Genomic DNA, 57,671 nt, shown 5'->3' on the forward strand with positions numbered 1-57,671 from the left:
CGCCCACCCGTTCCCAGATAAAGGTCAACGGTCAGACCTATACGCTCGGACAGGTGCGTGAAATGGCATCGTGGCTCATTGATATTCACGGTCAGCATGACAACCAGCTTTTGTTAAATGAAAGTCATCACATTGACATTCTGGATGCCTATGCAAAGGAGAGTCTTGCAGAGGTCAAAGCGGCATTAAAAGAGGTTTATGCGGCGTATGTAAAGCAGAAACAGGAATTGCAGGCACTTGATACGGACGAGGAAAGCAGAAACCGCGAGATTTCATTTATTGAATTTGAAGTATCCGAGATTGAGTCGGCGCAGTTATCCGAAGGTGAAGATACACAGCTGGAAGCCGATTATCAGAAAATGCTGCACGCACAGAAGATTATGGAAGAAATGGCGGTTGTCGAGCAGAATCTCGTATCGGGACAGGACAATGTCAGTGATAAGCTGGGACAGGCAGTGCGGGCATTAAACAGCGCGGCGGTATATGATGACCGGCTTAGCGGACTGTGTGCGACACTGGCGGACGTGGAAAGTCTTTTATCCGATGCGGCACGCATGACGGCGGACTATGTGGAAGATGCGGCATTTGATGCGGAAACCTTTCAGCAGGTACAGCAAAGATTGGATTTTATCAATTCCTTGAAGATGAAGTACGGTCAGACCACCGCTGAGATTCTTGCCTATGCCGAAAGCAGAAAAGAACGGCTGGAGCAGCTGCAAAGCCATGATGAACTGATTGCAAAGTTAAAACGGGAACTGGCTGAAAAAGAAAAACGGCTTTCCGGTTTATCGGCACAGCTTTCGGATTTAAGAAAAGCGGCGGCGCAGAAGCTGTGCGCACAAATCCGTGCAGCATTACAGGACTTGAATTTTGCCGATGTGCGGTTTGAAGCGGTCTTTGAGCAGACGGGGCATTTTTCGGCAAACGGAACGGACAATATGTATTTTGTGATTGCAGCCAATCCGGGTGAAGCATTAAAGCCATTGTCAAAAGTGGCTTCCGGTGGTGAACTGTCCCGTATTATGCTGGCAATCCGTACCGTAACAGCCAATCAGGACGATATCGGCACGCTCATTTTTGATGAAATTGATGCCGGAATCAGTGGCAGAACGGCACAGCGGGTTGCAGAAAAGTTATGCACGCTGTCGCAGAAACGACAGGTAATCTGCATTACGCATCTGCCACAGATTGCTGCAATGGCAGATGTGCATTTTATGATTGAAAAAGCGGTGCAGGACAATAAAACAGTTACATCCATTTACCGGCTTTTGGATACGCAGTGCGTGGAAGAGCTGGCAAGGCTGCTTGGCGGCAGTACCATTACGGAAGCGGTACGTGCCAATGCACAGGAATTGTGCCATCAGGCGGCAGCTTATAAAAATAAATAACCATAAAAAACCTATATTAGATTTTCAAATACGGCAGATACTAAGATTAAACAGTTGAGGGCATTTGCTTCAACATCATTAATAATGCCTGTGGAATGGAGCTGCGTATGAAAAAGAAAATTGTATATAGGTTTTTTATATTTGTTCTGTTTTTTATTGTGTCGGCATCGGGAATGGGGATTTATGCCCATATGGTTGCAAAGCAGCTGCCCGGAGAAATATATTTACAGAATAACCGTATCACCACACTGCAGCTGGGGCTTCCGGTTACGGCGGAAAATGATACGCAGAAAGTGAATCTTAGCAGACCGGCGGCATTTGCAGCGGATCAGACCGGCAGTTATCCCATGCAGATTAAACTGTTCGGTGTCTTTGATATCCGGACAGTTGATGTCAATGTTGTTGAACCGGATTATGTATATCCGTGCGGTTTCCAGATAGGGTTATATTTAAAGACAGACGGTGTGCTTGCGGTGAATACGCAGAGTATTACCGATATTTACGGAAATGAAGTCAATCCATGTGAAAATATTATCCGTCAGGGGGATTACATTTTAGCGGTAAATGCAGAAAAGGTATCTTCAAAAGGCACACTGGCTGAAGCGGTCAAAAAATGCGGCGGTACAGAGGTTGTTTTTACGATACTGCGCAATGGACAGCAGTTTGACGTCAGCGTGACACCGGTCATGGACGAGAGTGGAAATTATAAAATCGGTCTTTGGGTAAAAGATGATGCACAGGGAATCGGAACGATGACATACATTGACAGCTCAGGTGGATTCGGTGCATTAGGACACGGTATCAGTGATGAAACGACAGCAGGACTTTTGACGATTCATGACGGAAGGCTTTATAAAACGAAAATCGTTTCAATTATAAAAGGAACAGAAGGTACGCCGGGCGAATTTATCGGAACGATAAATTATCAGGAAAAGAATTTTCTGGGCAGTATCAGAAAAAATACGGTCAGTGGCATTTTTGGCACGTTGGACAAAAATCTGGCAGAGGAGTATGAACTGGAATATATGCAGGTCGGTTACAGCCATGAGGTAGAGAAAGGAAAGGCGTATATCCGTATGTATACAGATAATTCCTATCAGGATTATCAAATTGAAATTGACCATATCAGTTATGGCGGTCAGAAAAATCTGACATTTACCGTCAAATCTCCGGAACTTCTGGCAATGACAAATGGGATTGTACAGGGGATGTCCGGTTCGCCAATCCTGCAAAACGGAAAATTTGTCGGCGCAGTGACCCATGTTTTTATCGACAATCCGACAAAAGGGTACGGAATTTTTGCTGAAACAATGCTAAAAGAGGGAAAATAAAAACTGTTTTGTCGAAAAATGTCGAAAAACGCGAAAATATAGGATTGCCAATTTTTGTCGCAGAAGATATAATCAGTTTTTGTAAGGGGAATGAGAAAAATCTTATGGAGGGGAAATGAATGGAAGCCTTAAAGGTAGCAATTGCAGATGATAATGAGAATATGTTAAAGGTACTTGGGCAGGTCATCGGACAGGAACAGGATTTGTCCGTAGTCGGTACGGCGACGAATGGAGAAGATACATTTCACATCATTAAGGAGAAAGAACCGGATGTTGTTCTGCTGGATATTATAATGCCACAGATTGACGGATTGACGGTGATGGAAAAAGTGCATAAGGATAAGGAGATACGAAAGACGCCGGCATTTATTATTATCAGTGCTATCGGACGGGACAGTGTGACAGAAGATGCATTTAATATGGGCGCTTCATATTATATCATGAAGCCGTTTGATAATGATATGCTGATTAACAGAATCCGGTATATCAGAAATGTCCATGCGGAAAATACGAAAGCAGGAGCAGCACCGGCGCTGGAACATACGGTGGTCAGTGACCGGAATCTGGAAAGTGATATTACAAACATCATACATGACATTGGTATTCCTGCGCATATTAAAGGGTATCAGTATCTAAGAGATTCTATTATGCTGTCAGTCAAGGATAATGATGTGATTAACAGCATTACCAAAATACTTTATCCAACCATTGCCAAAAGATACCAGACGACATCAAGCCGCGTGGAGCGTGCCATCCGTCATGCAATTGAAGTGGCATGGAACCGTGGAAATACGGAAACACTCAATGGTTTGTTTGGTTATACAATCAGCAATGGCAAAGGAAAACCCACAAATTCAGAATTTATCGCGTTGATAGCCGATAAAATCCGTTTACAGTACAATATTAAATAAAAAAGTTCTTAAAAATTTCACATATAGATTAGATTTATGTCTTGCGTAATAGTTTGTAATATATTATAATATTGAAAGCAAATTTTAAAAAATATGTAACAAATTTGTAATATATTATGAGGTTTAGAAACTTATGCGTAAAAGAATTGCAAAAACTTTTGTGGCAGCAGCTTTAATTACAAGCATTGCCGGCACGTCTGTATGGGCAGATGATGTAACAGATTTAACCAATAAAAAGAATGCGGCAGAGAGCCAGTTAAGCCAGACACAGTCAGAGCTTGCTTATCTGCTTGTGCAGATGGACGAACTTGAAGTCAAGATGCATGATAAGAATGAAGAGATTGATCAGGCAAATGCGGATTTAGCAGTTACAGAGCAGAATATGCAGAATCAGTATGATGATATGAAACTGCGTATTAAATATATGTACGAAGACCAGTCAACATCGATTGCAGAGGCATTTCTTACAGCTGAAAGCATGAGCGATGCACTGAATAAAGCGGAGTACGTACAGCAGGTTTATGATTATGACCGTGGAAAGTTAGATGAGATGGCAGCAACCGCTTCACAGATCCAGAAGTTAAAGAGTACGCTCGACGCGGATAAGAAGGAGCTGGAAGCACTTGGGCAGGAGATGACAGATAAGCAGGCTGTTTTATATGCGGCAATTGCAGATCAGGAAAATACAGTGGCTGATTTGACAACACAGCTTTCAGAAGCGCAGGCTGCCGCAGCAGAAGCACAAAGACAGCGTGAAGCGCAGGCCGCCGCTGCAGCAGCTAAGACAACGACAAAGACAAAGAGCAGTACGACAACAACCGTTGCAGCAGCCAATAATTCAGGCAGTGCTTCCGGTGTGGTCAGTGCAGCGTATAGCATGTTAGGTGTGCCTTATGTATGGGGCGGTACTTCACCGAGTGGATTTGACTGTTCCGGTCTGATGTATTATATTTTCAGACAGAATGGTATTTCCGTGCCGCATTCATCCAGTGCCATTGCAGGTGGTGGCTCATCAGTCGGAAGCCTTTCGCAGGCACAGCCGGGCGATATTATCTGCTATCCGGGCCATGTAGGTGTCTACATCGGTAACGGTCAGATTATTCATGCACCGACAAGCGGTGATGTTGTAAAGATTTCATCGGCAAACATTTTACCGATTACAGCAATCAGACGTTACTGGTAATTTAAAATGAAATATGGTATAATAAAGTGTAGCTGAGATTCTTAGCTGCACTTTTGTACTATGTGGATAAGAAAAAATATGAGGCTCTTTGCTTCCGGGCGAAAGCGGGAGATATCCTCTTAAAAATAACTCGCTCAGAAATGGAGATAGGTATGAAGAATGTTTTATTTATTGCATCAGAAGCGGTTCCATTTATAAAAACAGGGGGACTTGCAGATGTTGTGGGAGCTTTGCCAAAGTATTTTAACAAGGATGAATTTGATGTGCGGGTGATGATTCCCAAGTATACGTGTATTCCGTGGGAGTATCGGGAAAAGATGGTCTATAAGACACATTTTTATATCGACCTTGCATGGCGCACACAGTATGTCGGTGTTTTTGAAATGGAATATCAGGGTGTTACATTCTATTTCATTGATAACGAATTTTATTTTTCGGGACCGAAGCCGTACAGCTGGATTCATGAAGACATTGAAAAGTTTGCGTTCTTTAGTAAAGCGGCGCTATCGGCAATTCCGACACTGGGATTCCGGCCGGATATTATCCACTGCCATGACTGGCAGACAGGTCTGGTGCCGGTTTATTTAAAGGAGCGGTTTGCACAGGGCGAATTTTATCAGGGTGTAAAGTCTGTGATGACAATACATAATCTGAAATTCCAGGGAATCTGGGATTTGAAGAAAGTCAAAGATATTACAGGTCTTCCGGACAGCTATTTTACTTCGGATAAGCTGGAAGCGTATAAGGATGCCAACTATTTAAAGGGCGGTATCGTCTATGCGGATATGGTAACGACTGTCAGCTCAACCTATGCCGAGGAGATTAAGACACCGTTTTACGGGGAACATCTTGAAGGCTTGATGCAGGCGCGTTCAAACTGTCTGCGAGGTATTGTAAATGGCATTGATTACGAAATTTACAATCCGGAAACCGATGAGAATCTGGATGCAAAGTACAATCAGATTACCTTCCGGAAGGAAAAGTGGAAGAACAAAGTGGCATTACAGAAAGAACTCGGACTGGCACAGGATAAGGGGAAATTCATGATTGGCATTGTGTCCCGTCTGACAGACCAGAAGGGATTTGATCTTGTGGCTTATGTGATGGAACAGCTCTGTACCGAAGATGTGCAGCTGGTTGTGCTGGGTACGGGTGATGAAAAATATGAAAATATGTTCCGACACTATGACTGGAAGTATCATGACAGGGTATCAGCCAATATTTACTATTCAGAACCAATGGCACATAAGATTTATGCGGCATGTGATGCGTTTTTAATGCCGTCCCTGTTTGAGCCATGCGGACTCAGCCAGTTAATCAGCCTGCGTTACGGAACGGTTCCGATTGTAAGAGAAACAGGCGGATTAAAGGATACGGTTGAACCGTACAACGAATATGAAAATCTTGGAACAGGATTTTCATTTGCAAATTACAATGCCCACGAAATGCTTAGTATTGTCAATTATGCAAAGAGTGTTTATTACAACCATAAGCGTGAGTGGAACAAGATTGTTGACCGTGGCATGGCGGCAGATTTTTCATGGGATAATTCTGCAAGAAAGTACGAACAATTGTATAAAGATTTATAAAAAGATAAAAAGAGCCTGTATACAGTTATGAATTCTGTATGCAGGCTTTTTTGGCGGAGGTCTGCGGCACGCGCCGTGGATATCCGAAAGTCTGGCCGGACAATAAAAAAACTTCCCTGATCACTTACTGTCAGGGAAGCTGTATGCCGATGATGGGACTCGAACCCATACGATGTTGCCACCGGCAGATTTTGAGTCTGCTGCGTCTGCCAATTCCGCCACATCGGCTGAAATGCGTTTTTAATAACGCGACTATAGAATCATAACACATTCATTTTTTAAAATCAACACCTTTTTGAAAAAATATGGCAATGCAGGTGGAAAAAAAGAACGGATTGTGGTACTCTAATAGAGTTACGGATAAAAGATGAGAAAGAGCATGGATACCGCCGGTGCGGCAGAATGGAGTATAGACATGGCAGATTGTAAAAAAGTCCAGAAAATGATTGGAAAATTTGACCATGGTCAGCTGGATATAAAACAGGAGGAATTTTTTATACAGCATGTAGAATCATGTAAGGACTGTAGGGAAGAATTTGAAATTTATTACATTGTTGCCTATGGATTAAGTGAAGATGAAAATACGGCTGCCGTGGCTAAATGTTATCAGAAGTTGGTGGAACAGTATGATTTTAAAGGACTGGTTGAATTAAAGCTGAAAAACAGCCGTGCAAAACTGGAAAAATTGAAATCGTGGAATCGTTTTGTGCGGTTATGCTGGTATGCGGCAAACCTGTGCATGCTGCTTACGCTGATTTTATGGATAATTATCCGGTATTACTAAGAATGTAACAACAGCAGGAGGCTATTTTGCGTAAAAAATTAATTTTAATAGATGGACACAGCATTTTAAACAGGGCATTTTACGGAGTGCCGGATTTAACCAATGCAGAGGGAATCCATACCAATGCGCTGTATGGATTTTTAAATATCATGTTCCGGTTTATTGATGAGGAAAAACCGGATTATATCACGGTTGCGTTTGATCTGAGTGCGCCGACTTTCCGGCATAAGGAATATGCGGCATACAAGGGAACGAGAAAACCGATGGCACCGGAGTTAAAACAGCAGGTTCCGCTGATTAAGGAACTGCTGCGCGCCATGCAGATTACCATTGTAGAAAAAGAGGGCTACGAAGCAGACGATTTACTGGGAACGATTGCCAAGAAAACCGCGGCAAAAGGGCTGGACGTTTCCGTTATCAGCGGGGACAGGGATTTATTGCAGCTTGCGGAAGAACACATTAAAATCCGTATTCCAAAGACAAAGAAAGGTGTCACGGAAGTAGAGGATTATCTTCCGGCGGACGTGGAGACACTCTACGGTGTGACACCGCTTGAATTTATTGATATGAAAGCGCTGATGGGTGATACTTCGGATAATATTCCGGGTGCGCCGGGGGTCGGTCCAAAGACGGCTTCGGCGTTGATTACACAGTACCACAATATCGAAACAATTTTTGAACACCTTGACGAATTAAAGCCGCCGAAGGCAAAAAAATCCATCAGTGAAAATGTAGAACAGGTGAAATTAAGCAAATTTCTCGCAACGATTGATATTGACGTACCGGTCGATTATGATCTTGAAAATGCGGCAGTCGGCGGATATTACACGCCGGAAGCATATGAACTGTTTAAGCGGTTTAATTTTAAATCCTTTTTAAAGCGTTTTAATCAGGAAGATACCGGAATTACATTGGAAGCAGACAGGTATTTTACATGTGTGACGGAATTTTCGGAAGTGGAAGAACTTTTTGCACAGGCACAGAACAAGGTACGTACAGATAAAAATGCGGTTATCGGTTTTGCGGCGGCAGTTGAAAAGGGCGTTTTATACGGCATTTCCCTTGCGGTCAGTCCCGAAAAAACCGCTTACATTCCGGTTTCGGGTTTTGTGACACAGGAATACCTAACAGACAAGCTTTCAGAATTGGTACAGCAGTGTCCGTCCCGTCAGATTGCGGTAATGGCATTAAAAGAAAAGCTGGATTTGTTTAGAAATTGTCCGGGGGACAGCAAGGATACCCGGTTAAAGGTATCGCAGGATCAATTTATTGATACCGCGATTGCAGCATATTTATTAAATCCGACAAACCAAGAATATACTTATGATACAATTGCAAAAGATTTCTGCGGGCTGACACTTAATTCAAGGGCAGAACTGCTCGGAAAAACAACCTTAGCCGAGGCGGCGGACACACAGCAGGAAACGCTCTGCAGACTGCTCTGCATGGAAAGCTATATTGCAATGACGGCGTGGAAACCGCTTTATAAGGCCTTAGAAGAAGAAAATATGCGGTCGCTGTTTTTTGATATTGAAATGCCGCTCGTATTTGTGCTTTATGAAATGCAGGCAGAGGGAATCCGCGTGGACAGTGCTGCATTAAAAGAATACGGCACAATGCTCGGTGAAAAAATTGCGGTACTGGAGCAGGAGATTTATGCCGATGCCGGAGAAACGTTTAATATCAATTCGCCAAAACAGCTTGGTGTGATTCTTTTTGAAAAAATGGGCATGCCAAACGGAAAGAAAACCAAAAGCGGCTATTCCACGGCGGCAGATATTCTGGAAAAGCTGGCACCGGAGTATCCGGTGGTTCAGAAAATACTGGATTACCGTCAGATGACAAAGTTGAAATCCACCTATGCAGACGGGCTGGCTGGCTACATTCAGGAGGATGGCAGAATCCACGGCACGTTTAACCAGACGATTACAGCAACCGGCAGAATCAGCAGTACCGAGCCGAATCTCCAGAATATTCCAATCCGCATGGAGCTTGGCAAAAAGATTCGTCAGGTCTTTATTCCGAGGGACGGCTATGTCTTTTTAGATGCCGATTATTCACAGATTGAACTGCGGATTCTTGCACACATGTCCGGTGATGAGAAACTCATAGAAGCGTATAATTCTGCACAGGATATTCACAGAACAACTGCTTCGCAGGTCTTTCATGTGCCGTTTGACGAGGTAACGCCGGAACAGAGAAGAAACGCAAAGGCGGTCAATTTCGGCATTGTTTATGGTATCAGCTCTTTCGGACTGAGCCAGGATTTAAGCATTTCAAAAAAGCAGGCGGCAGAGTATATTGAAAAATATTTTGAAGCCTATCCGGGGATTAAGGTTTATATTGATGAGCTGGTGGCTTTTGCAAAGGAACACGGTTATTCGCTGACGATGTTTAACAGAAGACGTCCGATTCCTGAAATTAAGTCCAGCAATTTCATGCAGCGTTCATTTGGTGAGCGTGTTGCCATGAATGCACCGATTCAGGGAACGGCGGCGGATATTATCAAGCTCGCGATGATAGAAGTCTATAACCGGTTAAAGGAACGCGGCTTAAAATCCCGCCTGATTTTGCAGGTGCATGATGAACTGCTCGTAGAGGCGCATCAGGATGAGGTGGAAGAAGTCAAGCAGCTCATGACGGATGCCATGAAAAATGCGGTAAAGCTTGCAGTGGTACTGGAAGTGGATTTGAAAGAAGGAAAGAACTGGCTGGAGGCCCACTAGTGTGAAAAATAACGCTGATGCGCTTATTTTTCACACGTCAAGTGTAACTTGACGTTGGCTATCTTGTGCCGCAGGCGTCACAAAATAGTTTTTATCGCAGAGCTAAATCTGACATTTAGCTCGCGATTCCTCCGGCATTAAAATGCCTGCGGAATGGGGAGTAGTATGAAAAAGATAATTGGAATTACGGGTGGAATCGGTTCGGGCAAAAGCGCGGTACTGGATTTGCTGGAGAAAAATTTTTCGGCATATATTATAAAGGCGGATGATGTGGCAAAGCAGTTGATGGAACCGGGCGGGAAGGCTTTTATAGAAGTTGTGGACTTCTTCGGAGAGGAAATACTGCTGCCTGACGGCACGATTGACAGAAAAAAGCTTGCAGCCGTGGTGTTTACCAATCCGAACAAGCGGATTGTGTTAAACAGCATTACCCATCCGCTGGTAAAAAAGAAAATTATGGAGCAGATTGCATGTCTAAAGGCAGAAGATACGTATGAATACTGCTTTGTTGAAGCGGCACTTTTGATTGAGGACCATTATCAGACGGTCTGTGACGAGTTTTGGTATATTTATGTACCGGAAACCCTGCGCAGGGAGCGTTTGAAGGCAAGCCGCGGATATACGGATGAGAAAATAGATTCCATTTTAAAGAGCCAGCTGACCGAAGAAGAATTTGCAAAAGCATGTGCGCATACGGTTGACAACAGCAAAGATTTGGATTTTACGCTGTCACAGCTTGAGAAATTGCTTCAAATGTGATATTCTTGTAGCAGTTTGACAAAATTAGTCGAAATGATAAGTGGAGGTACCTATGCAAAATACAGCAGCTATTCAGGAAGATTTGGTATTTGGACTGGATATTGGTACAAGAAGCATCGTTGGCGTTGTGGGCTTTCAGGACAGAAAGGGCTTTCATGTTGTGGCAATGGCACAACAGGAGCATGAAACGCGGGCAATGCTTGATGGACAGATACATGATATATATAAAGTCGGAGATACAATCCGTAAAGTGAAAAATGATTTGGAAAGACAGTTGGACAGACAGCTTTCAGACGTCTGTATTGCAGCTGCCGGACGTGTACTGCGTACGGTCAACGCAACGGCAGAATATGTGTTCGAGGAAGAGACGAGAGTAACACAGGAACACATTTATTCTTTAAATCTGCTGGCAGTTGAAAAGGCACATATGCAGATTAACCGGGAATCGGACAAAATCCGCTTCTATTGTGTCGGCAACACGCCGGTCAATTACCGGTTGAACGGATTTGATATTACAAATCTTGAAGGACACAAGGCAGATAAAATCAGCGTGGAACTGATTGCAACATTTCTGCCGGAAGAAGTTGTAGACGGTTTGTATGAGGCAGTAGGGTATGCCGGATTAAAAGTGGCAAGCCTGACACTCGAACCAATTGCCGCCATGAATATTGCAATTCCGGAACAGTACCGGCTTTTAAATATTGGTCTGATTGATGTCGGTGCGGGAACGTCCGATATCTGCCTTACAAAAGATGGAAGTATCATTGCGTACGGCATGATTCCGTTTGCAGGGGATGAAATTACAGAAATTATTGCAAAAACTTATCTTGTTGATTTTAACACAGCAGATAAAATTAAAAAACTGGCAAGCGATAATGCAGAGGGTACAGTGACATTTGCAGATATTATGGGACTGGAACAGACCATTCCGTCGGCAGATATTATAAAGACAGCCAATCAGGTCGTTGATACCATGGCAAAAGACACAGCGGATAAGATTATTGAATTAAATGGAGGAAAGCCGGTCAGTGCAGTGTTTGTTGTGGGCGGCGGTGGAAAGATTGCCGGATATACACAAAAGGTTGCCGAGTATCTCGGAATACAGAAGGAACGTGTGGCAGTCCGTGGACCGGAAGTGCTGACAACCGTGGAATTTATGGTGGATAATTTTAAAAAGGATTCGCTGTATGTAACACCGGTCGGTATCTGTACGAATTATTATACACAGAAGAACAACTTTATTTTTGTCAATGTCAATAATGAACGTGTGAAGTTATACGATAATGACAAGCTGACAATTGTAGATGCGGTTATGCAGGTTGGTTTTCCGAATGAAAAGCTGTTTCCACGCAGAGGAAAAGAGCTGAATTTTACCGTAAACGGAAAGATGAGGCTGGTACGCGGACAGGCGGGAGAAGGCGCTGTTGTACAGTTAAACGGCAGACAGACCAATCTGAATGCGCGGATTGAACAGAATGATATTATTACGGTGCAGGAATCCGGCGTGGGTGAACCGGCGCATATGACGATTGAACAGCTGGAGGAATTTCAGGCAACGATAGAATTTATTGTAAACGGTAAGCGTGTGCCGTGTCCGAAATTTGCATACGTCAACGGCGAATTGAAATCGGGTTTTTACGATATTCAGGACGGCGATCAGATTCAGATGGAGAATTTCTATACCGTGGCACAGCTGTTTGAATTTATGGATTACGATATTACCGGATATGATGTGTATGTCAACAATGAACTGGCAGACAAAGATACAAAGGTTTATGAGAATTTTAGTGTCAAGACCTCTGCCATTACAGAACATGCGGGTTACGAAGAAACATCCGAAGAAAATGACGGATATGATACAGAGGAACAGACAGAAGATATAGCTGATACCGCAGGGAATTCACGGGCAGATGATGATACATCACTTTCGGGCGAAAATGCCGGAACGCAGACTGGTTCAACGGATACCGCCGCGCAGGAAGTGCAGGGTATGTCATCACAGGCAGTTCGGAATATTACAATTCTGATTAACGGACAGCCGGTACGGCTGACAGGCAAAAAGGATTATATTCTGGTAGATTTGTTCCAGTATTATGAATTTGATTTATCCAAGCCAAAGGGAAATATCGTCTTAAAGTTAAACGGACAGGAAGGCATTTATACGGCACCTTTGCATGACGGTGATGTCGTCGATTTATACTGGGAACAGTAAAGGATAAGTGTGAAGAATCCTTAAATTTAAGATTTTTCACACAGCGCTTTGTGTCGCAGGCGCCACAAAGCCGCTTTTTATCGCAGAACTGAACAATTCAGTTCGCGATTCCTACGGCATTAAAATGCCTGCGGAAAGGAGAAGTGTGAAGAATCACGCGGAATGGAGAATACTATGAGAATGATGTCCATAGCCAGTGGGAGCAGCGGAAACTGCATTTATATTGGCTCAGACAATACGCATATCTTAATAGATGCAGGCGTAAGCCGTAAAAAGATACTGGAAGGACTGGCAGCGGCGGATTTAAGTGTCAATGACATTTCGGCCGTATTTGTAACCCACGAACACAGCGACCATATTAAAGGGCTGGGGGTGCTGACAAGAAAAGACAAGGTACCGGTCTATTCCACGAGAGGAACACGCGACGGCATTTTTGAGGCAGGGACGCTTGGTGAACTGCCGGGAGAACTGTTTCGGGTGATTGAGCCGGACAGTGATATCTGCATTGATGATTTACAGATTCATGCGTTCCGGGTATCCCACGATGCCAAAGAACCGGTTGCTTATACGGTGACGTGCGGTGAAAAAAAGGCGGGCGTGATAACGGATCTCGGATATTATGATGATTATATTGTAAATAATCTTACCGGTTCGCAGGCAATGTTAGTTGAAGCGAACCACGATGTGAACCTGCTGCAGGTCGGAAGTTATCCGTACTATTTAAAGCAGCGCATACTTGGAAATAAGGGACATTTGTCCAACGAAGTGTCGGGAAAGCTCATTAACGATTTGTTAAACGATAATGTAAATACCGTGCTGCTTGGACATTTAAGCAAAGAAAACAATTACGACAAGCTGGCATTTGAAACAGTGCGGCTTGAGATTGATATGAGTGAAAACGGCTATAAAGCAAAAGATTTTGATATAGAGGTCGCAAAACGCAGCGAACCTTCCAGAATCATCACACTTTAAAAAATACATTTTTTTTATGCCGGAAGGCGGAATGGAGGAATTATGAGAAAGTGCGTTATTACAGTAGTAGGAAAAGATACCGTAGGAATTATTGCAAAGGTTTGTACATATCTTGCAGAAACAAAGATTAATATTCTTGATATTTCACAGACAATCGTATCAGGTTATTTTAACATGATGATGATTGTTGATACCGGCGCTTCTGCAAAGACCTATGATGAAGTGATTACAGATTTAGACAAGCTGGGAGAAGAAATCGGTGTTGCAATTAAGTGTCAGCGGGAAGAAATTTTTGATATGATGCACAGAATCTAGTGTGAAAAAATCACACTGATGTGCTGATTTTTCATCGCATCTTCGCAGCAGGCTGCTCAGAAATGAGGATTAGTAACAATATTTTATGGGAAAGGCAAATACGCGCATGATTAATATTTTTGAAGTCAACGAAACAAATAAAATGGTAGAACAGGAAAATCTTGATGTCAGAACGATTACAATGGGTATCAATCTGTTAGATTGTGCCAGTGAGAATCTCGATGAAGTCAATGAGAAAATCTATCGTAAGATTACAACACTGGCAAAGGATTTAGTATCGACAGGTGAAGAAATCGCAAGAGAATTCGGTGTGCCGATTGTCAATAAGAGAATTTCAATTACACCGATTTCACTGGTCGGTGCAGCTGCCTGTAAGACACCGGAGGATTATGTAACGATTGCAAAGACACTTGACCGCGCCGCTCACACGGTTGGCGTTAATTTTATCGGTGGTTATTCTGCAATCGTGTCAAAGGGCATGACAAAGAGTGATGAACTGTTAATCCGTTCTATTCCGGAAGCACTTGCAAGTACAGAATTAATCTGCAGCTCTGTTAATGTCGGTTCAACAAAGACCGGCATCAATATGGATGCAGTCCGTCTTATGGGTGAAATCATTAAAGAAACCGCAGAAAAGACAAAAGATGCAGACTCTTTAGGCTGTGCAAAGCTGGTAGTACTCTGCAACGCACCGGACGACAATCCGTTCATGGCAGGTGCATTCCACGGGGTATCTGAAGATGATGCGATTATCAATGTGGGTGTCAGCGGTCCGGGCGTTGTAAAGTATGCACTTGAAAAGGTCCGCGGCGAAAGCTTTGAAGTGCTTTGCGAAACGATTAAAAAGACAGCATTTAAGATTACGCGTGTCGGTCAGCTGGTTGCACAGGAAGCTTCTAAGCGTCTTGGTGTACCGTTTGGTATTATCGACCTGTCGCTTGCACCGACACCGGCAATCGGTGACAGTGTTGCCGACATTTTAGAGGAAATCGGTTTACAGAGAGCCGGTGCGCCGGGTACAACTGCGGCACTTGCCCTGTTAAATGACCAGGTAAAGAAGGGTGGCGTTATGGCATCTTCTTATGTCGGCGGATTAAGTGGTGCATTTATTCCGGTCAGCGAAGATCAGGGGATGATTGATGCAGTGCTTGACGGTTCTTTATGCATTGAAAAGCTGGAGGCAATGACCTGCGTATGTTCTGTAGGACTGGATATGATTGCAATTCCGGGAGATACAAAGGCAACAACGATTTCAGGTATTATTGCAGATGAAGCGGCAATTGGTATGGTAAACCAGAAGACGACTGCGGTCCGTGTGATTCCGGTTGTTGGAAAAGGTGTCGGAGAAACCGTTGAATTCGGCGGTTTATTAGGTTATGCGCCAATTATGCCGGTTAATCAGTTTGACTGTTCCGCATTTGTGAACAGACAGGGTAGAATCCCGGCTCCAATTCACAGCTTTAAAAACTAAATGATTTAACAGATGACAGGCTGCAGGAAAAAACAGTTGGGGATGCGTTCTGACCATAGTTTTTTCGGCAGCCTTTCTGTAAAAATGCAAAGACCGCAAAGAAATGCCGATTATGGCATGGATGAAAAGACAGTGGGCAGGAAAATGCCGGCATTTATATACAGATAAGGTGGAACAGGTTATGAAATTGACAGAAATTTATCAAAATAAAAAGACGGTACTTTCATTTGAAATATTTCCGCCGAAAAAGGAAGAAGAATTAAAAAATATAGACCGCACATTGGAAGCACTGTGCGAGGTACAGCCGGATTTTATCAGCGTGACCTTTGGTGCGGGCGGAAGTGCCAATAAAAATAAAACAATAGAACTGGCAAAGAAAATCAAAGAGGATTATCATATTGAGCCGGTCGTTCATCTGACCTGCCTTTGCTATGACAGACAGGAAATTGACGAATTTGCAAGACAGTTACAGGCAGAGGGCATTGAAAATATTCTTGCACTGCGTGGTGACAGAAATCCTGATATTCCCGAAAAGGAAGATTTTAAACATGCGTCAGATTTGATTACATATATGAAGGAAAAGGGCGATTTCTGCGTTGCAGGAGCGTGTTATCCGGAAGACCATCCGGAGTCGGAAAGTCATATGCAGGAATTAAAAGCTTTAAAAACAAAGGTCGATGCAGGGGCAGAACTATTGCTTTCCCAGCTCTTTTTTGACAACCACCTGTTTTATGATTTTGCTTCCGATTGTAAAAATAACGGGATTACCGTGCCGGTGACACCGGGCATTATGCCGGTTACCAGTGCCGCACAGATTCAGCGCATGGTGAAAATGTGCGGGGCGACTCTGCCGGATTCCCTGCAAAAAATCGTGGAACGCTATGCCGATAATAAACCGGCAATGATGGAAGCGGGTATTTATTATGCGGTGAACCAGATTTTGGATTTGCTGGCAAATGATATGCATGGAATCCATTTGTATACAATGAACAATCCTGAAGTGGCGAAGAAAATCTGTGCAGGAATCCAGCATTTGATTTAGGAAAGGCATAGAAGTATGCAGGAATTTAAAAATATTACACATACATTTGAACCGGTTTTCGATGAGAATTCAAAAATTTTGATTTTGGGAACATTTCCTTCTGTAAAATCCAGAGAAAATCATTTTTATTACGGACATCCGCAGAACCGCTTCTGGAAAGTGATGGCGGCAGTCATGGATTCGACCCAGCCGCAAACGATTGAAGAAAAAAAGAATTTTCTTTTGGAAAATCATATTGCGGTCTGGGATGTGATTCACAGCTGCAGCATTGAAGGTTCGTCAGACAGCAGTATCACAGATGTTGTGCCGAATGATTTTGCGGAGCTTTTTGCACGTACACACCTTCTGGCGGTAGCTGCAAACGGTACAAAGGCATATGAACTGTATCAGAAATACGTATATCCGGTTACAAAGCGGGGAATTATAAAAATGCCGTCAACCAGCCCGGCAAATGCGGCTTGGAATCTTGCCCGGCTGACGGCGGCTTACCGGGAATTATTTGAAAAAATCTGTGATGGCAGATGAGAAACCGCCTTCGAGAATTTCTCATCGACCCTTTGAAACAGACTGCTTAGAAACGGGGATTAATATAAATTTTTTGATGAAATTCATCGGGAATTATTGTGCCGAATTTCCGGCAAACAGCCAGATTATAAATATTGGTACTAAAAATATCATCACCAAGCAGCGCTTTTGAAGCGGCGGTTTTGGTAATCAGCGGGACAGGGCAGCTTTTCTTGATACAAGAAAGGTAATCCTGTCCTTTTTTATCAAATCCCAGAATGCGCACATAAGGCAGTGTGCGGTATCTTTCCGGCATACCGGCATCAATATTTAATACAATGTGCATCAGACAGCGGCAGACACGGGAATACGTATACTGACGGCTCTTTACCTTCAAAACCAGTTGTGAAAAAGTGTCAGAAGGTGCATGCAAACTGATAATGCGGCTTGCAAGCTCCGGCGTGATGTCGGCATAACCGCACAGCGCCCGGATGCAGTCGTCTTTAGCCGGATTTTTCATAAAGATTTCAGCCAGTTTGTACTGCAAAAATGTGGTAAAATCATCTAAAACAACCGGCATGTATTGATTGTGGCCGGCATGGAGTGCTTCAAGCATCGGCTGTGGGAGTGCCTGCGTTAAAGAATCCTGCATTGCATTATCCGATATTGTAAACTGCTTTCGGATAGCCGAGGCACTTGAAAATGCGGCACTTCCGGACAGTGTTTCTTTGTGATAGCCGTCTCCGGCGCGCTTTAGAGTAAAAGGTGCAATAGGGCTGTGATGTTTTTGCAGGGCTTTTAAATACTCAATGCCTAAAATATTATTGGGATTTGCCAGCAGTTCCAACAGCTCCTCATAAGGAAGAAGAGCCAAAGCATTACCGGCAGAAGCGCGATGTCCTGACACTTTAAGACAGTGTATCAGGGCTTCCTGCCGTGCCTGTGGAAATGTTTTTCCGGTGGCAAGTGCATTTTTTAAAGCCTGTCTGTAATCGTCCGGTTCACGTACAAGAATATCAGCAGCTGCCTGCAGAGGTGTAAGTTCACCACATTCACTGCCAAATACCAATGACGAAATAGCAAGGGCATCACAGACCTGAACTGCGCCGTCTGCAAAAAATTCTGCACTGGACAGTGCATAAAAGGATGGCAGTTCAACAACGAGATTCACACCACAGTCAACAGCGGCGCGGCAGCGGGCATATTTATGAATCATGGCAGGTTCGCCGCGCTGTACAAAATTTCCGCTCATGACGGCGATACACACATCTGCCTGTGTCATTTTTACGGCTTCCCGAAGATGATATAGATGTCCGTTGTGAAAAGGGTTGTATTCCGTAATCAGTCCGACCGCTTTCATAAAAATCTCCAATCCGGGCAAATGCCCTGTGTTTGTAGTATCTGAGTTGCTGTACTAAAAAAGATATGGGGGCGGGTCACAAGGTCATTCACCCACTTATGAGCAAGCTCATGTGGGTTTAGACCTTTTGACCCTGATATCTAAGAAATACCGTATCATAAAGGATGGCGGACTGCAACTAAATATAGATAAAAATAAATTGCTTATGATTTAAAACTTGTACTTCTGAAAAATTTGGTATATACTCTAAATAGGATTTCGGCGCAACGCTGGAAAATATTTAACATAATACAAGGAGGAGTCAGTAATCATGGCATTTATTGACGAAATTAAAGAGAGAGCAAAAGCAGACAAGAAGACAATTGTTTTGCCAGAATCTATGGATAAGAGAACATTTGAGGCTGCTGAAAAGATTTTAAAGGAAGGTATCGCTAATCTGATTATCATCGGTACACCTGAAGAAATCGCTGAAAACAGCAAGGGCTATGATATCACTGGTGCTACAATTGTTGATCCGTTCAACGATCCAAACAAGCAGAAATATATTGATAAATTTGTTGAATTAAGAAGCAAAAAGGGTGTTACACCGGAGATGGCTAAGGAACAGATGGAAAAGGATTACATGTACTATGCATGTTTAATGTGCAAGTGCGGTGATGCAGACGGTGCTGTTTCAGGTGCATGCCATTCTACAGGCAATACAATCAGACCGGCATTACAGTTATTAAAGACAAAGCCGGGCATTGGCAGCGTTTCAGGTTTCTTCTTAATGGAAGTTCCGGACTGTGAACTCGGCGAAAACGGATTATTCGTATTTGCTGACTGTGCTGTAAATCCAGATGTTGATTCTGAAAAACTTGCAGAAATCGCTATGTTATCAGCAGAAAGCTTTGAAGCATTTACAGGCGCAAAGTCTAAGGTCGCTATGCTTTCATTCTCATCATACGGCAGTGCAAAGCACGACAGAGTAACAATGGTAGCAGATGCTGTAAAGATTGCACACGAAAAGTATCCTGAACTGACAGTTGACGGTGAACTTCAGTTAGATGCAGCACTTGTTCCTGAAGTAGCAAAGTTAAAGGCTCCGGACAGCAAGGTAGCAGGACAGGCTAACACATTGGTATTCCCATCTCTTGAAGCAGGTAACATCGGTTATAAGCTGGTTCAGAGACTTGCAAAGGCAGGTGCTTACGGTCCTGTTCTTCAGGGTCTTTCTATGCCTGTTAATGACTTATCAAGAGGATGTTTCGCAGAAGACATTGTAGGTGTTGTAGCCATGACAGCTGTACAGGCTCAGAACGCAGGCAAGTAATTAAAGTTAGAGGAGATTAAAAGTAATGAATATTTTAGTATTAAACTGTGGTAGTTCTTCATTAAAGTACCAGTTAATCAACATGGACGATGAGAGCGTATTAGCAAAAGGTCTTGTAGAAAGAATTGGTATTGAAGGTTCTATCCTTACACACAAGCCGACAGGCAAGGATAAGTACGTTGTAGAACAGCCGATGAAGGATCACAATATTGCAGTTAAGCTCGTGCTTGATGCACTTGTAGACGAAACACATGGTGTAATCAAGAACGCTGATGAAATCGCAGCAGTAGGTCACCGCGTACTTCACGCAGGCGAAAAGTATAAGGAATCATGCCTTGTAAATGAAGATGTAAAGAGCGTTGTAAGAGAATGCTTCGACTTAGGACCTTTACATAACCCTGCAAACTTAATCGGTATCGAAGCTGTTGAAGCAGCTATGCCGGGCAAGCCAAATGTAGCAGTATGGGATACAGCTTTCGGCGGAACAATGGAGCCAAAGGCTTATCTGTATGCAATTCCACGCGAATACTATGAAAAGTATCATGTAAGAAGATACGGCTTCCACGGAACAAGCCACAGCTTTGTATCAAAGGAAACAATCAAATTTGCAAATCTCGATAAGGATTCAGCAAAGGTCATCGTATGCCACCTTGGAAACGGTGCTTCTATTTCAGCTTCTATCGGCGGTAAGTGCGTAGATACTTCTATGGGTCTTACTCCGCTTGAAGGTCTGATTATGGGTACAAGAAGTGGTGACTTAGACCCTGCAATCATCGAATACCTTTGCAATCATGAAAACCTTACAGTATCAGAGATGCTGAACATTTTAAATAAGAAGTCCGGTGTACTCGGTATGTCAGGCGGAATCTCAAGTGATTTCCGTGATATCAAGGCTGCTATGGATGACGGCAACGAAGTTGCAAAGCAGACACTGGAAGCATATGCATACAGAGTAGCAAAGTATATCGGTTCTTATGTAGCTGCAATGAACGGTGTTGATGCAATCACATTTACAGCCGGTGTTGGTGAAAATGCTGCATGGTTAAGACCAATGATCTGCCAGTATTTAGGATATTTAGGCGTGAAGTTAGACGAAGCAGCAAGTGAAAAGGCTGTTGGTGAAGAAATGATTATTTCTACAGCAGATTCTAAAGTAAAGCTTTGCGTAGTTCCTACAAACGAAGAATTAGCAATTGCAAGAGAAACATTAGCATTAATTCAGTAATTGTATGTATGGTGTTGGGAAAGAGGCTTGCAGTAATGCAGGCTTCTTTTTTTAAAAGAAAATGTAATTTTTCATTGACAAATGAAGATACTGTGCGTATAATAGACAAAGTGTGAAAAATACATATCGTATTTGGTGTGGTTTGACACATGAGATAGTGTGAATTGGAGACAATTATGCTAATTGATTTAAGAAATCTTTTATCTGGTGCAAAGGATGACATGACAGTATCTGCGCCGCTTGAAATGGAAACATTCCGGACGGCACTTGCAGAATATCCTGTTATGGAAAAGCAGCCTGTAGAACTTGTGCTTACAAGAACAGGCAAAGACAAGCTTCATATTTCCGGAAACGGATTTGTGGCTTTGGAAATTCCTTGTGACCGTTGCTTAGAACCGGTAAGAACCGAGATGCATTTTGATATTGACAAAGATATTGATATGCAGGAAACTTCCGGCGAGATAGAAGATGAGGAAGAAAAAGACTATATTGATGGATACAACCTCGACGTGGACAAACTTGTTTTCGGCGAAATTCTTCTGTTGATTCCAGGGAAAACCCTTTGTAAGGAAGACTGTAAAGGTCTGTGCCTTCGCTGCGGTGCGAACCTGAATGAGGGGGAATGCGGTTGTGACAGAGAGTCCTTAGATCCAAGAATGTCTGTTTTCAAAGATATTTTAAACAATTTTAAGGAGGTGTAACCATGTCAATTTGTCCAAAGAATAAATCTTCAAAAGCAAGAAGAGACAAGAGAAGAGCTAACTGGAAAATGAGCGCTCCAAATCTTGTAAAATGCAGCAAGTGTGGAGCTTTAATGATGCCTCACAGAGTATGTAAGTCTTGTGGCTCATACAACAAGAAAGAAATCGTTGCAGTTGACTAATTTTTATTAGAATCTGCTATTAGGAGCTGTGTGCCGGATATCCGGTACATGGCTTTTTTGATTTTTAACAGATGTCTGCTTTGGAGCGAAGGCAAACATCTATGATGGCAGATGAGAAAATGCCTGTGCGGATTTCTTATCGCCGCTTCACATCAAGTTTTTTAGAAATGAGGATTATATGTTATATATTATGCGGCATGGAAAAACGGAATGGAATGAATTGCACAAGCTTCAGGGACAGACGGATATTCCACTCAATGAAAACGGAAGAAAAATGGCGCGGGAAGCAGGAAAACGGTATCGGGAGATTCATTTTGACATCTGCTACTGTTCACCGTTAATACGGGCAAAAGAAACGGCGGAACTGGTGCTTGAAGGCAGAGCTGTTCCGATTGTAACGGACGACCGTCTTATGGAAATGTGCTTTGGCGAATATGAAGGAATTGAAAACAGCTTTGCATTGCCGGACTGCCCAATCAATCTGGCATTTCAGGCACCGGAGCGTTTTGTGGCGGATAAGGGGGCGGAAAGCTTTGAAGAACTGTTTGCCCGTACCGGCGATTTTCTTGAAAAGGTTGTAAAGCCGCAGCTTGCACAGGGAAAGGATATTCTGATAGTAGGACACGGTGCAATGAATTCAAGCATCGTCTGCCAGGTAAAGAAACTGCCGCTTACGCAGTTCTGGTCTGCCGGAATAGAAAACTGTAAGCTGATGCAGCTGTGTTGATACAATGCTTGATTTTAAGACACAGATATAGTAAAATTATCAGATAGAAGACGCTTGGAAAGGCAGGGCTATTTTAGTGAGTGAAAAAGTAATCGTTGCACTCGATGCAATGGGTGGAGATAACGCACCGGTGGAAATTGTAAAAGGTGCGGTAGAAGCAGTGAAAGAAGAAGCCGGTTTACTTGTAAAGCTGGTCGGCAGGGAAGAACAGGTCCGTGCAGAACTTGCAAAATACACTTATCCGCAGGGACAGATTGAAGTGGTTGATGCACCGGACGTTATTGAAACCGGTGAGCAGCCGGTTATGGCAATCCGCCGGAAAAAAGATTCTTCCATGGTACGTGCGCTGACAATGGTCAAAGAAAAGAAAGCAGATGCATTTGTATCAGCCGGAAGTTCGGGCGCGATTCTGGTAGGCGGACAGGTTATCGTGGGTAGAATCCGCGGCGTGGAACGTCCACCGATGGCACCGTTGATTCCGACAGCAAAGGGTGTTTCTATTTTAGTAGACAGCGGCGCAAATGTCGATTCCAGACCGTCCTTTTTAGTCCAGTGGGCAAAGATGGGATCTATCTATATGGAAAATATCATGGGTATTAAAAATCCGAAGGTTGCCATTGTTAATGTAGGTCTGGAAGAAGAAAAAGGAAATCAGCTGGTAAAAGAAACATATCCACTGTTAAAAGCATGTAAGGATATTAATTTTATCGGTAGTATTGAAGCGCGCAACATTCCAAACGGTGATGCGGATGTTATAGTCTGTGATGCATTTGTGGGAAATGTTATTTTAAAGCTGTACGAGGGTACGGCAAAGATGCTCTTATCAAAGGTAAAGACCACATTAATGTCCAGCTTAAAGACGAAAATCGGCGCACTGCTGATTAAAAATTCGTTAAGCGATACGATGAAGTCATTTGATGCAAAGCAGTACGGCGGTGCACCGCTGATTGGTTTAAACGGACTGGTGGTAAAGACACATGGCAATGCAAAGGCGATGGAAGTTAAAAATTCGCTGTTACAGTGCGTGAAATTCCAGCGTGAAAAGGTCAACGAAAAAATTATTGCTTCCATTTCGGCAGAAAAACTGGACGAAGCAGAAGCGTGATGATGAATACGAGAATGTCGTGACATGTAGTGCCTGCGGCAGATGTCCGATACAGATATCAGGTTATTAAATGTAAAGAAGAAAGGAAGTTTAGAAAATGGAATTTGAAAAGTTACAGAAAATTATTGCAGAGGTTTTAAACATCGATACCGATAAGATTACAATGGAGTCTACTTTTGTAGATGATTTAGGTGCAGATTCATTAGATGTGTTCCAGATTATTATGGGAATTGAAGATACATTTGATATTCAGATTCCGGAAGATGCAGCAGAGCATATTACAACAGTTGCCGAAGCTGTAGAACAGATTCAGGCAGCAAAAGCACAGTAAGACAGCATAAAAGCAGAAAGACAATGAGGCTGTAGGTACAGCCTCATTCTTTGCGCATATTGTGAAGAAGCCATAAATCAAAGCTTCTTCACACAGCAATTTGCCTCCGGGCGAAGGCAAATTGCTTTATTGCAGATGAGAAATCGCCTGCGCGGATTTCTCATCGCATCTTCGCGACAGTGTCGCTCAGAAATGGTGATTAATATGGAGAATGATGATGAAACATAATACCGATTTAGACGGATTTCAGAAAATAATACAGTATCAGTTTAACAATATCGGACTGTTAAAAAATGCGCTGACACACAGTTCTTATGCCAATGAAAAAAAGACAGGCAATTACAAGGATAATGAACGTCTTGAATTTTTAGGTGATGCCGTGCTGGAACTGACATCAAGTGAATTTATTTATACCGGCAATCCCGATATGAATGAAGGAAAAATGACACGGCTGCGTGCAAGCATTGTCTGTGAACCGACCCTTGCGATGTGTGCAAGACAGATTCATTTGCAGGAATATATCATGCTTGGCAAAGGAGAAGACTTAACAGGCGGAAGAACAAGGGATTCGATTATCTCAGATGCGCTGGAGGCACTGATTGGCGCGATTTATCTGGATGGTGGTTTTGCTAATGCAAAAGAATTTATTCACCGTTTTGTGTTAAATGATTTGGAGAATAAGCAGCTCTTTTATGATAGCAAGACCATTTTACAGGAGGTTGTACAGGCACACGGTCTGGAGGTGGAGTACGAACTGACAGGTGAAGAAGGTCCGGAACATGATAAGAAGTTTCATGTAATTGCAAAAGCAGGGGATTTATTTGTGGTAAAAGGCACGGGACATACCAAAAAAGCGGCGCAGCAGCAGGCGGCATACAACGCTCTGCTTCATTTGAAAAAGAATGGAACACAATTTATGCCGAAAGGAAAGTAATCAATGTATTTAAAAAGTATAGAGGTGCAGGGCTTTAAGTCTTTTGCCAATAAAATTGTTTTTGATTTCCACAACGGAATCACGGGCATTGTAGGACCGAACGGTTCGGGAAAAAGTAACGTTGCCGATGCGGTCCGCTGGGTACTGGGTGAACAAAGTGCCAAGCAGCTGCGTGGTTCAAAAATGGAAGACGTTATTTTTGCGGGAACAGAGGCAAGAAAGCCGGTCGGCTTTGCATATGTGTCTATTACACTGGATAATGCAGACCATGCACTGCCGGTTGAATATGATGAAGTTACGGTGACAAGAAGGGTGTACCGTTCCGGTGAGAGTGAATACCAGATGAACGGACATAACTGCCGTCTGAAAGATATTTCAGAGCTGTTTTACGATACCGGTATCGGAAAAGAAGGCTACTCTATTATCGGACAGGGGCAGATTGACAAGATTTTAAGCGGTAAACCGGAAGACCGCCGTGAGCTGTTTGACGAAGCGGCAGGAATCGTGAAATTTAAGCGCAGAAAAGCTTCAGCACAGAAAAAACTTGACAGCGAGCGCGCCAATCTGGTACGTGTCAACGACATTTTGTCCGAACTGGAAAAGCAGGTCGGACCGTTGGAAAAGCAGTCCGAAAAGGCAAGACAGTATTTAAAATTAAAGGAAGAATTAAAAATTCTGGATGTCAATGGCTTTTTGCTTGAAACGGACAAGTTAAAGGTAGATTTAAAGGGGCTGGAAGATAAGCTTGCCATTGCGGATTCGGATCTGGCACAGGCAAAGGAAAGCTATGAGGCGACCAAGGCAGAGTATGAGAAAGCCGAGGAAGAATTAAACCGGATTAATGAGCAGATTGAAACACACAATACGCAGCTTTCAGAAAAAGAACTGACAAGACAGCGTCTGACCGGTGAAATTCAGGTTTTTGAAGAACAGATAAAGACGATTCAGGTCAATGCAGCACACTATCAGCAGCGTATGACTGCCATTGAAAATGAAACAGCACACAAAAATACGGAGATTGATGGATTAAACAAGCAAAAGGAAGAACTTTCGGGGCAGCTTGCAGCTTATGGCAGTAAGCAGGAAGAAGCACAGAGGGTCCATGAAGAAATTCTTGCGGAGATTGAACGCATAACGGCAGAGATTGAAAACCGCCAGAATTCCATTTTTGAGATTTTAAACGAAAAATCAACGATTAATGCGGATAATCAGAAATATAAGACAATGCTTGAACAGCTCAACATCCGCAAGGCGGAATTAAGCAGCCGCATTATCCGCGGAAAGAGTGAAGAAAGTGCGCAGGATTCGGTAATCCGCACACAGACAGGACAGCTTGATACAGCCAATGAAGCGATAAAGAAGCTGACGGAACAGATTGAACAGGGTAATGCGGAGGTTGTCCGTTTAAAAGAGCAGATTGCCACAGGCAGCTCTGAGATTGATAAAAAACAGCAGCAGTATCACAGGGAAAAGTCCAGACTGGAATCGCTTGTCAACATTACGGAGCGGTATGACGGCTACGGCAACAGTATCCGCAAAATCATGGAATTAAAGGAACAGCGTCCGGGCATTTTAGGTGTTATTGCAGATATTGTAAAAGTAGAAAAACAATACGAAACAGCAATCGAAACGGCACTGGGCGGAACAATCCAAAACATTGTTACGGATAATGAAAATACGGCAAAGGATTTGATTGCCTATTTAAAGCAGAACCGTTTCGGACGTGCAACATTTCTTCCGCTTTCGGCAATTCAGGTGCGCAATACCTTAGAGGGTGAGCCGTGCATGAAAGAAAAAGGTGTTATCGGTGCGGCAAGCGATCTGGTACGCGTTTCATTTGAATATGAAAAGCTGGCAAAATACCTGCTTGGCAGAATTCTTGTCGTTGACAATATTGACAATGCGCTTGCGATTGCAAGAAAGTACAGACATTCGTTAAGAATCGTAACACTGGAGGGTGAACAGCTTAATCCCGGCGGTTCCATGACAGGTGGTGCATTTAAAAATTCAAGTAATCTTTTGGGACGAAGAAGAGAAATTGAAGAATTAAAAGCTGCGGTATCGGCAGTCAGCGCAGAGATTACAAAGTCCAAGGAACAGGTTGCAGGGCTTCGTGCAGAGCTGGCAGAAGTGCGTCAGACACTGGAGCAGAGCAATAAGCAGATGCGTGAGGAGCAGCTTTCCAAAAACACGGCAGAGTTAAATCTTAGACAGTCCATTAACAAAAAGAAAGAAATTATTGCTTCTTACAGTGATGCATCGGAAGAGGCTGCAAAGCTGGAAAAAGAGATTTTAGAGATTGATGAGAGTTTAAGCCATGTCAGCGGCAGCCTTGCAACGCTGGATACGCAGAATGAAACATCACAGAAAGAAATTGATGAACTGACAAAGCAGTTAGAGGAAGCAAAGCAAAAGGAAAGTAGCTATATCGAAAATACGCAGGCAATCAATATCCAGTATTCGGCAACAGTACAGAAGGATACTTTTATCAGTGAAAATATTGCCCGGCTTCAGGCGGAAATTGAACATTCTGAAGTGGAAAAACAGCAGCTTTCTGAGAATCTTTCCGCGACCAATGTAGAAATTGAGCAGAAGCACCGCCAGATTGAATCAGTCAAAGGACAGATTGAACAGGCACAAAAGGATGCGGAAGCGATACAGGCGCAGGTGTCCGAATACAGAAAGCAGCGCGAAGAAGCTAATACGAAAAATAAGGCATTTTTTGAAAAGCGCGAGCAGTTAAATGAACAGATTGCCGCACTGGATAAAGAAAGCTACCGTCTGGCTTCACAGCAGGAAAAGTTAAACGAAGCCAATGATTCCCTCGTGGATTACATGTGGAATGAGTACGAGCTGACCTACAGTTATGCACTGGAGCTGCGCGATGAAACCATGGAGAATCTCGGTGAAATCAAGAAGCAGATTCACAGCCTGAAATCCGATATCCGCGGTCTTGGTGATGTTAATGTCAATGCGATTGAAGAATACAAAGAAGTGAATGAACGCTACATCTTTTTAAAGACACAGCATGACGATCTGATTACGGCGGAGCAGTCACTGATTCAGGTCATTGAAGACCTTGATACCGGTATGCGGATTCAGTTTGAGGAAAAATTCAAGGAAATCAAAACTGAATTTAATAAGGTATTCCAGGAGCTGTTTGGCGGCGGACGCGGTACGATTGAACTTGTGGAGGGTGAAGATATTCTTGAAGCAGGCATTGTGATTATTTCACAGCCGCCGGGAAAAAAATTACAGAATATGATGCAGCTTTCCGGTGGAGAAAAAGCACTGACGGCAATTTCACTGCTGTTTGCCATTCAGAATTTAAAACCGTCACCGTTTTGTCTGCTTGATGAAATTGAAGCTGCACTGGATGATTCCAATGTCGGCAGATATGCGAACTACCTGCATAAGCTGACGAAGCATACGCAGTTTATCGTCATTACACACAGACGCGGTACAATGGCAGCGGCAGACCGTCTTTATGGTATCACCATGCAGGAAAAGGGTGTTTCAGCACTGGTTTCTGTGGATTTGATTGCAGACGATCTGGAAAAAGAAAAACCGGCTTCATAAAAAAGCAAAAATAAAGAATAAAAAATCAGATAAAGAAAAGAGGGAAGGTATGGGATTATTCAGTAAATTAAAGGAAGGTCTGACAAAGACCAGGGATAATATCGTATCGGGCATTGATTCGGTATTCAGCGGATTTTCATCAATTGATGATGACTTTTACGAAGAACTTGAAGAAACGATGATTATGGGCGACATGGGTGTGCGTGCCACCGAAGAAATCATCGAGGAATTAAAGCAGAAGGTCAAGGAAAACAAAGTTAAAGACCCACAGGCGTGCAGACAGCTTCTGATTGATACAATCCGCGAAAAAATGGATCTGGGTGAAAATGCGTATGAATTTGAAAACCGCAAATCCATTGTTATGCTGATTGGTGTCAACGGTGTCGGAAAGACAACGTCTGTCGGAAAGCTTGCGGGACATTTAAAGGCGATGGATAAAAAAGTTGTAATGGCGGCGGCGGACACTTTCCGTGCGGCGGCGATTGAACAGCTTACAGAATGGGCAAACCGTACAGGCTGTGATATCATTGCACAGAGTGAGGGGTCTGACCCGGCGGCAGTCATTTTTGACTCCATTGCCGCTGCAAAAGCCAGAAATGCCGATGTACTGCTCTGCGATACGGCAGGACGTCTGCACAACAAAAAAAATCTGATGGAAGAACTTCGTAAGATTGACAGAGTAATTGAAAGAGAGTATGCTGATGCGTATAGAGAAAATCTTATTGTACTGGATGCCACAACCGGTCAGAATGCACTGTCACAGTTAAAAGAGTTTAAAGAAGTGACGGATATTACAGGTATTATTCTTACTAAAATGGACGGAACGGCAAAGGGCGGCATCGCTGTTGCTATTCAGGCAGAATACGGTATTCCTGTAAAATATATCGGTGTCGGCGAAAAAGTAGAAGATTTACAGAAGTTCGATTCCAATACATTTGTCAATGCATTATTTGACGTGGCAGAAAGTGAATAAAGATTACAAACAGCAAGAGAATGGAGAAGGTTATGGAAAAATTAACATTACAGAAATTTGAAGAAGCAGCGGAAAAAGTAAAAGAAGTTACCTTGCAGACGAATCTTGTATACAGCGAGTATTTCAGCGCACAGTCCGGCAACAAAGTATATTTAAAGCCGGAAAATATGCAGTATACAGGTGCTTACAAGGTACGTGGTGCATATTATAAAATCAGCACCATGTCAGAAGAGGAACGTAAAAAAGGTTTAATTACCGCATCAGCCGGCAACCATGCGCAGGGTGTTGCTTACGCTGCAAAGAAGTACGGTGTTAAGGCAACTGTTGTTATGCCGACAACAACACCACTTATCAAAGTAAACAGAACCAAGGGATATGGTGCAGAGGTTGTATTATATGGTAATGTATACGATGAAGCCTGTGAATACGCATTAAAGCTTGCAAAAGAACAGGGACTTACATTTGTACATCCGTTTGATGATTTAGATGTTGCAACAGGACAGGGTTCTATCGCGATGGAAATCATCAAAGAACTGCCGACAGTAGATTATATCTTAGTACCAATCGGCGGCGGCGGACTTGCAACCGGTGTATCAACACTTGCAAAGCTGCTCAATCCGAATATTAAGGTTATCGGTGTAGAACCGGCCGGCGCAAACTGCCTTCAGGAATCCATTAAGGCAGGGAAAGTCGTAACACTGCCGACAGTCAGCACAATCGCAGACGGTACAGCCGTAAAGACACCGGGTACAAAGTTGTTCCCATACTTACAGAAAAACCTCGACGACATCATCACCGTACCGGACGAAGATTTAATCGTAGCGTTCCTTGATATGGTAGAAAACCACAAAATGGTTGTTGAAAATTCAGGTCTTTTAACCGTAGCGGCTGTAAAGCAGTTAAATGTAAAGGGTAAGAAGATTGTATCCATCCTTTCAGGCGGAAATATGGACGTTATTACCATGTCATCTGTTGTACAGCAGGGACTTGTCCAGAGAAGCCGTATCTTTACCGTATCCGTACTTCTTCCGGACAGACCGGGCGAACTGGTGCGCGTAGCTTCCATCATTGCAGAAGCAAACGGAAATGTTATCAAACTGGAACACAACCAGTTTGTCAGCATCAATCGTAAAGCAACCGTAGAACTTCGTATTACAATTGAAGCTTTCGGTCACGAACACAAAGAAGAAATCGTAGCAAAGCTTGAAAAAGCTGGACTGCGTCCAAGAATTGTAAAGGTCAATATTTAAGAAGAAATTCTGATTAGAATAAAAAGATATACATAGATATGCATACAGCCCCCGCAGGGTTCGGATAGAACCGGCGGGGGCTGTGTCAGTTAGACCACCCGAATCCACTCCACAGTCGGCAAATGAAGCAAAGTTGCCCGCCCACCCACTCCACAGGCGGCAAGCGAAGCAAAGCCGCCGTCCACTGCCACCCCCGTCCGGGATGCCATCCTCCTCAAGGAAGAACCATAAGGGGCAGCCGAAGTTAAGTAACACGTTGAGGATGCCCCTTATGGTTCTTCCACCACTTCACACTTTTTACATACATTTTACACATTTCTTCCATTTCCAACCGATAATATAATACCCATCAAAGACAAAAACGAATAAGCATATGCCGGGCAGGAACGGCGGAAAAGGAGAAAGTTATGATAAATTATAAAAAATTGACGGTGGCGCTGATTTGCGGGACAATCCTTACATTTCCAATTGCTGGATGCGGGCTGACAGCGCAGACAACAGAAAATACAGCAGCGACAACACAACAGGGCATTACATTAACGTCATCCCAGAGCGTAGCAGACACCTCTGGACTGACACTGGAATTTGACGAAGAAGATACAGTTACATCCTATGACAGTACGACAGCATCTTATGTGACATTAAGCCAGAACGGCAGTACCGTCAAAGGAAGCGGTGTCACGGCAGACGGCTCGACCGTGACAATTACGCAGGCAGGAACTTACGTTTTATCCGGTACACTCAGTGACGGAAGTATTGTCATTAATACAGAGGATAAAGCAACTGTCCGCATTATTTTAAACGGTGTGGACATCAGCAGTTCGACAACAGCGCCGTTTATCGTACAGAGTGCGAAAAAAGTCATTGTGACACTTGCGGATAATACCGTGAATAAATTTACGGACAGCGCAAGAAGCACAACAGAAAGCGAGGATTATTCAGCGGCATTTTATTCAAAAGCAGACCTTGTATTGAACGGAAGCGGTACATTAAATATTAATGCAGGATACCGCAACGGCATTAAGAGTACGGATGATTTAAAAGTGGTTTCCGGTACGTATCAGATTACAGCGGCAGAAGACGGTGTGATTGGAAAAGATTTGCTCGGTATTGCAGACGGTAACTTCACAATCAAATCCGGTACGGACGGCATGAAGTCAACTTATGATAAAGATACGACAAAGGGCAATATTATCATTGCAGGCGGTACATTTAAAATCGAAGCGGCAAGTGACGGTATTCAGGCAGAAAATATTTTAGATATACAGAATGGTACATTTGACATTACAACAGGAAACGGTTCAGCGGCGGTAGACATGAAGAGCGGTGACAGCGGCGCAATGGGCGGCATGGGAACCATGGGTGTTCCGGGACAGAACGGCAGTGCGGGAACTTCTGCATCATCAGCTTCAACATCTTCCGATACGGATTCTGTCAGCATGAAGGGTTTAAAGGCTTCCAATGCGATTTATATCTGCGGCGGAACGATTACACTGGATACAGAAGATGACAGTATTCACAGCAATGATTCGATTACGATTGAAAGCGGAAATATTTCAATCCGTTCCGGTGATGACGGTGTTCATGCAGATTCCAGTCTGACAGTAAACGGTGGCGCTATTACAGTCGGTTACTGTTATGAAGGTCTGGAAGCAAAGGATATTGTGATTAATAACAGTGATATTACAATCAGCGCAGAAGATGACGGTATCAATGCTTCGGACGGTTCTTCTACGACGCAGACAGGCGGATTTGGCATGGGTGGTCAGAACCAGAGCAGCAGTAACAGCTCGGCACTGATGATTAACGGCGGTAATCTCTATGTAGAAGCAGACGGTGACGGACTGGATTCTAACGGCAGCATTACGGTAAACGGTGGTACAACCATTGTATGCGGTCCGACATCTTCCGGTGATACAGCAGTGGATTTTGACGGCGAATGTGTATTAAACGGTGGTACACTGATGGCATTCGGTTCAAACGGTATGGTTGAAACACCGACTTCAGCTTCAAACGGAAGCTGCATTGTGGCTGGATTTACCTCACAGCAGGCAAATACGGCATTCAGTATAACAGACAGCAACGGCAGTACAGTTCTTAGCTATACACCGGAAAAAGCCTATGCGGCGGCAGTCTGCTACAGCAGTGATTTAAAGAGCGGTCAAACCTATACTGTAACGGCAGGAAGTACATCCCAGTCCGTAACCGTAAACAGCAGCGTGACGACTTCAGGTATTTCATCTATGGGCGGCGGCGCACAGGGTGGCGGAAAAATGGGCGGCGGTCAGATGGGCGGCATGCAGTCAGGAAACGGTACAGGTGGTGATGCCAACGGAAATGCAGGCGGTGGTATGAGCCTGCCGGACGGCACAACAGATGGTCAGGGAAATGCACCACAGATGCCGGATGGAACACAGGGAGAGGTACCGGGTATGCCTGACGGAACAACCGGCGGCGGTCAGATGGGCGGTCAGATGGGCGGTCAGATGGGCGGCAATGCCGGCGGAAACGGCGGCATGAACGCTCAGAACAGTTCTTCTAACGGCATCTAAAAAGGAAGGCTGTTTCGCCGGATAACCGGTCTGCCGGACAGTCTGTAAGAATATGAAAAAATAATTTTGCAATACGCAAAAAATATACTATAATAGGAAGTACTACAGAATTAGATGAAATGGGGTGCTTCCGGAATGATGAAAAATCATCCTTATAAAAAATACATATATGCGGCAGTGAGTCTGTTTGGTGTGATTGTCCTTTCAATCATCGTCTTCTTTATCATTTTCAGATATGGAGAAATCAAACAGGCACTGCGGCATATTTTTAATACCCTGATGCCGTTTATAATCGGAGCGGCGCTGGCGTATATGATTTGTCCGCTGTGCAGGACAATTGAAAAGTTTTATCTGCGGATACTTGAAAAGACAGAGCGGATAAAACAGGCAAAAAAGGAAAAGCTGGCATTGACGGCAAGTGTTTTTACGGGAATCTTTATTACACTGGTTGTCATTTATCTCATTATCATTATTATTGTACCGCAGCTGATTACAAGTGTGATCCGTCTGGTTCAGATTCTGCCGGACAGCGCGGACAGACTGGTAAAGTGGTTAGAGAAAATGTTAAATTCCAACGAGCAGCTTCTGGCAGTTTCGCAGGAGCTGGTAGATAAAGGGTATCATTTTATTACGGACTGGCTCTCAAACGGACTGTTAGAATCCGTAGAAAATATCGCAACGGGATTATCAAGCGGTGTGATCAGTTTCTTTACGCTGATGCTGAATTTGTTTATTGGTGTGATTGTTGCAATATATTTACTGCTTTCAAGAAAGAAACTTGCAAGACAGGGGAAGCTGATTTTATATAGTATTTTCAAAAAAGAGGCAGCGGATTCGATTATGGATGAAGTTTATTTTGCAGATAAGACATTCAGCGGATTTATCAATGGAAAAATTGTTGATGCCGTGATTGTTGCGGTAATCTGTTACGTCAGCATGATGCTGTTTAAGGTCATCACCGGGGCACAGGTGACAATGAGTGAGGTGCTGGTTGCCGTGATTGTCGGTATTTTTAATGTGATACCGTTTTTTGGCTGGTATATCGGACTGTTTGCATCAGCACTGCTGATTTTAATCGTCAATCCGGTACAGTGTGTATTTTTTGTGGTATTTGATTTTATCTTACAGCAGATTGACGGTAACATTTTAGGACCGAAGATTCTTGGTGATACGACAGGGCTTTCCAGCTTCTGGGTGCTTTTTTCGATTCTTTTATTTGGGGATTTGTGGGGATTTGCAGGAATGTTAATCGGCGTTCCGGTATTTGCCGTAATTTACCACATTATATCCCAGCTGGTTGCAAAGGGACTGCGCCGCAACGGACAGGAAGAAATGCTTGTACAGTACGAGCGGGATTTTCCGCCAAAGCAGCCGGAGGAAACAATTGTACGGAAAATAAAACAATAAAAATTAAAAGTGTCAAGTATTTTTGCTTGACACGTATTTGCTTCTGTGATAGTATAAATTTTGTCATTCGACAGAAAAACTGTAACACAGAAATGAAGGGTGCTTATGGAACGAATCGTTGAGCAGACGCTCCTGTATGATTTTTATGGGGAGCTGCTGAATGAACATCAGCGTCAGATTTATACGGAAGCCGTATTTAATGATTACTCGTTAAGCGAGATTGCGGATGAATACGGTATTTCAAGACAGGGTGTTCATGATTTGATAAAACGTGTGGACAAGACACTGACCGAGTATGAAGAAAAGCTTCATCTGATTGAGAAGTTTATTGCCACCAAGGAAAAGGTACACTTAATTGACCGGTATGCGAATGATTATATTTCTTCGAGCGATATTGGCTGTATTCACAAGATACAGGATATTGCAAAAGAAATTATTGAGGATTTTTAATCTGGCAGTATAGTAGAAGTGAGGGCTTATGGCATTCGATAGTTTATCAGACAAGCTTCAGAACATTTTTAAAAACCTTCGCGGAAAAGGACGGCTCACCGAAGCAGATGTAAAGACCGCTTTGAAGGAAGTAAAGATGGCATTGCTTGAAGCAGATGTTAATTTTAAAGTGGTAAAGCAGTTTATCAAGTCTGTGGAAGAACGGGCAATCGGTCAGGATGTTATGCAGAGCCTGACACCGGGGCAGATGGTGATTAAGATTGTCAATGAGGAAATGGTTTCTCTCATGGGCTCCGAGACGACTGAGATTGCATTAAAATCCGGTAATGAGATTACGGTCATTATGATGGCAGGTCTTCAGGGTGCAGGTAAGACAACGACAACTGCCAAGCTTGCCGGTAAGTTTAAGTCAAAGGGCAGAAAGCCTTTGCTTGCTGCGTGTGATATTTACCGTCCGGCTGCGATTGAACAGTTACGGATTAACGGTGAAAAGCAGGGCGTGGAAGTCTTTTCCATGGGTACGAACAACAACCCTGTCGATATTGCAAAAGCGGCAATTCAACATGCAAAAAATAATAACTTCAACGTTGTTATTTTAGATACAGCCGGACGTCTTCATGTAGATGAAGACATGATGGCAGAATTACAGCATATCAAGCAGGAGATTGCTGTAGACCAGACAATACTGGTGGTTGATTCCATGACAGGACAGGATGCGGTCAATGTGGCTGCAACATTTAATGAGAAGATTGGAATTGACGGTGTAATCCTTACCAAGCTGGATGGCGATACAAGAGGTGGTGCGGCACTTTCAATTAAGGCAGTGACCGGAAAGCCGATTCTGTATGTCGGTATGGGCGAAAAGCTTTCCGATTTGGAACAGTTTTACCCGGACCGTATGGCTTCCAGAATTTTAGGTATGGGAGATGTGCTGACGCTGATTGAAAAAGCAGAAGCGCAGATTGATGAAGAACAGGCAAAGAAAATGGGTGAAAAGCTCAAAAAAGCCGAGTTCGATTTTAACGATTTCCTTGATTATATGGGACAGATTAAAAACATGGGCGGCATTGGTTCGATTCTGAATATGCTTCCGGGTATGGGTCTTGGCGGTCAGATGAAAAACATGACAGTGCCGGATGATGCAGAAGATAACCTGCGCCGTACAGAAGCGATTATCTATTCCATGACAGCAAAGGAAAGAGCGAATCCTGACATTTTAAATCCATCCAGAAAGAACCGCATTGCAAAGGGCGCGGGTGTCGACATCAGCGAAGTCAACCGCCTTGTAAAGCAGTTTGACCAGATGAAAAAGATGATGAAACAGATGCCGGGAATGATGAAAGGTGCTAAAAAGGGACGTTTCCGTCTGCCTTTTTAACATAAATGTTTATTCAGAATAATTGTAGGAGGTGAAATACAAAATGGCAGTAAAAATCAGATTAAAGAGATTAGGTGAGAAGAAGTCTCCTTTCTATAGAATTATCGTTGCAGATTCAAGATCTCCAAGAAATGGTAGATTTATTGAAGAAATCGGTACTTATGATCCTAATTACGATCCTTGTAAGTTAAACATCGATTCTGAGCTTGCTAAGAAGTGGTTAGCAAATGGAGCACAGCCGACAGAAGTAGTTGGTAAGCTTTTCAAGATGGCTGGTATCGAAAAGTAAGAGCCTGATGGAGGTATTATCTATGAAAGAATTGGTTGAAATTATTGCTAAGGCATTAGTGGATAATCCGGATGAAGTTGTTGTAACTGAAACTGAAAAAGATAAAGCCATCATAGTCGACTTAAAGGTTGCCCCATCCGATATGGGTAAGGTAATCGGAAAATCAGGCAGAATTGCTAAGTCTATCAGATCAGTTGTTTCTGCAGCTGCATCAAAGACTGACAAAAAGGTCATAGTAGAAATCGATAACTAGAGTCATAAAGACTATGTAAAGAGCCATGCAGACAGTTTTGTGAGTATTCACAAGCCTCTGCATGGTTTTTTCAAATATATGGAGTGCTTATGGAAGATTTATTACGGGTTGGTGTGATTACGGCAACACACGGCATCCGCGGGGAAGTGAAAGTATTTCCGACAACAGACGACCCTCAGCGGTTTAAAAAGTTAAAACAATGTGTCATTGAAGGAAGACGGGAAAATATTGAACTGGAAGTGCAGTCGGTGAAGTTCTTTAAACAGTATGTTATCATAAAATTTAAAGGATACGACAGTATCAATGACATTGAGCAGTTTGTCAAGAAAGATTTAATGGTCACAAGAGAGCATGCGGTCAAGTGCGAGCCGGGCGAATATTTTATCTGCGATTTAATCGGACTGGATGTTATTACGGATACCGGCATGAACCTTGGGAAGCTGACAGAAGTGCTGGAAACAGGCGCAAACAATGTTTATGAGGTTACAACGCCGGACGGAAAAACAGTACTGATTCCGGTTATTGACCAGTGTATTCTTGCCCATGACATGAAAGAAAAGACGGTGACGGTGCATCTGCTGCCGGGACTGCTGGATATGAATTAAGCACTATACAAAAAGTGCTTGCATTTTTATTTGGAGTATGCTAGACTTAACTAGTTGTGAGAAAAGAGATGGTCCTCTGTTACAGGAAATGTATTAAGAACATCCAAATATTAAGGAGGTCACACATGAACGAAATTATTAAGAACATTGAAGAAGCACAGATGAAGGCAGAAGTACCTGCATTTAACGTAGGTGATACAGTAAGAGTATCTGCTAAGATTAAGGAAGGTAACCGTGAAAGAATCCAGGTATTCGAAGGTACTGTATTAAAGAAGCAGGGTACAGGCGTTCGTTCTACATTCACAGTTAGAAAGATTTCTAACGGCGTAGGCGTAGAAAAGACATGGCCATTACATTCTCCAATCGTAGAAAAGGTTGATGTTGTAAGACGCGGTAAAGTAAGACGTGCAAAACTCAATTACTTACGTCAGAGAACAGGTAAGGCTGCTAAGGTAAAAGAATTGGTTCGTTAATTCTTCAACGGCTTATATGGACAGACACGGTAATTGTGTCTGTCCTTTTATTTTATAAAAAATTGTGAGGTACATATGATTTCATTTCAGAGAAGATATCAGGAAAATACAAAATTACTGACAGTGTGTAAGTGGATTGCGGACCTTCTGATTGTGATTCTACTGGCATATACGCTTACCCTGTTTTTATGTGACCGTACAACGATTTCAGGAAATTCCATGCAGCCGGCGATAGAAAATGAAGATACTGTGTTGCTTAACCGGATTGCATATTCCTTTCATGGACCGAAAAGGTACAGTATTATCGCCTTTCATCCGAATGGTGTAAAAACTTCAAAGATTTATGTAAAGCGTGTTATCGGTCTGCCGGGTGAAACGATTCAGATTCACGACGGAAAAGTATATATTAATGGCAGTGTGCTGGAAGATGACGTTTCGGAAGATGACATTTTAACGGCAGGTCTGGCAGCAGGTGAACTGACACTGGGGGAAAATGAGTACTTTGTACTGGGAGATAACCGCAATAACAGTGAAGACAGCCGCTTTGCCAATGTGGGCGTTGTGAAAAAAGACGACATCGTGGGTTCGGTATGGTTTATTGCAAGCCCGATGAAAAGAATGAGATTATTATAAAAGCCGTCAGGCGGAATGGAGCAGAATATGAATTATCAATGGTATCCGGGACATATGACCAAGGCAAGAAGAATGATGGAAGAAAACATTAAACTGATTGATCTGGTGATTGAACTGGTTGATGCAAGAATCCCTTTAAGCAGCAGAAATCCCGATATTGACGGGCTTGCAAAAAATAAGGCACGTATCATTTTACTCAATAAATCCGATTTATCCGATGAACGCAAAAATGTGATGTGGATTGATTATTTTACCCAAAAAGGTTTCTATGTATTAAAATTAAATTCCAAGAGCGGAGCGGGGGTCAAGCAGGTCAACCAGACGATTGTCCTTGCCTGCAAGGAAAAAATAGAACGCGATAAAAGAAAGGGTATTTTAAACCGTCCGGTGCGTGCAATGGTCGTCGGTATTCCGAATGTCGGAAAGTCGACCTTTATCAATGCATTTGCAGGAAAAGCCTGCGCAAAGACCGGGAATAAGCCGGGGGTTACCAAGGGCAAGCAGTGGATTCGCTTAAATAAGAATGTGGAACTGCTGGATACACCGGGTATTTTATGGCCGCGATTTGAAAATCAGGAAGTCGGACAGCGACTTGCCATGATTGGCTCAATGAATGACGAAGTGTTAAATCTGGATGAGCTGGCACTGGATACAATTAAATTCTTATTAAAAGAATATCCCGGAAACTTAAAAGAACGCTATGGGATTGAAGAAGATGCAGAAGCCTTACAGGTCATGGAAGCTATTGCAGCACGGCGCGGCTGTGTAAAGCAGGGCGGAATTACCGATTATGAAAAGACAGCGGGCATTGTTCTGGATGATTTCAGAAGCGGAAGAACCGGCAGAATTACACTGGAAGTACCGGAAGAATAAGGAGCGGTCATCACATGGAAAAAGAGCAGAAAATAACAAAAGCAGAGCTTGCACGAATAAAGCGTGAAGAAAAGCTTGCGGCAGAGCGGGAACGGATAGAAGCCCTGTGCAAATTTGAAAAAGAATACGATTACTGCCGGTATATCTGCGGCATTGATGAAGCAGGCAGAGGTCCGCTTGCAGGACCGGTTGTGGCAGGGGCGGTTGTACTGCCGAAGGACTGCCGCATTTTATATATCAATGATTCCAAGAAATTAAGCGAAAAAAAGCGTGAAGAACTCTTTGACGTTATCAGCCGTGAAGCAGTCAGTGTGGGAATCGGTATTGTATCGGCACAGCGTATTGACGAGATTAACATTTTGCAGGCAACGTATGAAGCCATGCGGCAGGCTATTCAGAAACTGAGTGTACAGCCCGATATATTATTAAACGATGCTGTAACCATTCCGGGCGTGGAGATTGCACAGGTGCCGATTATCAAAGGTGATGCAAAGAGCCTTACAATCGGTGCTGCCAGTATTATGGCAAAGGTGACAAGGGACAGAATGATGGCGGAGTATGATAAAGAATATCCGCAGTATGGATTTGCAAAACATAAAGGATATGGAACGAAACAGCATACACAGGCGCTTTTAGAGTATGGTGCCTGTCCGATTCACCGGAAAACATTTTTAAAAAATATATTAAATACTGAAAGGGTATAATGATATGGCATTTCACATTTCAGGTTTTTTACAGCAGATGGTTTCAGGTACAAAAAGTTCCGAAAGTGCATCAACAGAGAGTGCGGCGGCGGAAAATGCAGGACAGACAGAGCAGACTGCGCAGGTAAATACCATTAATGCAAAGTATCTGGCATCTTTGCTGGCAGGAGATACGGTTACCGGTGTTGTAAACAGCATGAAGGACAATCAGGTTATTCTCAGCCTGCCAAACGGTGAGAATCTTTTTGCACGTCTTGCACAGGGGGCACAGGTGCAGTTAGGGCAGAGCATGACCTTTCAGGTGCAGGAAAATAAAGGTAATTTCGTTGCATTAAAACCGCTTTTCGGGGATGCGCAGCAGATGGTGCTGGTACAGAAGGCACTTGAAGCGGCCGGACTTTCTGCTAATGAAAGCAATATGGCGATTGTGCAGGAACTGCTGGCACGGAATATGTCTATTGATGCCGCAATGTTAAATGAAATGGTAAAAAACAACCTGAAATTCCCAAATGCCAGTCTGGATACCATGGCAAATCTTGTGAAACTTAATATTCCCGTTACGCAGGAAAATATCGAACAATATGAAGCTTATACGCATTACGAGCGCAATATGGCAGGTCAGTTAGACAGTCTGCCGTCCGCTCTGTCAGATACACTTACACAGCTTACCGGTCAGGATCCGGTGCAGGCAGGGACATTTTTAAAAAATGTGACTGCGGCGCTGTATGAAGGACTTCCGCAGGAAATGCAGGCGGGCCTTTCGGAAACAATGCCGCAGGATGCGGTGCGGGAAGGGCTTGCACAAAAAATCACGGAAACCTTTAATGATACACCGCAGGGCGGACAGGCACAGGCGCTGGCAGAACAGATTACAGAAGGAAATGCCACCGTAAAAGAAACGTTGTCACAGCTGGCGGATTTGATTGCAGGGACAAAGAATACACCGGATGATACGCAGGCTGCCGGACAGACAGAGAAAAAACTGACACAGTTACTGGCTTCTAAAGAACTTGGACAGCTGCTGAAGGGGCAGATTGAAGAAACACTGTATTTAAAACCACAGATGGCAGACAGCGAAGAAAGCATCAAGGGATTTTATAAGCGGGTGCGCTCCTCACTGGAAGCCGTTTCAAAGGAAACGCAGAAGGCAGCAGAGGGCTCAGCGTTATCTGCCAATTTAAACGAAATCAAAAGCAATATTGATTTCATGAATGACTTAAACCGCAATATGACGTATTTTCAGATGCCGGTGCGCTTTTCGGAAGGCACTGGAAATGGAGAGTTATACGTATTTACAAATAAAAAAACACTTCACAATAATCCCGAAAATGTGAGCGCTCTCCTACATCTGGATATGGAACATTTAGGTTCTGTCGATGTGTATGTGAAACTGGCAGGTAAAAATGTCACAACGAATTTCTGTCTGGAGGATTCGGAAACACTGGATTTTGTGTATGATCATATTGACCGGCTTAATGCCCGCCTGGAAGCGCTTGGTTACACGGCACATTTTGAGATGAAACTGACACAGCCACAGGAAAATTTTGATTTTGAAAAAGATTTTCTGCAAAATCAGACAGGAGGCGCACCGACGTCCCAATATATTTTCGATATCAAAGCATAAGTTTATAGATTGTTCATTTGCACAATGAAAAGCAGTGGATTATAATGGGAGTGTACAAATATGACAAATAAAAAGGATACAGGAGAGCAGAAGCGGAAGGTTTCTGTGGCACTTGAATACGTTCCCGGAGAAGAAGCACCGAAAATTATTGCATCGGGAAAAGGTGTTCTGGCGGAAAAGATTATTGAGCGTGCCAAGGAAGCGGATGTGCCGGTGTATGAAGACAGCAAGCTTGCCAATACGCTTTCCAAGCTGGAAATCGGAGATATGATACCGCCGGAATTATACAGCGTGGTTGCCGAGATTCTGGTCTTTGTAGATGATATGGATAGATTAAGAAGTAAAGTGAAAAAGACAGGAAAATAATGAACACACGACAGCGGGGAAAAGAATGGGAACAGAAGGTGTGCCGGTATTTAAAGGACAAAGGTTATTTTATCGTAGATGTAAATTTCGCCTGTGCCTGCGGTGAGATTGATATTATTGCGGCACAGCGGCAAACGCTTGTTTTTATAGAGGTGAAATACCGCAGAAATGCCCGGTACGGTTATGCCTTAGAAGCGGTGACACCTGCAAAACAGAAGAAAATCCGCAGGACAGCGGACGTCTATCTTGCAAAACACGCACAGAATACAGTGTTTGCAGGGGCAGATTGCCGTTTTGATGTAATAGGAATTGATGATGGGGAGATTACGCATATTGAGGATGCGTTTTAAAATTTAAAATGGAGAATAGAATGGAATCACTGACATGGAATAAAACAGACACGGATGCAGTTTATGCGTATATGCAGGAGCAGGAGCGCCCGGCATATATGGATACGGTCAGAAGTGTTACGGCAGAAAACGGTGTGCCGTATTTAAGGTTTCCGATGCTGGAATCGGAGTCTTTTATTGAACATGGATTTTCAACACGAAAAGGCGGTGTCAGCACCGGTATTTACGAAAGCATGAATCTGACTTTTAATCTCGAGGATGATCCGGAAAATGTGTCGGAAAATTTCAGAAGAATGGCGGCTGCGCTTCATACTGTACCGGAAAAGATGGTATACAGTAAGCAGACACATACAACCAATGTCTTAAAAATAGAAGAACACCACAAAGGAATGGGAATTGTACGGGAGCGTGATTTTGACAATATAGACGGACTGGTGACAAATGTGCCGGGAATCTGTCTGGTTACTTCGTATGCCGACTGTATTCCTCTTTTTTTTGCGGACAGCCGCGATCAATGTATCGGATTGTCCCATTCGGGCTGGAGAGGAACGGTGGGAAATATCGCACAGGTAACAGTTGATGCCCTCATAAGAGAATACAATGCCAATCCTGCATATATCAAAGCGGTTATCGGACCGGGAATCTGCAGGGGCTGTTATGAAGTAAGTGAAGATGTTGCAGTACAGTTTCAGAAAAAGTATCTGCCACAGGAAGCAGAGCATATTGTAGCACCGGGGAAAAGAGTAGGAAAATATCAGCTGGATTTACAGCTTGCCAATTATTATAACCTGATTCATGCAGGAATCCACCCGGAGCATATTGCGGTGGCAGATGTCTGTACCTGCTGTAATTCAGACCTGTTGTTTTCACACAGGGCAACAAAAGGCAGACGTGGTATTTTATGCGGAATGATGTACATAAAGGAGTAGGACATGATAGATGATAACAATTTAGCACAATCATTACTGGTTAATAAAGAGGACTTTAGAAAAACGATGGAAACCAATGCACGGTTTCAGGAACTGATGATGATGTACCGGTGTGCAATACGGGAAATCCAGACAAAACTGGAAATCTTAAATGACGAGTTTAAAACGAAAAACCAGCGCAATCCGATTGACAGTATCCGGACAAGAGTAAAAAGCCCGGCGAGTATTTTTGATAAAATGCAAAGAAAAGGTTTTGAGGTATCCATCCAGTCTATCGTCAACAATTTAAATGATGTTGCCGGAGTACGTGTGGTATGCCCGTTTATCAGTGACATTTATGCAGTAGCCAATATGCTGATTTCACAGGATGACGTTGAAGTGATGGAGGTGAAGGATTATATTAAGAATCCGAAGCCAAACGGATATAGAAGCCTTCACTATGTAGTTATTATTCCGATTTATCTTTCTTCCGGTAAGGAGTACATGAAAGTGGAAGTGCAGATTCGTACGATAGCCATGAATTTCTGGGCAAGTCTGGAGCATCAGATGCATTATAAGCAGTTTGGCAATGAGGAAATGCCGGAAATTGTCAACGAACTGACGGTCTGTGCGGATACGATTTACAATACTGATGTGCATATGCAGGAAATCCGGGAGGAGATTCACCGGCTGGAACATCCGGAGTGTCTGCCGGTGGAATAGCGCAATATAAGCTTATGAATAATAGATAAGATAAAATAAAACTGTGAAACCGATAGTCTTTAAAAGCAAAGGCTTTGTGGTTTCACAGTTTTTTAGTTTAACTTACTGGTAATTGTTGCCGTTTTGTCCGCCGGATGTTTCATTTTCAGATATTCCTGTTTCAGATACTTCTGTTTCGTCGGAGGCTTCCTGTACTTTTTTAGCAGCTTCGGCTTCCTGCCTTGCGTATTCGGCACGTAGACGTTTTTCATCGGCTTCAATCTGCTTTTTTGTCTTTTTCTTACTTTTTTCTACCAAATATACAATCAGTGCAAGCAGTAAAATCGGTACGGCAAGCGTAACAACCGAAGCGAGAATCTCCGTAAAAAATGCATTTTCTAAAATAGACTTATGAATCGTTTTATACTGAGCTGAAGTGACTACGTCCGTTAAAAGCTGTGCGGTTGCGCTGTCAATTTCTTCACCGTTGGACTGGATAAAGAAAGAGATGGCATTGCCCTGCATTACGGTGTAATACTTCTTCATGTAGACTGTGACCTGATTGTTGGCAACGGACTTTACACTGGTGACAAAGTAAGGGATACCGTTTACATGTTCAATCGCGGAAGCTGTAATATTTTCGGTGACGCTCTCATTGTCTATGGCATCACTTTTCTGCAGATATTCATTAAAAAGGCTGTCCAGATCCGTATCGGAAAGTTCTGTAAAATCGGTTGATGCACTTCCTGCTTCTTTGCCGCTGATAATCAGTTCATAGCGTACATCCTGCGGAACGGCTTCTAAGTAAACGTGGTTGACGACCATTAAAGAACGCAGTTCTTCAACGTCATCCGTACCGATTAAATCCAGATAAGCGTTGTTGGAAGTGACAGAGCGGGTAAAACCAATCAGCTCGGACGGAACCTGTACTTCCAGATTAATATCCGAAAAACGGTATGTTGTGGTATTTTCTGCTGCCGCGCATGAAAATGAAAAGAGCAGTGCCATCAGACAGAAAGCCATAAGAAAGGCAGTGCCTTTCCGATAAAATTTTAACAAATGTTTCAAGTGGGTTACCTCCTGTAATGTAGTAAAAAATGTAGTTTCAGTAGTATATTTTCAGTGTTTTCCCCTCATGAATGATAGCATATAACTTTACAAAAAGCAATGAAACTGATATTATATATTTAACTATGCATTAGGAAGAAATGGAGATTTATATATGAGTAAACCAATCGTTGCGGTTGTCGGCAGACCGAATGTCGGAAAGTCTACGCTTTTCAATCATCTTGCCGGACAGCAGATTTCAATTGTAAAAGATACACCCGGTGTTACAAGGGATAGAATTTATGCAGAGGTTTCATGGCTGGATAAGAATTTCACCCTGATTGATACGGGTGGTATCGAACCGGAAACCAAAGATATTATTCTCGCGCAGATGAGAGAGCAGGCACAGATTGCCATTGATACGGCAGATGTCATTATCTTTATTACAGATGTAAGACAGGGGCTTGTCGATGCGGATGCCAAGGTGGCGGATATGCTGCGCCGTTCCCACAAGCCGGTTGTGCTGGTTGTCAACAAAGTGGACAACTTTGAAAAGCTGATGCCGGACGTTTATGAATTTTATAACTTAGGTATCGGTGACCCGATTCCGATTTCTGCAGTCGGAAAGTTAGGTATTGGCGAAATGTTAGACGAGATTGTTAAGCATTTTCCAGAGGATACGCAGGAAGATGGAGAAGATGATCGTCCAAAGATTGCAATTGTCGGTAAACCAAACGTTGGAAAATCATCTATTATTAATAAGATGGTCGGCGAACAGCGAGTGATTGTTTCGGATATTGCAGGAACAACAAGAGATGCCATTGATACGCCGGTTGTTTATAACGGCAGGGAGTATGTCTTTATTGACACTGCGGGACTCCGACGTAAGAGCAAAATTAAGGAAGAACTGGAACGTTACAGTATTATCCGTACCGTTGCTGCGGTGGAAAGAGCGGATGTGGTGATTCTGGTCATTGATGCGACAGAAGGTGTTACGGAGCAGGATGCCAAGATTGCCGGTATTGCACATGAGCGTGGAAAAGGCATGATTATTGCGGTGAATAAATGGGATGCCATTGAAAAGAATGACAAAACGATTTATGAGCATACGCAGAAGATTAAAGATACGCTTTCCTTTATGCCGTATGCGGAACTGCTGTTTGTATCGGCAAAGACCGGACAGCGTCTGAATAAAATTTATGACATGATTGATATGGTGATTGAAAGCCAGACGATGCGTATTCCAACAGGTGTGTTGAATGAAATTTTAACAGAAGCCGTTGCCATGCAGCAGCCGCCGTCAGACAAGGGCAAGCGCCTGCGCATTTACTATATGACACAGGTTGCGGTAAAACCGCCGACGTTTGTGATGTTTGTCAACGATAAAGAACTGACACATTTTTCATACACACGCTATATTGAAAATAAAATCCGGGAAGCATTTGGATTCCGCGGTACGGCACTGCGGTTTATCAACCGGGAACGTAAGGAGAAAGAATAAAAAATGGAACGAATCATTTGTCTTGTAATCGGGTACCTTTTTGGCAATATTTTCCAGACCGGATACTGGTATGGAAAGTTTAACCATATTGACATCAGGGAATACGGAAGCGGCAATGCGGGAACAACCAATGTTATGCGTACACTGGGAAAGAAAGCGGGCATTATCACGTATCTTTTAGATACTTTTAAGGCTGTTTTTGCTGCACTCGCAGTTCATTTCCTGTTTGGCAGAAACAGTGATATTGAAATGCTGCTGTTTTTATACAGTGGTTTTGGTGTTGTACTGGGACACAATTTTCCGGTATATTTAAAGTTTAAAGGTGGAAAGGGAATTGCGGCAACTTCGGGAGTGGCGCTTTCCCTGCTGCTGTTTCCGAAGCACTGCTGGGTATTTGCGGTATTCGGACTGATTACTTTTGCATCGGTAACGCTGATTTCTAAGTATGTATCATTGGGTTCACTGGTGTTTATTACATTATTTCTCATTGAATTTTTAGCGTTCGGTGCGGCAGGATGGCTTCCGCTTACAGGCAGTGCAAAACTGGAAGCATACGGTATTTTAATCTGCCTTACGGTGCTGGCTTACATCAGACACCGCGGCAATATCGGACGACTGATGCACGGAACGGAAAGAAAGATTGGACATAAGGCTTAAGAAGGGAGAACAAAATGGCAAAGGTAAGTGTGATGGGTGCAGGAAGCTGGGGACTCGGACTTGCAATTCTTTTAAATAATAACGGACATGATGTAAAAGTCTGGTCTGTTTTTCCTGAAGAAATCAAAGTGCTTGATAAAGAGCGTGAAAATAAAAAATGTCTTCCGGGTGTGCATATTCCCGAAAAGATTGAAATGACGGCAGATACGGAATATGCAGTAAAGGGTGCAGATGTCATTGTACTTGCAGTCGCTTCGCCTTATACACGTTCCACTGCAAAGTTATTTGCACCGTTTGTAAAAGAAGGACAGTATGTTGTCAATGTCGGAAAGGGAATCGAAGAAAGCACATTAATGACACTGTGTCAGGTGGTAGAGGAAGAAATTCCGGCGGCAACGGTTGCTGTGCTTTCAGGACCAAGCCACGCAGAAGAAGTGGGACGTCTGATTCCGACGACCTGTGTCATTGGTACACATAAGAGAAAAGATGCAGAATATTTACAGAATATTTTTATGAGCGATGTTTTCCGTGTATATATCAGTCCGGATATGCTGGGAATCTGTATTGGCGGTGCATTAAAAAATGTCATTGCGCTGGCAGCAGGTATCGCAGACGGATTGGGGTACGGTGATAATACAAAGGCGGCACTGATTACAAGAGGGATTGCCGAGATTTCAAGACTGGGAACGGCTATGGGTGCCAATCCGTCTACATTCAGCGGACTTTCAGGTATTGGTGATTTGATTGTTACCTGTGCCAGTATGCACAGCCGCAACAGACGTGCCGGTATCCTGATTGGACAGGGTAAGACCAAGGATGAAGCCATGGAAGAAGTGCAGATGGTTGTAGAAGGTGTATTTTCTGCAAAGGCAGCATTTGCACTGGCACAAAAATACAATGTTGAAATGCCGATTGTAGAGCAGGTCAACAAAGTTTTATTTGAAGATAAAAAACCGGCGGAAGCAGTCAAAGAATTAATGCTCCGCGATAAAAAAATGGAAACAGGAGAATGGTCAGAATGAGAGTAATTGCAGGCAGTGCAAGAAGTCTTCCGTTAAAGACACTGGAGGGCATGGATACCCGCCCGACAACAGACAGAATAAAAGAAACCCTGTTTAATATGATACAGTCGGAAATACCGGGCTGCCGCTTTCTGGATTTATATGCGGGGAGCGGGGCGATTGCTATTGAAGCGTTAAGCCGTGGGGCAAAAGAAGCCGTGCTGGTTGAAAATTCCAAAGCAGCGTGTGCCTGTATCCGTGAAAATCTCGCGTTTACAAAGCTGGATTCACAGGCAGTTTTAATGGAACAGGATGTTGCGGCGGCAATTGTAAGACTGTCGGGACAGGAAGTGTTTGATATTGTATATATGGATCCGCCATATGCAAAGGATTATGAGCGCGGGGCATTGGAAGCGCTTGCTGCAGGCAGTATCATTGACGGATATACGACGATTATTATAGAAGAAAAACTGGATACGGATTTGTCGTATGTGCAGGATTTGGGCTATACCATTACAAAGACAAAAACGTATAAGACGAATAAACATGTATTCCTGAAAAAGGAAGGAAAGTGATAATAATGAAGAATGCAATCTATCCGGGCAGTTTTGACCCGGTTACATTGGGACATCTGGATATTATCCGCCGTTCATCCCGCCTGGTGGATCATTTAATTGTCGGTGTATTAAATAATAATACAAAAACACCGTTGTTTTCAGTAGATGAACGTGTTAATATGTTAAAAGATGTAACAAAGGATATAGACAATGTCGAAATTTTAAGTTTTCGTGGGCTGCTTGTTGATTTTGCAAAAGAACATCAGGTGCAGACGATTATCAGAGGGCTGCGTGCAGTGACGGATTTTGAATATGAACTGGCGATGTCGCAGACAAACCGGGTGGCGAATCCCGATGTAGATACCATCTTTTTAAATACAAGTCTGAAGTATGCTTATCTGAGTTCAAGCATGGTAAAAGAAATGGCAATGTATGGGGGCGATATCAGTAAATTTGTTCCGCAGCAGGTAATTGGCAGAGTTTATGAAAAATATGGCATTACACAGCAATAAAACAAATTACATAAAGAGGTAGAACTGCTATGAGTAGAATTGAACAATTAATCAGCGATATAGAAGCATATATCGATAACTGTAAGTACCAGCCTTTTTCCAACAATAAGATTATTGTCGACAAGGATCAGTTAGAGGATATGTTGTCTGAGCTTCGTTTAAAGACACCGGATGAGATTAAGAAGTACCAGAAAATTTTAAATAACAAAGATGCGATTATTTCAGATGCAAAAGAGCAGGCAGAGTCAATTCTGAATGCGGCACAGATACAGACGGAAGAATTAATCAATGAACATGAGATTATGCAGCGGGCATATGCGCAGGCAAATCAGCTGATTGAGCAGGCAACTGCGCAGGCACAGCGCATTCTGGATTCTGCAACGGAGGATGCTAATAACATCCGTATTGGAGCAGTACAGTATACAGATGACATGCTTGGAAAGTTACAGTATATTATCGAACATTCGATTAAGGATAATAAGGAAAAGTATACGTCCTTAATGACTGGTCTTGAAAATGTTCTGACGGTTGTTACCAACAACCGCAAGGAGCTGGTTGTTGAAGATGAAGAACCACAGCAGGAAACAGCAGAGCAGGCCGAAGCCGTGGAGGATGATTCTGAAGATGTGGTATATGAAGAAAATGACGACCTTTTAGATGATGATATTTAAAAATGGTTTTTAAAGCAGTACAATACAATGAAGACAGGTAAGAACCGTAAGAAGCAGTTTGCCGCATATGTATTTTTTTATGCCAAAGCTGCTTCTTTTTGTTATGCCTGCTGTCTGCATAACCGTGGAAAAGCCGCCGAAGGCATTGACTGCAAGGATTAATATCGTCTGATAAAAAAGCGGGACAGGAAAGCGGCTGATAAGATAGATGCCGTTTGTAATTTCTGTAATGCCGCATAAAATTCCTGTGATATAGATATTTTTAATAGGCAGCAGACAGATATACGCAGACAGACATGAAAAAACGATGATATAGCCGCCCAGTTTTAATATGCTGACAACCGCACTCCAGATAGAATCGTCTAAAAGCTGTGAGAAGGTGGGCGGATTAGATTCAGCTGTCAGAGTAAGCGGTGTCCGCATTTGTGTGCGGTGCAGGACTAAAGTGATAACAATACATTCCAGAGCAGGCAGATAAATGCACAGCAGCACTAAAAAGGCAGATATATTTTCGTTTAAAGAAGAAAAAAGAATGTAATTGATAACAAATGACGGACTTGAAAGGTTGCAAAACGGCATCAGACATTCGCACAGTGTTTCACCGGGGTTGGCTTCATGCAGCTTACTGCATAAAAATGCACCGACAGGGAAACCGCACAGCAGACCGGTTACGCAGACGTAAAGATAAGATAGTCCTGGTTTTAGCGGAAAAAGGTATAAAATACAGGAAGTCAGGATCATGGCGGGGAACAGTCCTGGAAGAATGACCTCCCCCCAAAGCTTTAAACCGGACAAAACGCCGTTAAATGAAATGCGTGGAAACGCAATAACAGCGGCAAAAGCACTTAAAACAAGTATTTGATTGAATTTTAGATTCCATTTTTTCATAAATTCCACACGAATCCTTTTTTGCGTTATAGTGGTGCAATTATAATGCCTGCGAATTGTTCCGTACTGCGTACTTCCACAATTCTGCCTGATATTACATATATTGCCTGCGGACATAATTTATGAATCTGAATCATAAAGATATAACAAATCAGGGGTTACCGGAAAACGTGAGGTGTGTGTGAAAAAGAGCCGGGCATATGTGCTTTTGGCGGCACTGGTTGTTTTTATCTGCATTTGTACAGCTTCTTTAACAGAAGGCAGGCTGCCGCTGAAACGGGAAGCTTTGACACTGCAAAACGATAACCTGCGCGCCATGCGGATTGAACTGACGGCAGAAGAAATTGCCCAATATGCGGATGAATGTAATCTGCCGGTGGGCGAATATCTTTGTACATTGATGGTGGCGGAAAACTGGACGGCAGATGTGCAGACAGCACAGAGCCTGACACACAAACAGGCGGTGGCACTACGCAACCGTCTGGTGCGCCATTATCCGGAAGAATTTTATAAGATGAGCAGTCTGTATGCGGGGCTTGTTGCGGATATGCAGTGCTTTCCTATACCGGTATCTAAAGGAAATGAACAGATGTGGGTAGAATACTGTGATTCATGGGGGCTGGAGCGTACCTATGGCGGAGAACGCAGGCATGAAGGAACGGATATTATGGCACAGAACAATACGCCGGGCATTTATCCGGTGCTTTCTGCCACGGCAGGGACAGTGACTAATATCGGCTGGCTGGAACTTGGCGGCTGGAGAATCGGTATTACGTCGGAAAATGGTATTTATTACTATTATGCCCATCTGGATTCATATGCGCCGCTGTCTGTCGGAGATACAGTTACGGCAGGACAGCTGCTGGGATTTATGGGCAATACCGGGTACAGTAAGGTTGAGGGGACAAAAGGAAAGTTTGACGTCCACCTGCATTTTGGTATCTATGTAACAGACGAAAACGGCACGGAACTGGCAGTGAACCCCTGCTATTTACTGAAAACAATTGAAAATAAAGTGCTGTATTATCAGTACGGGGTATGATATAATGAGCGCAAAGGAAAAGGAAGCGGCTGCGAAGCAGACATTTACTTTTCCTGCGCCATTAACGAACGAATCGCCATGCGAAGCAGGGCGAGGAGCGCGACAGTGCGGATTCGTGAGTGCGAGAATGAAGAAAGCGGAAAAAAGAGCTGTGCTTGCACAAAGCTCTTTTAGACGATTGCTGCTGATAGGGCGAAAGCCCGACAGAGCAGGAAAATGCAATTTTTCTGCTCATGCACGGCGAGCGCAAAGGAAACGAATCGCCATGCGAAGCAGGGCGAGGAGCGCGACAGCGCGGATTCGTGAGTGCGATAGCGAGGTGAACCGCCCGACAGAGCAGGGCAAAACCGCAAGAAAGTGGAGTTGAAAATATTATGGAATTGCAGATGTGGAAGGAAATTCTGACCCCCTATGATTTGGCGGTTGAAGAATTAAAAGTCAAATTTAATCATATTGTAAAAGAATATCAGCAGATGAACGGCTATTCGCCGATTGAACAGGTGCTTGGACGTGTAAAGAGTATTTCCAGTATTATTGATAAGGCACAGAAAAAAGGCATCGACATGGATAAAATCGAAACCCAGCTTGAAGATATTGCCGGAATCCGCTTAATCTGCCAGTTTACAGAAGATATTTATACAGTTGCAGGTCTTATCCGTGAACGCAGTGATATGCAGGTTAAAAGTGAGAAAGACTATATTACGCATCGCAAGAAAAGCGGATACCGCAGTTATCATATCATTGTATTATATAAGGTGGAAACCGTTCGCGGGACGAAAGAAATCCCGGTCGAGATTCAGATTCGTACACTGGGTATGAATTTCTGGGCGATTATCGAACACTCCCTTCAATATAAATATAAGGGTAATATCCCGGAACATGTACGGGCAAGACTGACATCAGCTGCCAATGCCCTGATTACGCTGGACAATGAAATGTCTTCTATCCATGATGAAATTATTGATGCGCAGAATTTCTATATGGTAAAAGCTAATATTGTATCGGATATTTTGGGGAATATCCAGAACCTGTATAAGGTGGCAAATAAGCGTGAGATTATACAGATTCAGGATGAATTTTATGAGATTTATCAGGAAGGCGACATCAGCAAACTGGAACGCTTTAACCGGCAGTTAGACATTATTGCTGAGGGTTACCGCGCACAGGCAACTTAAAAAAATATACATCATGAAATTAAAGAAGCATTAAAGGAAGCAAAGAACATGAAAAAAACAATTAATTTACCGCAGAATTATCTGGATGCCATGAAGGAACTGCTCAAGGAAGACTATGAAGATTATCTTGCAAGTTTTGAGGAAAAACGCCTTTACGGACTCCGTATTAATACATTAAAAATATCCGTGGAGGATTTTTTGAAAATTTCTCCGTTTGAATTGGAGCCTATACCCTGGATAGAGAATGGATTCTATTTTCATGAGGAAGACAAGCCTGCAAAGCACCCGTATTATTTTGCAGGACTGTATTACATTCAGGAGCCATCCGCAATGACACCGGCAAATGTACTGCCGGTAGAAGACGGTGATGTTGTTTTTGATATGTGCGCCGCACCGGGCGGAAAATCAACGGAGCTGGGTGCAAAGCTTGACCGCACCGGACTTTTAATTACTAATGACATCAGCAATTCACGAGCCAAGGCACTGCTTAAAAATGTCGAAGTATTCGGAATCCCGAACCTGTGCGTATTAAGCGAAGACCCGAAAAAAATTGCAGACCGTTTTACAGGCTTTTTTGACAAAGTATTAATTGATGCGCCGTGTTCCGGCGAAGGCATGTTCCGCAAGGATAACAAGCTGATTAAAAGCTGGGAAAAGAACGGTCCGGAATTTTACAGTAAAATACAACGGGATATTGTCCTTTCCGGCGCGGATATGTTAAAGCCGGGCGGCAAAATGCTCTATTCTACCTGTACATTTTCTAAGCTGGAGGATGAAGAAACCATCCGTCATCTGTTAAGGGAACGCCCGGAAATGCATTTGATACCGATTCCGTCATATGAGGGCTTTTGTCCGGGTATCATTGAAAATGAAGAAGATACGGCAATGCAGATTGAAAAATGTGTCCGCATTTTCCCTCACAAAATGCAGGGAGAAGGACATTTTCTTGCACTGCTTGAAAAAGATACAGATGCACCGGAAAACTATCATGCGAAAAGAAAACCGTCAACGGAAAAACTGCCGGAAGAACTGTTGGAATTTTTAAGCCATGTAACATTTCCGGTACAAAAGCAGGACATTTTTATCCGCGACAGCAAGGTTTATCAGGTATCGCCTGAAATGCCGCAGGAGGGCGGACTCCGGATTATGAGAAACGGACTGCTGCTCGGTGAAATGAAGAAAAACCGTTTTGAGCCGAGCCAGGCATTAGCCATGGCATTACAGATGTCCGAATACGATAAGATTATCAATCTCCCGGCTTCAGATGAGCGCGTGGTAAAATATTTAAAAGGCGAAACACTGGATTTTGAAAATGAGAATGATTATCAGGATGGCTGGAATCTGTTCTGCGTAGACGGTTATCCGTTAGGCTGGGGCAAGTACAGCAAGGGGGCATTAAAGAATAAATATCTGGCAGGCTGGCGCTGGCAGTAGGCATGCATAGAAAAAAGAGGAAATTATGGCAAAAATAAGACTGGACAAGTATCTTGCGGATATGCAGATTGGGACACGCAGTGCGGTAAAAGAATATATCCGCAAAGGGCGTGTCCGTGTCAATGAAGCAGTGGTAAAAAGTCCTGAACAAAAAATTGATACGGAAACGGATACCGTTTTATACGATGATAAACCGGTAGGATACCACACGTATGAATACTTTATGCTTAATAAACCGCAGGGCGTGGTATCTGCAACACAGGATACAAAAGAAAAGACTGTGACAGAGCTGATTACAGAAAAAAACAGAAAAGATTTGTTTCCTGTGGGACGGCTGGATAAAGATACGGAAGGACTGTTGCTGATTACCAATGACGGTGCATTGTCACACGAACTGCTTTCACCGAAAAAACACGTCGATAAAACGTATTTTGCGGAAGTTATGGGAAAAATCGGACAGGCAGAGGTTATAAAATTTAAAGAAGGTCTGGTGATAGGTACAGAATTTACGGCACTTCCGGCAGTGCTTGAAGTGCTGTCTTTTGATGAAGCAAAGAACACCAGCCGGATTCGTGTCACGATCCACGAAGGTAAATTTCATCAGGTAAAGCGCATGTTTGAAGCAGTCGGAAGCGAAGTGCTGTATTTAAAACGGCTCTCCATGGGAACGCTTGTGTTAGACGAAAGCCTTGCGCCGGGAGCATACCGCAGGCTCACAGAGCAGGAAATTCAAATGTTAAAGGAAACGAGGAATATAAAGAAAAATGGTTAAAGATTTTCTGCCGATTTCAAAGAAAGATATGAAAAAGAGGGGCTGGGAGCAGTGTGACTTTGTCTATGTTATTGGGGATGCCTATGTAGACCACTCTTCCTTCGGACCGGCAATTATCAGCCGTCTGCTGGAAGCGTTTGGCTATAAAGTCGGCATTATTGCACAGCCGGACTGGAAAGACAAAAACAGTATCGCCGTGCTTGGTGCACCGCGGCTGGGATTTCTGGTATCTGCGGGCAATATGGATTCCATGGTCAACCACTACACAGTATCCAAAAAGCACCGCAAAACCGATTCTTTTTCACCGGGCGGTGTTATGGGCAGACGACCGGATTATGCGACGGTGGTGTACTGCAACCTGATCCGGCAGACCTTTAAAAAAGAACCGATTATCATCGGCGGGATTGAAGCGTCCCTGCGCCGGCTTTCCCATTATGATTACTGGTCTGATAAGGTGAAACACTCCATTCTTGTCGATTCGGGTGCGGATTTAATCTCCTACGGCATGGGCGAACATTCTATCGTAGAAATTGCCGATGCACTAAACAGCGGAATGGATGTTCATGATATTACTTATATAAAAGGAACGGTTTACAAGACTAAATCTCTTGACAATCTTTACGATTATGTGGAACTGCCGGATTACGATACAATCTGTGCCGATAAACGTAAATATGCGGAAAGCTTTTACACGCAGTATACGAATACCGATCCGTTTACGGCAAAGGTGCTTGTTGAAAAATGCAAGGAAAAACTCTATGTCGTGCAGAATCCGCCCGCACTGCCGCTGACCAGTCAGGAAATGGACGATGTCTATGCACTGCCGTATATGCGGGACGAACATCCGGTATATAAAAAAGACGGTGGAATCCCGGCATTCGGTGAAATTAAATTCAGTATATCAAATAACCGCGGGTGCTTCGGCGGGTGCAGCTTTTGTGCGCTGACCTTTCATCAGGGAAGAATTGTACAGGTGCGAAGCCACGAATCCATTTTAGAAGAAGCACGGCAGATGACACAGGAAGAAGATTTTAAAGGTTACATTTACGATGTCGGCGGACCGACGGCAAATTTCCGTTTTCCGTCCTGTAAAAAGCAGCTTACGCACGGTGTCTGCCAGAATAAGCAGTGTCTATTTCCGAAGCCTTGCAAGAACCTGACGGTCGACCATAAAGATTATATAAAGCTGATGCGTGAAATCCGGGAACTGCCGGGCATTAAAAAGGTATTTATCCGCTCTGGTATCCGTTTTGACTACTGCATGGCAGATGATGACGATACCTTTATGAACGAGCTGTGTAAACATTATATCAGCGGGCAGTTAAGAGTTGCGCCGGAACACATTTCAGACAATGTCTTAAAATATATGGGCAAGCCGGAAAACAAGGTGTATGAAGCCTTTTTAAAACGTTATGCGCGGATTAATAAAAAAACAGGAAAAGAGCAGTTTGTTGTGCCATACCTGATGTCTTCCCATCCGGGTTCAACGATGAAGGAAGCGATTGAACTGGCAGAGTATATCCGTGATCTGGGGTATATGCCGGAGCAGGTGCAGGACTTTTATCCGACACCGTCCACGCTTTCAACCTGTATGTATTACACGGGACTTGACCCGCGTACCATGGAAAAGGTCTATACACCGGTTTCACCGCATGAAAAAGCAATGCAGAGAGCATTAATCCAGTACCGCAATCCCGAAAATTACGAGCTGGTAAAGGAAGCACTGCTAAAGAATCACAGGGAAGACTTAATCGGATTTGACAGGCACTGCCTGATTCCGCCGCGTCTGATGAAAAACGGATACCACACCGGCGGCACAAATCAGGGAAATTCAAAGCAGGGAAGCCCGAAACAGGGCAGTCAGAAAAAGGGTAAATATACAATAACTCAGAATACAAGAACATCCAGACAGCATCCAGCCGGTCAGAAGTCGGCAGATAACAGAAAAAGCGGCAGAAGCGGCACGCGGAAAGCAGGAGGA

General features: G+C 43.3%; 55 protein-coding genes and 1 tRNA gene (2 of these 56 running past the window's edge). 52 read left to right on the plus strand and 4 right to left on the minus strand.

The genetic code is table 11. The features are described 5' to 3' along the window. From recN to glgA, 5 genes are all read left to right on the plus strand, one after another. Positions 1–1,388: the 3' portion of a DNA repair protein RecN gene (gene recN / locus LI288_RS03035; RefSeq protein WP_227089389.1), read on the plus strand. The gene continues 295 nt to the left of window position 1, outside the view; only the last 1,388 of its 1,683 coding nucleotides appear in the window; the start codon falls outside the window, past its left edge; its stop codon occupies positions 1,386–1,388. Between the two features lie 107 nt (positions 1,389–1,495). Next, a complete protein-coding gene (spoIVB, locus tag LI288_RS03040; RefSeq protein WP_227089390.1) occupies positions 1,496–2,719 on the plus strand; it encodes a SpoIVB peptidase in 1,224 nt (407 codons plus the stop codon). 119 nt (positions 2,720–2,838) lie between these two features. Beyond that, positions 2,839–3,630: a sporulation transcription factor Spo0A gene (gene spo0A, locus LI288_RS03045; protein WP_022432177.1), complete on the plus strand. Its 792-nt coding sequence runs from the start codon at positions 2,839–2,841 to the stop codon at positions 3,628–3,630. A gap of 133 nt (positions 3,631–3,763) precedes the next feature. Next, entirely contained in the window at positions 3,764–4,813 is a 1,050-nt protein-coding gene (locus LI288_RS03050; protein ID WP_227089391.1) for a C40 family peptidase, read from the plus strand. Between the two features lie 152 nt (positions 4,814–4,965). Next, a complete protein-coding gene (gene glgA, locus LI288_RS03055) occupies positions 4,966–6,402 on the plus strand; it encodes a glycogen synthase GlgA (protein WP_227089392.1) in 1,437 nt (478 codons plus the stop codon). 144 nt (positions 6,403–6,546) lie between these two features. On the opposite strand, the gene LI288_RS03060 is transcribed toward glgA, so the two are convergent. Beyond that, positions 6,547–6,630 (minus strand) — tRNA-Leu (locus tag LI288_RS03060). Positions 6,631–6,769: 139 nt separating this feature from the next. Here LI288_RS03060 and LI288_RS03065 point away from each other — a divergent pair. The 9 genes from LI288_RS03065 (at position 6,770) to LI288_RS03105 (ending at position 17,208) form a co-directional block, all read left to right on the plus strand. After that, positions 6,770–7,186, plus strand: coding sequence for a zf-HC2 domain-containing protein (locus LI288_RS03065; protein ID WP_227089393.1), 417 nt, complete (start codon positions 6,770–6,772; stop codon positions 7,184–7,186). Positions 7,187–7,212: 26 nt separating this feature from the next. Then, the gene (gene polA, locus LI288_RS03070) at positions 7,213–9,912 is read left to right on the plus strand and encodes a DNA polymerase I (RefSeq protein WP_227089394.1); all 2,700 of its coding nucleotides are present in this window, start codon (positions 7,213–7,215) and stop codon (positions 9,910–9,912) included. A gap of 165 nt (positions 9,913–10,077) precedes the next feature. After that, the gene (gene coaE / locus LI288_RS03075; RefSeq protein WP_227089395.1) at positions 10,078–10,671 is read left to right on the plus strand and encodes a dephospho-CoA kinase; all 594 of its coding nucleotides are present in this window, start codon (positions 10,078–10,080) and stop codon (positions 10,669–10,671) included. Positions 10,672–10,723: 52 nt separating this feature from the next. Continuing rightward, positions 10,724–12,883, plus strand: a complete 2,160-nt coding sequence (locus LI288_RS03080; RefSeq protein ID WP_227089396.1) for a cell division FtsA domain-containing protein — start codon at positions 10,724–10,726, stop codon at positions 12,881–12,883. A 174-nt stretch (positions 12,884–13,057) separates the two neighbouring features. Next, positions 13,058–13,855: an MBL fold metallo-hydrolase gene (locus LI288_RS03085; RefSeq protein WP_022432170.1), complete on the plus strand. Its 798-nt coding sequence runs from the start codon at positions 13,058–13,060 to the stop codon at positions 13,853–13,855. 42 nt (positions 13,856–13,897) lie between these two features. Next, positions 13,898–14,170 carry an ACT domain-containing protein gene (locus LI288_RS03090; RefSeq protein ID WP_022432169.1) on the plus strand — a complete coding sequence of 91 codons (273 nt, stop codon included), beginning with the start codon at positions 13,898–13,900 and terminating at the stop codon, positions 14,168–14,170. Between the two features lie 106 nt (positions 14,171–14,276). After that, positions 14,277–15,641 (plus strand): PFL family protein, encoded by a 1,365-nt coding sequence (locus tag LI288_RS03095; protein WP_022432168.1) that lies wholly within the window; start codon positions 14,277–14,279, stop codon positions 15,639–15,641. A 181-nt stretch (positions 15,642–15,822) separates the two neighbouring features. Continuing rightward, entirely contained in the window at positions 15,823–16,683 is an 861-nt protein-coding gene (metF, locus tag LI288_RS03100) for a methylenetetrahydrofolate reductase [NAD(P)H] (RefSeq protein ID WP_022432167.1), read from the plus strand. A gap of 15 nt (positions 16,684–16,698) precedes the next feature. After that, positions 16,699–17,208, plus strand: a complete 510-nt coding sequence (locus tag LI288_RS03105) for a DNA-deoxyinosine glycosylase (RefSeq protein WP_227089397.1) — start codon at positions 16,699–16,701, stop codon at positions 17,206–17,208. Positions 17,209–17,254: 46 nt separating this feature from the next. Here the strand turns inward: LI288_RS03105 and LI288_RS03110 are convergent, their stop codons facing one another. After that, on the minus strand, positions 17,255–18,547 hold the full coding sequence (locus LI288_RS03110; protein ID WP_227089398.1) for a nucleotidyltransferase: 1,293 nt from the start codon (positions 18,545–18,547) through the stop codon (positions 17,255–17,257). A gap of 310 nt (positions 18,548–18,857) precedes the next feature. Here LI288_RS03110 and pta point away from each other — a divergent pair, with 310 nt between their 5' ends. The 27 genes from pta (at position 18,858) to LI288_RS03245 (ending at position 44,454) form a co-directional block, all read left to right on the plus strand. Continuing rightward, positions 18,858–19,859, plus strand: coding sequence for a phosphate acetyltransferase (gene pta, locus LI288_RS03115; RefSeq protein ID WP_022432164.1), 1,002 nt, complete (start codon positions 18,858–18,860; stop codon positions 19,857–19,859). A 25-nt stretch (positions 19,860–19,884) separates the two neighbouring features. Beyond that, positions 19,885–21,084: an acetate/propionate family kinase gene (locus tag LI288_RS03120; protein WP_022432163.1), complete on the plus strand. Its 1,200-nt coding sequence runs from the start codon at positions 19,885–19,887 to the stop codon at positions 21,082–21,084. A 176-nt stretch (positions 21,085–21,260) separates the two neighbouring features. After that, positions 21,261–21,785, plus strand: a complete 525-nt coding sequence (locus tag LI288_RS03125; RefSeq protein WP_022432162.1) for a YceD family protein — start codon at positions 21,261–21,263, stop codon at positions 21,783–21,785. A 2-nt stretch (positions 21,786–21,787) separates the two neighbouring features. After that, positions 21,788–21,967, plus strand: a complete 180-nt coding sequence (rpmF, locus tag LI288_RS03130; RefSeq protein ID WP_022432161.1) for a 50S ribosomal protein L32 — start codon at positions 21,788–21,790, stop codon at positions 21,965–21,967. 178 nt (positions 21,968–22,145) lie between these two features. After that, positions 22,146–22,694: a histidine phosphatase family protein gene (locus LI288_RS03135; protein ID WP_022432160.1), complete on the plus strand. Its 549-nt coding sequence runs from the start codon at positions 22,146–22,148 to the stop codon at positions 22,692–22,694. A gap of 76 nt (positions 22,695–22,770) precedes the next feature. Continuing rightward, complete coding sequence (plsX, locus tag LI288_RS03140; RefSeq protein ID WP_022432159.1) at positions 22,771–23,799, plus strand: phosphate acyltransferase PlsX; 1,029 nt, start codon at positions 22,771–22,773, stop codon at positions 23,797–23,799. A 97-nt stretch (positions 23,800–23,896) separates the two neighbouring features. Then, entirely contained in the window at positions 23,897–24,130 is a 234-nt protein-coding gene (acpP, locus tag LI288_RS03145) for an acyl carrier protein (protein ID WP_022432158.1), read from the plus strand. Positions 24,131–24,347: 217 nt separating this feature from the next. Further along, complete coding sequence (rnc, locus tag LI288_RS03150) at positions 24,348–25,064, plus strand: ribonuclease III (RefSeq protein WP_022432157.1); 717 nt, start codon at positions 24,348–24,350, stop codon at positions 25,062–25,064. Positions 25,065–25,067: 3 nt separating this feature from the next. Continuing rightward, entirely contained in the window at positions 25,068–28,643 is a 3,576-nt protein-coding gene (smc, locus tag LI288_RS03155) for a chromosome segregation protein SMC (protein WP_227089399.1), read from the plus strand. 49 nt (positions 28,644–28,692) lie between these two features. Then, positions 28,693–29,616: a signal recognition particle-docking protein FtsY gene (ftsY, locus tag LI288_RS03160; RefSeq protein ID WP_022432155.1), complete on the plus strand. Its 924-nt coding sequence runs from the start codon at positions 28,693–28,695 to the stop codon at positions 29,614–29,616. Between the two features lie 32 nt (positions 29,617–29,648). Further along, positions 29,649–30,866, plus strand: a complete 1,218-nt coding sequence (gene ilvA, locus LI288_RS03165; protein ID WP_022432154.1) for a threonine ammonia-lyase — start codon at positions 29,649–29,651, stop codon at positions 30,864–30,866. A gap of 407 nt (positions 30,867–31,273) precedes the next feature. Next, positions 31,274–33,418 (plus strand): carbohydrate-binding domain-containing protein, encoded by a 2,145-nt coding sequence (locus LI288_RS03170; RefSeq protein ID WP_227089400.1) that lies wholly within the window; start codon positions 31,274–31,276, stop codon positions 33,416–33,418. A 135-nt stretch (positions 33,419–33,553) separates the two neighbouring features. After that, on the plus strand, positions 33,554–34,825 hold the full coding sequence (locus LI288_RS03175) for an AI-2E family transporter (RefSeq protein WP_227089401.1): 1,272 nt from the start codon (positions 33,554–33,556) through the stop codon (positions 34,823–34,825). Positions 34,826–34,930: 105 nt separating this feature from the next. Further along, the gene (gene ylxM, locus LI288_RS03180) at positions 34,931–35,275 is read left to right on the plus strand and encodes a YlxM family DNA-binding protein (RefSeq protein ID WP_227089402.1); all 345 of its coding nucleotides are present in this window, start codon (positions 34,931–34,933) and stop codon (positions 35,273–35,275) included. Between the two features lie 28 nt (positions 35,276–35,303). Next, on the plus strand, positions 35,304–36,653 hold the full coding sequence (ffh, locus tag LI288_RS03185; RefSeq protein ID WP_227089403.1) for a signal recognition particle protein: 1,350 nt from the start codon (positions 35,304–35,306) through the stop codon (positions 36,651–36,653). A gap of 43 nt (positions 36,654–36,696) precedes the next feature. Next, a complete protein-coding gene (gene rpsP, locus LI288_RS03190) occupies positions 36,697–36,942 on the plus strand; it encodes a 30S ribosomal protein S16 (protein ID WP_022432149.1) in 246 nt (81 codons plus the stop codon). A 22-nt stretch (positions 36,943–36,964) separates the two neighbouring features. Further along, positions 36,965–37,195, plus strand: a complete 231-nt coding sequence (locus LI288_RS03195) for a KH domain-containing protein (protein WP_022432148.1) — start codon at positions 36,965–36,967, stop codon at positions 37,193–37,195. Between the two features lie 89 nt (positions 37,196–37,284). Beyond that, positions 37,285–37,800 (plus strand): ribosome maturation factor RimM, encoded by a 516-nt coding sequence (gene rimM, locus LI288_RS03200; RefSeq protein WP_022432147.1) that lies wholly within the window; start codon positions 37,285–37,287, stop codon positions 37,798–37,800. Between the two features lie 125 nt (positions 37,801–37,925). Continuing rightward, the gene (gene rplS / locus LI288_RS03205) at positions 37,926–38,273 is read left to right on the plus strand and encodes a 50S ribosomal protein L19 (protein WP_022432146.1); all 348 of its coding nucleotides are present in this window, start codon (positions 37,926–37,928) and stop codon (positions 38,271–38,273) included. Positions 38,274–38,348: 75 nt separating this feature from the next. Further along, positions 38,349–38,906, plus strand: a complete 558-nt coding sequence (gene lepB / locus LI288_RS03210) for a signal peptidase I (RefSeq protein ID WP_227089404.1) — start codon at positions 38,349–38,351, stop codon at positions 38,904–38,906. 27 nt (positions 38,907–38,933) lie between these two features. After that, on the plus strand, positions 38,934–39,779 hold the full coding sequence (ylqF, locus tag LI288_RS03215; RefSeq protein ID WP_227089405.1) for a ribosome biogenesis GTPase YlqF: 846 nt from the start codon (positions 38,934–38,936) through the stop codon (positions 39,777–39,779). A 14-nt stretch (positions 39,780–39,793) separates the two neighbouring features. Further along, a complete protein-coding gene (locus LI288_RS03220) occupies positions 39,794–40,483 on the plus strand; it encodes a ribonuclease HII (protein WP_227089406.1) in 690 nt (229 codons plus the stop codon). A 4-nt stretch (positions 40,484–40,487) separates the two neighbouring features. Next, a complete protein-coding gene (gene fliK / locus LI288_RS03225) occupies positions 40,488–42,107 on the plus strand; it encodes a flagellar hook-length control protein FliK (RefSeq protein WP_227089407.1) in 1,620 nt (539 codons plus the stop codon). Between the two features lie 60 nt (positions 42,108–42,167). Then, positions 42,168–42,473 (plus strand): EscU/YscU/HrcU family type III secretion system export apparatus switch protein, encoded by a 306-nt coding sequence (locus LI288_RS03230; protein WP_022432141.1) that lies wholly within the window; start codon positions 42,168–42,170, stop codon positions 42,471–42,473. After that, positions 42,473–42,823, plus strand: a complete 351-nt coding sequence (locus LI288_RS03235; protein ID WP_022432140.1) for a YraN family protein — start codon at positions 42,473–42,475, stop codon at positions 42,821–42,823. Before LI288_RS03230 ends, LI288_RS03235 begins: the two co-directional genes overlap by 1 nt. A gap of 20 nt (positions 42,824–42,843) precedes the next feature. Further along, positions 42,844–43,752, plus strand: a complete 909-nt coding sequence (gene pgeF / locus LI288_RS03240; RefSeq protein WP_320055215.1) for a peptidoglycan editing factor PgeF — start codon at positions 42,844–42,846, stop codon at positions 43,750–43,752. Positions 43,753–43,755: 3 nt separating this feature from the next. Continuing rightward, a complete protein-coding gene (locus LI288_RS03245) occupies positions 43,756–44,454 on the plus strand; it encodes a GTP pyrophosphokinase (RefSeq protein WP_022432138.1) in 699 nt (232 codons plus the stop codon). Between the two features lie 102 nt (positions 44,455–44,556). Here LI288_RS03245 and LI288_RS03250 read toward each other — a convergent pair whose 3' ends face one another. Further along, positions 44,557–45,501, minus strand: coding sequence for a hypothetical protein (locus tag LI288_RS03250; protein WP_227089408.1), 945 nt, complete (start codon positions 45,499–45,501; stop codon positions 44,557–44,559). Positions 45,502–45,655: 154 nt separating this feature from the next. Here LI288_RS03250 and der point away from each other — a divergent pair, with 154 nt between their 5' ends. From der to LI288_RS03280, 6 genes are read left to right on the plus strand one after another with little or no spacing between them, the layout of a single operon-like run. Beyond that, complete coding sequence (gene der / locus LI288_RS03255; protein WP_022432136.1) at positions 45,656–46,981, plus strand: ribosome biogenesis GTPase Der; 1,326 nt, start codon at positions 45,656–45,658, stop codon at positions 46,979–46,981. Positions 46,982–46,984: 3 nt separating this feature from the next. Further along, positions 46,985–47,638: a glycerol-3-phosphate 1-O-acyltransferase PlsY gene (plsY, locus tag LI288_RS03260; protein ID WP_022432135.1), complete on the plus strand. Its 654-nt coding sequence runs from the start codon at positions 46,985–46,987 to the stop codon at positions 47,636–47,638. Positions 47,639–47,652: 14 nt separating this feature from the next. Beyond that, positions 47,653–48,660 carry an NAD(P)H-dependent glycerol-3-phosphate dehydrogenase gene (locus LI288_RS03265; protein ID WP_227089409.1) on the plus strand — a complete coding sequence of 336 codons (1,008 nt, stop codon included), beginning with the start codon at positions 47,653–47,655 and terminating at the stop codon, positions 48,658–48,660. Beyond that, positions 48,657–49,214 carry a 16S rRNA (guanine(966)-N(2))-methyltransferase RsmD gene (gene rsmD, locus LI288_RS03270; RefSeq protein WP_227089410.1) on the plus strand — a complete coding sequence of 186 codons (558 nt, stop codon included), beginning with the start codon at positions 48,657–48,659 and terminating at the stop codon, positions 49,212–49,214. The genes LI288_RS03265 and rsmD overlap by 4 nt, the downstream gene beginning before the upstream one ends. 5 nt (positions 49,215–49,219) lie before the next feature. Further along, positions 49,220–49,708, plus strand: a complete 489-nt coding sequence (gene coaD / locus LI288_RS03275) for a pantetheine-phosphate adenylyltransferase (RefSeq protein ID WP_022432132.1) — start codon at positions 49,220–49,222, stop codon at positions 49,706–49,708. A gap of 29 nt (positions 49,709–49,737) precedes the next feature. Then, the gene (locus LI288_RS03280; RefSeq protein ID WP_022432131.1) at positions 49,738–50,379 is read left to right on the plus strand and encodes a hypothetical protein; all 642 of its coding nucleotides are present in this window, start codon (positions 49,738–49,740) and stop codon (positions 50,377–50,379) included. A gap of 9 nt (positions 50,380–50,388) precedes the next feature. Here LI288_RS03280 and LI288_RS03285 read toward each other — a convergent pair whose 3' ends face one another. Next, positions 50,389–51,267: a spermidine/putrescine ABC transporter permease gene (locus LI288_RS03285; protein ID WP_022432130.1), complete on the minus strand. Its 879-nt coding sequence runs from the start codon at positions 51,265–51,267 to the stop codon at positions 50,389–50,391. A 181-nt stretch (positions 51,268–51,448) separates the two neighbouring features. On the opposite strand from LI288_RS03285, the gene LI288_RS03290 reads away from it, so the two are divergent. From LI288_RS03290 to LI288_RS03310, 5 genes are all read left to right on the plus strand, one after another. Next, positions 51,449–52,309 (plus strand): M23 family metallopeptidase, encoded by an 861-nt coding sequence (locus LI288_RS03290; protein ID WP_227089411.1) that lies wholly within the window; start codon positions 51,449–51,451, stop codon positions 52,307–52,309. A 374-nt stretch (positions 52,310–52,683) separates the two neighbouring features. Then, a complete protein-coding gene (locus LI288_RS03295; RefSeq protein ID WP_227089412.1) occupies positions 52,684–53,484 on the plus strand; it encodes a GTP pyrophosphokinase in 801 nt (266 codons plus the stop codon). Between the two features lie 60 nt (positions 53,485–53,544). Further along, positions 53,545–54,918, plus strand: coding sequence for an RsmF rRNA methyltransferase first C-terminal domain-containing protein (locus LI288_RS03300; protein WP_227089439.1), 1,374 nt, complete (start codon positions 53,545–53,547; stop codon positions 54,916–54,918). A gap of 25 nt (positions 54,919–54,943) precedes the next feature. After that, positions 54,944–55,690, plus strand: coding sequence for a pseudouridine synthase (locus tag LI288_RS03305; protein WP_227089413.1), 747 nt, complete (start codon positions 54,944–54,946; stop codon positions 55,688–55,690). Next, a protein-coding gene (locus tag LI288_RS03310; RefSeq protein WP_227089414.1) for a YgiQ family radical SAM protein crosses the window boundary here: on the plus strand, positions 55,683–57,671 show its 5' portion. 9 nt of this gene lie beyond the right edge of the window; 1,989 of the gene's 1,998 nt are visible here — the first part of the coding sequence; its start codon is at positions 55,683–55,685; the stop codon falls past the right edge of the window. The genes LI288_RS03305 and LI288_RS03310 overlap by 8 nt, the downstream gene beginning before the upstream one ends.

It is taken from the genome of Lachnospira pectinoschiza (assembly GCF_020564355.1).
Classification (GTDB): Bacteria; Bacillota; Clostridia; order Lachnospirales; family Lachnospiraceae; genus Lachnospira; species Lachnospira intestinalis.

What these genes read in the sequence shown, in the direction of transcription:
- LI288_RS03080 (WP_227089396.1), top strand. Translation starts at nt 10,724, where the DNA reads ATGCAAAATACAGCAGCTATTCAGGAAGATTTGGTATTTGGACTGGAT.
- LI288_RS03280 (WP_022432131.1), top strand. Translation starts at nt 49,738, where the DNA reads ATGAGTAGAATTGAACAATTAATCAGCGATATAGAAGCATATATCGAT.
- LI288_RS03125 (WP_022432162.1), top strand. Translation starts at nt 21,261, where the DNA reads ATGCTAATTGATTTAAGAAATCTTTTATCTGGTGCAAAGGATGACATG.
- LI288_RS03065 (WP_227089393.1), top strand. Translation starts at nt 6,770, where the DNA reads ATGAGAAAGAGCATGGATACCGCCGGTGCGGCAGAATGGAGTATAGAC.
- LI288_RS03085 (WP_022432170.1), top strand. Translation starts at nt 13,058, where the DNA reads ATGAGAATGATGTCCATAGCCAGTGGGAGCAGCGGAAACTGCATTTAT.
- coaD (WP_022432132.1), top strand. Translation starts at nt 49,220, where the DNA reads ATGAAGAATGCAATCTATCCGGGCAGTTTTGACCCGGTTACATTGGGA.
- rplS (WP_022432146.1), top strand. Translation starts at nt 37,926, where the DNA reads ATGAACGAAATTATTAAGAACATTGAAGAAGCACAGATGAAGGCAGAA.
- pgeF (WP_320055215.1), top strand. Translation starts at nt 42,844, where the DNA reads ATGGAATCACTGACATGGAATAAAACAGACACGGATGCAGTTTATGCG.
- LI288_RS03235 (WP_022432140.1), top strand. Translation starts at nt 42,473, where the DNA reads ATGAACACACGACAGCGGGGAAAAGAATGGGAACAGAAGGTGTGCCGG.
- ilvA (WP_022432154.1), top strand. Translation starts at nt 29,649, where the DNA reads ATGGAAAAATTAACATTACAGAAATTTGAAGAAGCAGCGGAAAAAGTA.
- LI288_RS03265 (WP_227089409.1), top strand. Translation starts at nt 47,653, where the DNA reads ATGGCAAAGGTAAGTGTGATGGGTGCAGGAAGCTGGGGACTCGGACTT.
- LI288_RS03285 (WP_022432130.1), bottom strand. Translation starts at nt 51,267, where the DNA reads ATGAAAAAATGGAATCTAAAATTCAATCAAATACTTGTTTTAAGTGCT.
- ylxM (WP_227089402.1), top strand. Translation starts at nt 34,931, where the DNA reads ATGGAACGAATCGTTGAGCAGACGCTCCTGTATGATTTTTATGGGGAG.
- rpmF (WP_022432161.1), top strand. Translation starts at nt 21,788, where the DNA reads ATGTCAATTTGTCCAAAGAATAAATCTTCAAAAGCAAGAAGAGACAAG.
- LI288_RS03195 (WP_022432148.1), top strand. Translation starts at nt 36,965, where the DNA reads ATGAAAGAATTGGTTGAAATTATTGCTAAGGCATTAGTGGATAATCCG.
- rimM (WP_022432147.1), top strand. Translation starts at nt 37,285, where the DNA reads ATGGAAGATTTATTACGGGTTGGTGTGATTACGGCAACACACGGCATC.
- LI288_RS03095 (WP_022432168.1), top strand. Translation starts at nt 14,277, where the DNA reads ATGATTAATATTTTTGAAGTCAACGAAACAAATAAAATGGTAGAACAG.
- LI288_RS03135 (WP_022432160.1), top strand. Translation starts at nt 22,146, where the DNA reads ATGTTATATATTATGCGGCATGGAAAAACGGAATGGAATGAATTGCAC.
- spo0A (WP_022432177.1), top strand. Translation starts at nt 2,839, where the DNA reads ATGGAAGCCTTAAAGGTAGCAATTGCAGATGATAATGAGAATATGTTA.
- spoIVB (WP_227089390.1), top strand. Translation starts at nt 1,496, where the DNA reads ATGAAAAAGAAAATTGTATATAGGTTTTTTATATTTGTTCTGTTTTTT.
- der (WP_022432136.1), top strand. Translation starts at nt 45,656, where the DNA reads ATGAGTAAACCAATCGTTGCGGTTGTCGGCAGACCGAATGTCGGAAAG.
- metF (WP_022432167.1), top strand. Translation starts at nt 15,823, where the DNA reads ATGAAATTGACAGAAATTTATCAAAATAAAAAGACGGTACTTTCATTT.
- coaE (WP_227089395.1), top strand. Translation starts at nt 10,078, where the DNA reads ATGAAAAAGATAATTGGAATTACGGGTGGAATCGGTTCGGGCAAAAGC.
- rpsP (WP_022432149.1), top strand. Translation starts at nt 36,697, where the DNA reads ATGGCAGTAAAAATCAGATTAAAGAGATTAGGTGAGAAGAAGTCTCCT.
- LI288_RS03120 (WP_022432163.1), top strand. Translation starts at nt 19,885, where the DNA reads ATGAATATTTTAGTATTAAACTGTGGTAGTTCTTCATTAAAGTACCAG.
- LI288_RS03090 (WP_022432169.1), top strand. Translation starts at nt 13,898, where the DNA reads ATGAGAAAGTGCGTTATTACAGTAGTAGGAAAAGATACCGTAGGAATT.
- LI288_RS03170 (WP_227089400.1), top strand. Translation starts at nt 31,274, where the DNA reads ATGATAAATTATAAAAAATTGACGGTGGCGCTGATTTGCGGGACAATC.
- LI288_RS03175 (WP_227089401.1), top strand. Translation starts at nt 33,554, where the DNA reads ATGATGAAAAATCATCCTTATAAAAAATACATATATGCGGCAGTGAGT.
- acpP (WP_022432158.1), top strand. Translation starts at nt 23,897, where the DNA reads ATGGAATTTGAAAAGTTACAGAAAATTATTGCAGAGGTTTTAAACATC.
- LI288_RS03220 (WP_227089406.1), top strand. Translation starts at nt 39,794, where the DNA reads ATGGAAAAAGAGCAGAAAATAACAAAAGCAGAGCTTGCACGAATAAAG.
- LI288_RS03305 (WP_227089413.1), top strand. Translation starts at nt 54,944, where the DNA reads ATGGCAAAAATAAGACTGGACAAGTATCTTGCGGATATGCAGATTGGG.
- fliK (WP_227089407.1), top strand. Translation starts at nt 40,488, where the DNA reads ATGGCATTTCACATTTCAGGTTTTTTACAGCAGATGGTTTCAGGTACA.
- LI288_RS03110 (WP_227089398.1), bottom strand. Translation starts at nt 18,547, where the DNA reads ATGAAAGCGGTCGGACTGATTACGGAATACAACCCTTTTCACAACGGA.
- ylqF (WP_227089405.1), top strand. Translation starts at nt 38,934, where the DNA reads ATGAATTATCAATGGTATCCGGGACATATGACCAAGGCAAGAAGAATG.
- ftsY (WP_022432155.1), top strand. Translation starts at nt 28,693, where the DNA reads ATGGGATTATTCAGTAAATTAAAGGAAGGTCTGACAAAGACCAGGGAT.
- LI288_RS03230 (WP_022432141.1), top strand. Translation starts at nt 42,168, where the DNA reads ATGACAAATAAAAAGGATACAGGAGAGCAGAAGCGGAAGGTTTCTGTG.
- plsY (WP_022432135.1), top strand. Translation starts at nt 46,985, where the DNA reads ATGGAACGAATCATTTGTCTTGTAATCGGGTACCTTTTTGGCAATATT.
- lepB (WP_227089404.1), top strand. Translation starts at nt 38,349, where the DNA reads ATGATTTCATTTCAGAGAAGATATCAGGAAAATACAAAATTACTGACA.
- ffh (WP_227089403.1), top strand. Translation starts at nt 35,304, where the DNA reads ATGGCATTCGATAGTTTATCAGACAAGCTTCAGAACATTTTTAAAAAC.
- pta (WP_022432164.1), top strand. Translation starts at nt 18,858, where the DNA reads ATGGCATTTATTGACGAAATTAAAGAGAGAGCAAAAGCAGACAAGAAG.
- LI288_RS03295 (WP_227089412.1), top strand. Translation starts at nt 52,684, where the DNA reads ATGGAATTGCAGATGTGGAAGGAAATTCTGACCCCCTATGATTTGGCG.
- LI288_RS03245 (WP_022432138.1), top strand. Translation starts at nt 43,756, where the DNA reads ATGATAGATGATAACAATTTAGCACAATCATTACTGGTTAATAAAGAG.
- LI288_RS03105 (WP_227089397.1), top strand. Translation starts at nt 16,699, where the DNA reads ATGCAGGAATTTAAAAATATTACACATACATTTGAACCGGTTTTCGAT.
- rnc (WP_022432157.1), top strand. Translation starts at nt 24,348, where the DNA reads ATGAAACATAATACCGATTTAGACGGATTTCAGAAAATAATACAGTAT.
- smc (WP_227089399.1), top strand. Translation starts at nt 25,068, where the DNA reads ATGTATTTAAAAAGTATAGAGGTGCAGGGCTTTAAGTCTTTTGCCAAT.
- rsmD (WP_227089410.1), top strand. Translation starts at nt 48,657, where the DNA reads ATGAGAGTAATTGCAGGCAGTGCAAGAAGTCTTCCGTTAAAGACACTG.
- LI288_RS03050 (WP_227089391.1), top strand. Translation starts at nt 3,764, where the DNA reads ATGCGTAAAAGAATTGCAAAAACTTTTGTGGCAGCAGCTTTAATTACA.
- glgA (WP_227089392.1), top strand. Translation starts at nt 4,966, where the DNA reads ATGAAGAATGTTTTATTTATTGCATCAGAAGCGGTTCCATTTATAAAA.